The organism is Rhodopirellula europaea 6C (assembly GCF_000338295.1).
GTDB lineage: Bacteria > Planctomycetota > Planctomycetia > Pirellulales > Pirellulaceae > Rhodopirellula > Rhodopirellula europaea.
The window spans coordinates 1-44,675 of sequence record NZ_ANMO01000103.1 but is presented as its reverse complement, the minus strand read 5'-3'; the positions used below and the strand labels follow the sequence as shown (position 1 = coordinate 44,675).

Annotated in this window: 30 protein-coding genes; 22 read left to right on the top strand and 8 right to left on the bottom strand. The window is 57.4% G+C overall.

Annotated features, from left to right (window positions below; all coding sequences use genetic code 11):
* Positions 1–105: 105 nt before the first annotated feature.
* Positions 106–759, bottom strand: coding sequence for a phosphoribosylanthranilate isomerase (locus RE6C_RS10095; protein WP_008656250.1), 654 nt, complete (start codon positions 757–759; stop codon positions 106–108).
* Between the two features lie 135 nt (positions 760–894).
* On the opposite strand from RE6C_RS10095, the gene RE6C_RS10090 reads away from it, so the two are divergent.
* Both RE6C_RS10090 and leuS read left to right on the top strand, forming a co-directional pair.
* Positions 895–1,818, top strand: coding sequence for a hypothetical protein (locus RE6C_RS10090; RefSeq protein ID WP_008656249.1), 924 nt, complete (start codon positions 895–897; stop codon positions 1,816–1,818).
* Between the two features lie 192 nt (positions 1,819–2,010).
* Entirely contained in the window at positions 2,011–4,863 is a 2,853-nt protein-coding gene (leuS, locus tag RE6C_RS10085; protein ID WP_008656248.1) for a leucine--tRNA ligase, read from the top strand.
* Positions 4,864–4,932: 69 nt separating this feature from the next.
* Here leuS and RE6C_RS10080 read toward each other — a convergent pair whose 3' ends face one another.
* Positions 4,933–6,279: an acyltransferase family protein gene (locus tag RE6C_RS10080; protein WP_008656247.1), complete on the bottom strand. Its 1,347-nt coding sequence runs from the start codon at positions 6,277–6,279 to the stop codon at positions 4,933–4,935.
* Between the two features lie 271 nt (positions 6,280–6,550).
* Here RE6C_RS10080 and RE6C_RS10075 point away from each other — a divergent pair, with 271 nt between their 5' ends.
* Together RE6C_RS10075 and RE6C_RS10070 are read left to right on the top strand one after the other, a co-directional pair.
* Positions 6,551–7,792, top strand: a complete 1,242-nt coding sequence (locus tag RE6C_RS10075; protein WP_008656245.1) for a cofactor-independent phosphoglycerate mutase — start codon at positions 6,551–6,553, stop codon at positions 7,790–7,792.
* 77 nt (positions 7,793–7,869) lie between these two features.
* Positions 7,870–9,657: an aspartate kinase gene (locus RE6C_RS10070; protein WP_008656244.1), complete on the top strand. Its 1,788-nt coding sequence runs from the start codon at positions 7,870–7,872 to the stop codon at positions 9,655–9,657.
* A gap of 245 nt (positions 9,658–9,902) precedes the next feature.
* Here the strand turns inward: RE6C_RS10070 and RE6C_RS10060 are convergent, their stop codons facing one another.
* From RE6C_RS10060 to RE6C_RS10050, 3 genes are read right to left on the bottom strand one after another with little or no spacing between them, the layout of a single operon-like run.
* Complete coding sequence (locus RE6C_RS10060) at positions 9,903–11,327, bottom strand: c-type cytochrome (RefSeq protein ID WP_008656243.1); 1,425 nt, start codon at positions 11,325–11,327, stop codon at positions 9,903–9,905.
* A 34-nt stretch (positions 11,328–11,361) separates the two neighbouring features.
* Positions 11,362–12,588 (bottom strand): lysophospholipid acyltransferase family protein, encoded by a 1,227-nt coding sequence (locus tag RE6C_RS10055; RefSeq protein WP_008656241.1) that lies wholly within the window; start codon positions 12,586–12,588, stop codon positions 11,362–11,364.
* Entirely contained in the window at positions 12,585–14,084 is a 1,500-nt protein-coding gene (locus RE6C_RS10050; RefSeq protein ID WP_236618079.1) for a serine/threonine protein kinase, read from the bottom strand. Before RE6C_RS10050 ends, RE6C_RS10055 begins: the two co-directional genes overlap by 4 nt.
* Before the next feature lie 294 nt (positions 14,085–14,378).
* On the opposite strand from RE6C_RS10050, the gene RE6C_RS10045 reads away from it, so the two are divergent.
* Together RE6C_RS10045 and RE6C_RS10040 are read left to right on the top strand one after the other, a co-directional pair.
* A complete protein-coding gene (locus RE6C_RS10045; RefSeq protein ID WP_008656238.1) occupies positions 14,379–15,188 on the top strand; it encodes a TIGR04282 family arsenosugar biosynthesis glycosyltransferase in 810 nt (269 codons plus the stop codon).
* A 1-nt stretch (position 15,189) separates the two neighbouring features.
* Positions 15,190–16,404, top strand: coding sequence for an NAD(P)/FAD-dependent oxidoreductase (locus tag RE6C_RS10040; RefSeq protein WP_008656236.1), 1,215 nt, complete (start codon positions 15,190–15,192; stop codon positions 16,402–16,404).
* 25 nt (positions 16,405–16,429) lie between these two features.
* Here RE6C_RS10040 and RE6C_RS10035 read toward each other — a convergent pair whose 3' ends face one another.
* A complete protein-coding gene (locus tag RE6C_RS10035; protein WP_008656234.1) occupies positions 16,430–18,112 on the bottom strand; it encodes an FAD-dependent oxidoreductase in 1,683 nt (560 codons plus the stop codon).
* 85 nt (positions 18,113–18,197) lie between these two features.
* Between RE6C_RS10035 and RE6C_RS10030 the strand changes: the two genes are divergently transcribed.
* The 6 genes from RE6C_RS10030 (at position 18,198) to RE6C_RS10005 (ending at position 29,252) form a co-directional block, all read left to right on the top strand.
* The gene (locus RE6C_RS10030) at positions 18,198–18,545 is read left to right on the top strand and encodes an ArsR/SmtB family transcription factor (RefSeq protein WP_008656233.1); all 348 of its coding nucleotides are present in this window, start codon (positions 18,198–18,200) and stop codon (positions 18,543–18,545) included.
* Between the two features lie 148 nt (positions 18,546–18,693).
* Positions 18,694–20,289 (top strand): aldehyde dehydrogenase (NADP(+)), encoded by a 1,596-nt coding sequence (locus tag RE6C_RS10025; protein WP_008656231.1) that lies wholly within the window; start codon positions 18,694–18,696, stop codon positions 20,287–20,289.
* Positions 20,290–20,579: 290 nt separating this feature from the next.
* On the top strand, positions 20,580–20,780 hold the full coding sequence (locus RE6C_RS10020) for a hypothetical protein (RefSeq protein WP_039961736.1): 201 nt from the start codon (positions 20,580–20,582) through the stop codon (positions 20,778–20,780).
* Positions 20,777–22,054, top strand: a complete 1,278-nt coding sequence (locus RE6C_RS10015; protein ID WP_008656229.1) for a DUF1559 domain-containing protein — start codon at positions 20,777–20,779, stop codon at positions 22,052–22,054. The genes RE6C_RS10020 and RE6C_RS10015 overlap by 4 nt, the downstream gene beginning before the upstream one ends.
* Positions 22,055–22,238: 184 nt before the next feature.
* Positions 22,239–28,433, top strand: a complete 6,195-nt coding sequence (locus tag RE6C_RS10010; RefSeq protein WP_008656228.1) for a hypothetical protein — start codon at positions 22,239–22,241, stop codon at positions 28,431–28,433.
* Between the two features lie 87 nt (positions 28,434–28,520).
* Entirely contained in the window at positions 28,521–29,252 is a 732-nt protein-coding gene (locus RE6C_RS10005) for a hypothetical protein (RefSeq protein WP_008656227.1), read from the top strand.
* Positions 29,253–29,366: 114 nt separating this feature from the next.
* On the opposite strand, the gene RE6C_RS10000 is transcribed toward RE6C_RS10005, so the two are convergent.
* Positions 29,367–31,358, bottom strand: coding sequence for a hypothetical protein (locus RE6C_RS10000; protein ID WP_039961735.1), 1,992 nt, complete (start codon positions 31,356–31,358; stop codon positions 29,367–29,369).
* A gap of 372 nt (positions 31,359–31,730) precedes the next feature.
* Here RE6C_RS10000 and groL (RE6C_RS09995) point away from each other — a divergent pair, with 372 nt between their 5' ends.
* From groL (RE6C_RS09995) to RE6C_RS09960, 8 genes are all read left to right on the top strand, one after another.
* Positions 31,731–33,713 carry a chaperonin GroEL gene (gene groL / locus RE6C_RS09995; protein ID WP_008656223.1) on the top strand — a complete coding sequence of 661 codons (1,983 nt, stop codon included), beginning with the start codon at positions 31,731–31,733 and terminating at the stop codon, positions 33,711–33,713.
* A gap of 78 nt (positions 33,714–33,791) precedes the next feature.
* Positions 33,792–34,097 carry a co-chaperone GroES gene (gene groES / locus RE6C_RS09990; RefSeq protein ID WP_007330007.1) on the top strand — a complete coding sequence of 102 codons (306 nt, stop codon included), beginning with the start codon at positions 33,792–33,794 and terminating at the stop codon, positions 34,095–34,097.
* Positions 34,098–34,142: 45 nt separating this feature from the next.
* On the top strand, positions 34,143–35,765 hold the full coding sequence (gene groL / locus RE6C_RS09985) for a chaperonin GroEL (protein WP_008656221.1): 1,623 nt from the start codon (positions 34,143–34,145) through the stop codon (positions 35,763–35,765).
* Between the two features lie 169 nt (positions 35,766–35,934).
* Positions 35,935–37,110: a molecular chaperone DnaJ gene (gene dnaJ / locus RE6C_RS09980; protein ID WP_008656219.1), complete on the top strand. Its 1,176-nt coding sequence runs from the start codon at positions 35,935–35,937 to the stop codon at positions 37,108–37,110.
* Positions 37,107–37,709: a nucleotide exchange factor GrpE gene (locus RE6C_RS09975; RefSeq protein ID WP_008656218.1), complete on the top strand. Its 603-nt coding sequence runs from the start codon at positions 37,107–37,109 to the stop codon at positions 37,707–37,709. The genes dnaJ and RE6C_RS09975 overlap by 4 nt, the downstream gene beginning before the upstream one ends.
* A 74-nt stretch (positions 37,710–37,783) precedes the next feature.
* Complete coding sequence (locus RE6C_RS09970) at positions 37,784–38,062, top strand: FmdB family zinc ribbon protein (protein ID WP_008656216.1); 279 nt, start codon at positions 37,784–37,786, stop codon at positions 38,060–38,062.
* Positions 38,063–38,194: 132 nt separating this feature from the next.
* Positions 38,195–39,001, top strand: coding sequence for an MBL fold metallo-hydrolase (locus RE6C_RS09965; RefSeq protein ID WP_008656215.1), 807 nt, complete (start codon positions 38,195–38,197; stop codon positions 38,999–39,001).
* A gap of 237 nt (positions 39,002–39,238) precedes the next feature.
* Positions 39,239–40,876 (top strand): L-serine ammonia-lyase, iron-sulfur-dependent, subunit alpha, encoded by a 1,638-nt coding sequence (locus RE6C_RS09960; RefSeq protein ID WP_039961734.1) that lies wholly within the window; start codon positions 39,239–39,241, stop codon positions 40,874–40,876.
* A gap of 59 nt (positions 40,877–40,935) precedes the next feature.
* Here the strand turns inward: RE6C_RS09960 and RE6C_RS09955 are convergent, their stop codons facing one another.
* Entirely contained in the window at positions 40,936–42,666 is a 1,731-nt protein-coding gene (locus RE6C_RS09955) for a DUF1559 domain-containing protein (protein ID WP_008656213.1), read from the bottom strand.
* 396 nt (positions 42,667–43,062) lie between these two features.
* On the opposite strand from RE6C_RS09955, the gene RE6C_RS09950 reads away from it, so the two are divergent.
* Together RE6C_RS09950 and RE6C_RS09945 are read left to right on the top strand one after the other, a co-directional pair.
* Complete coding sequence (locus RE6C_RS09950; RefSeq protein WP_008656212.1) at positions 43,063–44,100, top strand: AAA family ATPase; 1,038 nt, start codon at positions 43,063–43,065, stop codon at positions 44,098–44,100.
* 192 nt (positions 44,101–44,292) lie between these two features.
* Positions 44,293–44,658, top strand: coding sequence for an endonuclease domain-containing protein (locus tag RE6C_RS09945; RefSeq protein ID WP_008656206.1), 366 nt, complete (start codon positions 44,293–44,295; stop codon positions 44,656–44,658).
* Positions 44,659–44,675 lie beyond the last annotated feature (17 nt).

Genomic DNA, 44,675 nt, shown 5'->3' with positions numbered 1-44,675 from the left:
TAGCGCGTCTGCCAGTTCCGCCACGGCCGCGAGCTGTGTTGGTCTTTGCTGGACGGGAAAGTTTGGCACAAATCTGTCCGGCGTCAACGCCCAGTCACCCTGGATTCATCGAGCCGCTTCGCCGGGCCGGGCGGCTGCGACGAATTGGCGGATTTTCTCGGCGTTTTTGCGACCTTTGGGCTGCTCCACACCACTGGCAACGTCGACGCTGGTCGCCTCGCTGACCTGAATCGCCTCCGCGACGTTCTGAGGATTCAGACCGCCGGCCAACACCCATCCGGCCGCCGACTCACCGCGGCGATCCGCCCACGCTCGTATGCTCGGCCAATCCAACGGCTGGCCGCCTCCTCCGAACGAGGCTCCCGCGTCAGCATCGAGCAGGTACGAAACATCCAGGTCATTCCACTTGCCGATGACATCATCAATCTGCCCCGGCATGAGTTTCCCGCGGGGCAACCGAATGGCTCGCAAGATACGCTGGCCAGTCCGCACCAAATTCTCGGCCAGCGACACAGGTTCATCACCGTGCAGCTGAATCCAATCGAGCTGCAACGTGCTCGCTACCCGTTGGATGAAATCCAAGTCATGGTTGACGAACAATCCGACTCGCGTCAGTCCAGCATCGCGGGCTGCGGCGTTGATCTGAGACGTTTCCTGCGCATCGGGGTTGAGCGACCGGACGCTGGGTTCGTAGAAGTTCAATCCCACCGCGTCCGCTCCGGCCTCGGAAACGGATCGCACATCTTGCACGCTTCGCATGCCGCAAATTTTGATTGCGAACGGAGCCCGAGATGACGGCGTGGTGGGGGGATCGCTGGGACCGACGGGAGGCAAGGTTGTCACAATCGTCTCAAGTTTCCTGGATCACCGAAGTGGAACTGACCGATCAACTTGATGGACGGTCTCGAGATCTTCGGGCACGTTCAAAACGCCGATCCCTCGCATTTTCAGTGGCATCGTTTCGTGTCTGGCAAGTTCGCTGCATTGAGAATCCTAACACGCAACCCGCTCGTCGGCATCGCGGTCACCTCGATCGCCAGTTTCACGTTGGTCATGGCGATGTGGCCACCGCAGCCAACCCAGCATCGGGTTTCTTATCCGCGGGCGCTTCGCAACGAAATGTCTGCGGGCGAACCCAACGCTACCGAATGGTCGCACCGCATCGTTGCAAGCGACAACGTGGACGGATTTCGCAAACGACTATTGGACGCTCAACAACCCAAAGCATCTGCCAATGTGGGATGGGTGCGTTGGCGAAGCGAAGTGGCGGCCTTCTACGCAAAAGCCGAACAGGACCGAGTCGCGTCCAACGAGAATGCCTCGGAGTCACCGCTACGATTGGCTAGCCACACGCCTTCCGATCCGTCCTCCAATGAGTCTGAAAACGCATCCAAGTGGGCCGCGTTCTGGCAGAGCGAAACGGCACGCACCAATGAATGGTTGGCGGGCTATGAGCGAGCGAACGTGGATCGGATCGCGATGTTCGCGAAATCCATCGAGGTGAACACGCTTCCCGTGTCTTGGCCGGCTCGGGCCTGGGCTTGGGCAATCGGCGTGGCTCTGATGGTTGCGATCACAGCCTGGACCTGGCTCGAGGCCTGCCCGGTTCGTCGGTTGGAACTGGCCTCACTCGGCATCGGCGACCAAAGAGCGGAACCCGCCGACGGTTCGAAATCTGACTGGACTGACATGGCGTTTCGAGCCGAGTGGGTCGCGGTGAGTCAGCCCGCCGGAGTTTGGCTGCGGCGAACGACTGCCGTGAGCCTGGTGGTCGCGGCGAGCGTGCTGGTGCTGGTCCGCGCGATCGGCATCGCCTGAAACGCCGAGAACCGGGCAATCCAGCGAACCCCACGTGCGGCGTTCAGCTCTCATCCCTCGCGGCTCGCGCACCAGACCGCTTGCCCGAAAACGCCCTCTGAGGGAACCTGTTTGCAACGCGGAGTGGTCGCATTTTCTTTGCAAGTGCCCTGCCCCGCTCTGCCCTGCCCTTCCCCGCATCGCTAAGACGACATGGTCCGCTACAACCCCAACGAAATCGAACCTCGCTGGCAAGCCTACTGGGACGAACACCACACTTTCGCCACGCCCGAAAAGGTCGGTGAAAAGAAACGTTACGTGCTGGACATGTTCCCCTACCCCAGCGGCGACGGTTTGCACGTCGGGCACCCGGAAGGCTACACGGCAACCGACATCGTTTCGCGATTCGCACGAGCTCGCGGGGAATCGGTCTTGCACCCGATGGGATTCGACGCGTTTGGATTGCCCGCCGAAGAGCATGCGATCAAGACGGGCGAGCACCCTCGCGTTCAAACTCAACGCAACATCGACAACTTCACTCGCCAATTGAAGATGCTCGGTTTCAGCTACGACTGGGACCGAGTCTTGGCAACCACCGACGAAGAGTACTTCCGCTGGACGCAGTGGATTTTCGGCGTGTTGTACGACACCTGGTTCGACCACGACCAACAAAAAGGCCGACCGATCTCGGAGTTGCCGATCCCTGCCGAAGTCGCCGCGGAAGGTGAGTTGGCAATCGAGCAGTACCGCGATTCGAAGCGGTTGGCTTACCTCGATGACGCCTTGGTGAACTGGTGCCCGAAACTCGGCACGGTGTTGGCCAACGAAGAAGTGGTCGATGGCAAAAGTGAAGTGGGCGGGCACCCGGTCAAACGGATTCCACTGCGGCAATGGATGTTGCGGATCACTGATTACGCCGAACGTTTGTTGGAAGGCTTGGACGACCTCGATTGGCCAACCGGCATCAAGAAATTGCAGTCCGATTGGATTGGCCGCAGCACCGGTGGCGAAGTCGACTTCTACTTGCAACGCGGTGCCGCGGGCGACGACACCGGGCCGTTTGTTGCGTTCAAACGAGCTCGCGAAACAGAAGGCTTTCCGACCGATCCCGGCAAGGATTGCTTGCGCGTTTACACGACACGTCCCGACACCTTGTTCGGAGCGACCTACATGGTCGTCGCGCCGGAACACCCATTGATCGACGTGTTGGTCAAACCCGAACAGAAAGACGAAGTCGACGCCTATCGCGAAAAGGCTTCGTTCAAAAGTGACCGCGAACGAACCGATGGCGATCGAGCCAAGACGGGCGTCTTCACGGGCTCGCACGCGATCAACCCTGCCGACGGACGCAGCATCCCGATTTGGGTCGCGGACTATGTGTTGGCAGGATATGGAACGGGCGCGATCATGGCCGTCCCTGCTCACGACGAACGCGATTTTGAATTCGCCGTGGCGTTTGACTTGCCTGTCATCCCGGTCGTCGATCCACCAGCGGATCACAAGCAACGCGTAGAGATCTTGGCTGGCAAAGCCTGCTTCGCCGCGGAAGGCGTTGCGATCAACAGCGGCGAGTACGATGGCAAAACGACCGCGGAAGTCAAAGCCGCTTTGACCGCGGAATTGGCCCGACAAGGCTTGGCCTGCGAAGCCGTCAATTACAAGCTGCGTGATTGGTTGTTCAGCCGTCAACGTTTCTGGGGCGAGCCGTTTCCCGTCTTGCACGAAATTGATTCCGAAGGCAACGCAACCGGCGTGCGTCGCTTGGTTCCCGATGATCAATTGCCCGTGACGTTGCCGGAACTCGCGGACTTCAAACCGCACGGGCGGCCCGAGCCACCGCTCGCGAAAGCCGACGACGATTGGTTGATCGTGGAGCTCGACGGCAAACGCTATCGCCGCGAAACCAACACGATGCCTCAGTGGGCTGGTTCGTGCTGGTACTACTTGCGGTACATCGACCCTAAGAACAGCGATGCATTGATCGATCCGCAAAAGGAAAAGGATTGGATGCCGGTCGACTTGTACGTCGGTGGTGCCGAGCACGCTGTGTTGCACTTGTTGTACTCACGGTTCTGGCACAAAGTCCTGTTTGATCGCGGCCATGTGACTTGCCCGGAACCGTTTGGCAAACTGGTCAACCAAGGCATGATTCTCGGCGAAGTCGAATTCACCAGCTTTGTGGATCCGTCCGGCAAACATGTTTCCACGAAAGACGTCAAGAAAGACTCTGAGGGCAATCGCGTCCACAAAGCCACCGGCGAACCAGTCGAGATTGTTGCGTTGACGGAAGAACAAGTCGTCAAGAAAGGCGAAGGTTTTGTCTTGGCATCCGACGCCTCGATCAAGGTCGTCAGCCGCGCATTCAAGATGAGTAAAAGCCGCGGCAACGTCGTCAACCCAGACTCAGTCGTTCGCGATTATGGCGCAGATTCGCTGCGTTTGTACGAGATGTTCATGGGCCCGTTGGAGGCGACCAAGCCTTGGGCAATGAACGGCGTCGGCGGCGTGCGCAGCTTCCTCGATCGCGTCTGGCGGATGATCATCGATGAGCCCGAAGACGAGCTGAAGCTTTCCGATGCGGTGGTGGACACGGCTTGCGATGAAGAGCAACTTCGCGTGCTGCATCAAACGATTCGCAAGGTGACCGAAGACAACGAAGCGATGAGCTTCAACACCGCGATTGCAAAGATGATGGAATTCACCAATCACTTCACACGCTGCGAAACGCGGCCTCGTGAAGCGATGGAATCGTTCCTGATCTTGCTGGCTCCCTACGCACCTCACATGTGCGAAGAACTGTGGAAGCATCTCGGTCACAATGAATCGATTTCGCTGCAGCCTTGGCCGGAGTGGGACGAAGCCGCTTTGGTTCAGGCCAGCATCGAGATCCCGGTTCAGATCAACGGCAAGGTGAAAGCGAAGATCTCGTTGTCACCTGATGCGAAGCCGAACGAGATGGGCGAAGCAGCACTGGCGGATGCGGCGGTTCAAAACGCGATCGGCGACAAGAAGGTTGTCAAAACGATCGCCGTCCCCGGCCGAATGGTGAACCTGGTCGTCAAGTGATGCCCTGTAGGCCATGTCTCACATGGCGATGGTGAAACGCCGAGATATGGTTGCGAAATGGAACGCAACTCAGCCAGCGACCGCTTCGGCGACCGCTGGGCGGCGGACGCGAGCGGACACGTTGGCGTACAGCCGACGAAGAGCCTTCGTGATGGGTTGCTCGATCCGGTTCGTGATCACCAACGCCAGAGCGAACGAGAACACGATCACGATCGCCAAACAAACCAATGGTGGCAGGCCGGCTTGATCGAATGTGTTCAGCAACACGCAGCCGAGGTTGTTGTGACACAGATACAACGCGTACGAGATCGCACTGATGGTCACGAACGGTTTCAATCGCAGGACAGGAATCTTTCCGTAAGCGGCCATGGTTACCAGACCGATAATCAAGGCCGTCGCGGCAGGGTTGTGCTTGCCGTGATCGATGCTGTGGAAAACGCCCGCGGCGACAACAATGCCCAGCAAGTTCTTCCACTTTGGTCCCACTCCGGTCTTGATCATGTAGAGCAAGAACCCGATCGCGAACAATGGAACGAAGTCGAGCACCAATAAGTGCCTGACCGCGGACAATGCAGCAAACAACGACGTGTGTCCATAGCTGGCTTGGGCAGCATCCAATGCGGGACACAACACCAACGAAGCGGCCAACAACGATCCCCAACCGACGAAGTACCGCTGCAAGTAGCCTTTGCAAAACAGCGTCACCAAGACGAAGTAGAACATCATCTCGACTTGCAAGGTCCACATCACGGGATCAATGCATTCGTAGCCAAAGACACGTGGCATCAAAGTCAGATTGGCCAGGAACTGCTGCGTTGAAACCGGTTGGCCGTTCAACGGAGCAAACGTCACGATCCAAAGGTTCGCGAAGATCACCATCAAGAACAATGGCACGATTCGAATCAATCGAGCAGCCACAAAATCAACTGGCTTGCCACGACGCATCAGCGACATGCTGTTGACAAACCCGCTGAGAATGAAGAACAGCTCGACGCCGTAGGCACCATAGGGCCATTCCCCGCCCAGCGGACTGGAAAAGCCAAACTTGACCGCATACACGTGCGTGAAGTGGAACAACACCAAGTTGATGGCCGCCATCGCACGCAACGCATCCAGTTCTAGAATCCGGCGATGCGGTTTCAGGGTAGACGGCGTTTCGACCGTTTCACCTTCTAGCGTTTCTCGTTCGAAATCTGCTGGCGAGAAACCACCGAAAGACACATCGCGACCTTTGCGAACCGCACGCGCTAGCTGCCGAACCTCCAACGAAGATCGAACGGCGGGCAACGTTGGTAAGGCTGGTTCTTCCCAGTAATCCTGAACGGTCGGATTGTCCCAGGCATGTTCGGGCGGAAAATGACCTGAAAATGGGCCAATCGCCGAGTCGGAATCCGATGGGGATGGGGCAGAATGCATCGTTTGAAATTGGACCGGGAACGAAAAGGATCTCTTTGTCCGCTTAAGGATGGGTCAGCCCCTCCCTCTCAACCACCAATTTTTGTCGGCCCGATCAAAGTCCGCTCTTCTGTATGGCAGTCTGCATCGATCAGTTCAAAGTCAACGATGGTGGCAATCGAATCGATTTTGACGGTTCTTGGGACGCCGGTTTCCGTCGGGCCCTTTCGTTTTTGCGGGCGTTCAACGAAACTGCCGCAATTCTTTCGACCACCCAGGCGGAGCCTTCGCCATGAAATATGTTCTGATCATTCCCGACGGCTGTGCCGACGAACCCCTCGAATCTCTGAACGGACGCACACCGCTGCAAGCCGCGAATTTGCCTGCGATGGACAAAATCGCTTCGCTGGGCCGCGTCGGGGTAACCGACAACACGCCGATCGACTTTCCCGCCGGCAGCGAAATCGCCAACCTGTGCCTGTTGGGATACGATCCGAACATTTGCTTCACTGGCCGAGCTCCTTTGGAAGCCGCTGCCCAAGGCATCGAGCTGGGGCCTCACGATTGCGCCGTAAGATGCAATTTGGTAACGATTCGCGACCAGACGATGATCGACTTCACCGCCGATCACATCAGCACCGAGGAAGCGACGACGTTGCTGGAAGATCTGTCGAAGGAACTGTTCAGCGAAAACGGACCGCTCAGCGACAGCGATTTGGCCGGCCGTTTGGAATTTGTCCCTGGAGTCAGCTATCGCAATTTGATGCTATATCGCGGAGAGGCGGATCATCCATCGCCATTCACCAACGCGACGCGGTCGAGCGCTCCGCACGACTTGACCGACCTGAGTGTGATGGACGATTTCCCGCGTGGTCCCGGCAGCCAGATTTTGGTCGATCTGATGAACGCGTCGGCTGAGATCCTGGCCAAACACCCAATCAACATCGCTCGCAAAGCGGCCGGCAAAGACGTCGCGACTCACGTTTGGCTGTGGAGCTCTGGCGGTGCCCCCAAATTGTCGACGTTTGAAGAACGCTACGGGATTCGCGGCGTGATGATCACGGCAGTCGACCTGCTTCGCGGGATCGGTGCTTTGGCCGGTTGGCCTCGAATCGAAGTCGAAGGAGCCACCGGATACCTTGATACGAATTATGCAGGCAAAGGCGAAGCGGCAATCCAAGCCCTCGCTGACTATGATTTTGTTTGCGTCCACATCGAAGCTCCTGACGAAGCGTCTCACGAAGGCAACGTCGAAGCCAAGATCGAAGCGTTGCAGCAAATCGACCAGCAAATCGTCGCTCCGCTCTGGGAAGCCCTCTCCAAGCACGACGAACACCGCATGTTGATCTTGCCTGATCACCCGACGTTCTGCCGAACCAAGAAACACACACACGGCCCGGTGCCACTGACCATGGCCGGCACCGGCATCGAATCTGATTCGGCGACAACCTTTGACGAGATCTCCGCCAACGCATCGGGATGGGTGTTCGATCCCGGTTGGACCATGATGGACGCCTACATTCAAAAAGGCTGATCCATCAGATTCAAGGGCACATTGATTGCCTATCCACTTCCCCACTCCGCTTCCTTCCGTTTCGCTTCGACATTTCCATGTCCCTGATCGTTCAAAAATTTGGCGGCACGTCCGTCGCCGACACCGAAAAGATTCGTGCCGCGGCTCGGAAGGCAATTCGTGCTCAAAAAGCCGGCCATCGAGTCGTGATGGTCGTCAGCGCGATGGGCAAGAACACTGACACGTTGTTGGATCTGGCATCGCAAATCAGTGATGAACCACCGGCGCGCGAAATGGATATGTTGCTCAGCACGGGCGAACAAGTCAGCGTGGCGTTGGTCGCGATGGCGATCCACAGCATGGGTTCCCAAGCGGTCAGTCTGACCGGCGGCCAAATCGGACTGAAGACCGATAACAGCTTCAGCAAAGCTCGCATTCAATCGATTGACACCGGTCGCATCGAGCGTTTACTCGACGCCGGCAATATCGTCGTTGCGGCGGGTTTCCAAGGCATCGACGATGATTTGAACATCACGACGCTCGGACGAGGCGGAAGCGACACCACGGCGGTGGCCCTTGCCGCGGTTCTGGGTGCGGACGCTTGTGAAATCAACACCGACGTCGACGGGGTCTACACAACGGACCCGCGACTATTGGCCGAGGCACGTCGGGTCGACGTGATCAGCTACGACGAGATGCTGGAACTGGCTTCTCTGGGCGCCGGAGTGATGCACTCCCGCTCAATCGAATTTGCCAAGAAGTTCGAAGTGCCAATTCATGTCCGCAGCAGTTTTTCGGACCAAGACGGCACGATGATCGTTGCCCAACCCGAATCGGAAACGGCTCCGGTGTCGGGCGCAGCGCTCACCCGCGACGAAGCTCGCGTGACCGTGCTGGGTGTCCCGGATGTTCCCGGCATGAGCCAGAAAATCTTCTCGGCGATCGCTGCTCAGAAAGTCGCCGTGGACATGGTCGTCCAAAACGTTGGCACATCGGGCAAAGCCGATGTCTCGTTCACCGTCGCCGGTGGCGAACTGAAAAAGACGCTCACTGCACTCGAGGGCATCCTGGATTCACTCGGTGCCGATGGAGTCACTCACGACGATCAAGTTTCGAAGGTCAGCGTCGTTGGTTTGGGCATGGCTCATCAAAAGGCAGTCGCCGCCAGCATGTTCCGTGCTTTGGCCGAAGCCGACGTGAACATTCACATGATCACGACCAGCGAGATCAAAATCTCGTGCTTGGTCCCTCGCGACCAAGCAAACCAAGCCTTGCGGGCAGTTCACGAAGCGTTCTCGTTGGACCAACGTCCAAGTGACGCGAAAACGTGGAACGAAATCAAGGCAAGCAACGCGAAAGAAGCCGATGTGGCCGATGTTGTCGCACGTCTGCAAAACGATGCATTGGAAGCTCTGACACTCACCGACATATCGATCGTTCCTGCTCAAGCCCGAGTGACTCTGGATGGTGTGCCCGACCAAGTCGGCGTGGCAGCGGACATGTTCGAACAGATCGGCGAAGCCGGAATCTTCGTCGACATGATCGTGCAAGGCTACGACGGTGAAGACGGAAGCACGAGCGTCAGCTTCACGGTCGAACAAGCCGACTTGGATTCCGCAGAAAAGGTTGCTCGCGAGATTTGCGGCAAGCACTCGATGCGAGATGTCCGCGGTGCATCCGGAATCACCAAACTCAGCGTCAGTGGAATCGGATTGCGAAGCCACACGCAAGTCGGCACTGTGCTGTTTGAACAATTGGCAAACGCCGGGATCAACGTTGAAATGATCGCGACGAGCGAACTTCAAGTGAACGTGGTCATCCAAAGTGATCAAGCTGGCGACGCCGCGGCAAGGCTCAAACAAGCCTTCTCAGAAGCCTTGAATTAGACGTCGGTCCGGTTCCAATCGGACGTTCGCGTCCCAAATGGTTCGCCTCGCTTTGTTCCAAAGCATCGGCTGAAATGCCAGGTGATGACCTGGCCTACGCGTGGAGACCTACGCGTGGAGAGTTGTCCGGTGGGAACCGGACCTTCGATTGCCGTAGCCGAATTCGCCAAGAATTCGGACGGACGCGACATGAGAACCGAATTCTTGGCGAATCCGGCTACGTGAGTTGACGCTCGCCTCGAAGCTTACCGAGCGGCGACTTCGGTTGGCTTGGGTTCTTCGGCGGATTCTTCTTCGGGATCCGGAGGCGTCTGCAACGAACGCAAGTAATTGATCAGGTGCCACACGTCGTCTTCTTCAAACTCGCCCTCAACGAACGTGGCTGCTGGCATCGGTGAACCTTCAATGCCTTGCGTGATTCGGATGTACAAATCGTTGGCCGTTCCACCACCGTGGAACAATCCCGTGGCGAAGTTTCGTGGTTTGGCATTGATGGGCGGCAACGCTCCTCGAGCCAACAATGGAATCAGTGCGTCGCGGTTCTCAGGTTTGATGCCAATTCCGAGCGTCCATTCCTTTGTCCAATCGTCGAAATCGGTCGTCTGGCCATCGCCCAATCCATTGACGCCGTGGCACTTGCTGCACAACGCGATCTTGCCAACAAACAGCTCTTTCCCTCGCTTGACCGAATCAGCCAATGCCTCGGCTTGCTCCCCGTCTTGGAAAGCGACGAATTGCTCGTAATTATCCGCAACCGGTAGATCATTCGGCGGCTCCGGAACTTCCACGACCATATCGGGGGCGGCCAACCAAGCGTCCGCAATCTCCAGGGCGTAGTCTTCGGCAATTTCCCAACCTTCTTCGAACAGTTCTTTTTCTTCTTCGTCAGTGGAGTTCCTGTGAGCAGGGTTGATGATTCGATCACCGCCCTCCAGATCCAACTCGAAGATCGCGTCATCGATCAGAGTTCGCTCCAACTCACCTCGCCAAGAAAGATAAATCACATAATCAGTCAAGGCTTCGGTTTGTTGATTGATCACTTCTTCGTTGACAGCTTCGATTTCGTCGTCGCTGAGCGTCTCGATCGCTTTGCCGATGTGAGCTTCGACCTGTTCATCGGTCAGCTTTGGTAGAGCAACCATCGCGGAGCCTTGGATGCCATTTTTAATCAGCTTGGCCAAGTCTTCTCGCGTGGGTTTCTCACCTCGTTCGGTCGATTTGAACTTAAAAACACCCTTCCGGTAATCGCGAGGATACGGGTTCAAAATTGCAGAAGACGAACCGCGTCCATCACCACTGATACCGTGACAAATGGCACAGTGTCTTTGATAAAGCCCGCGGCCTTCTGCGTCAGCAGGCCCGGATGCCATCATCAGGTTGTCCAGCGACACAAGTGATGCGAAGTCTTCGTCTTCCATCGCGACCTCAGGCAACTTGGGTTGTTCCGGGGTCCCAAACATTTCGGTCACGATCCAAAAAGCATCTTTGGAAGCCTGTTCCATTTCGATGCCTTCCTTCAATTCGTACTTCATAGCATGCACGAGATTGGGCTCGAACGTCATCGGTTTCGGTTCGCTACAACCGCTGATGAACACCGAACCTGCCGCAATCGTGAAGGCCCCGGCCAAAGATGAAAAGGATTTTAGGCTACGAAGATAGTTGGACGGCATGATCGTTTTGGCGTGAGATGAGTTGAAGTGCGACTCAGGCCAATAATTTGGCCTCTTGGGACAACGATGTCACCATTGTATGCAGTTGTTCCCGCAATTGGCAAAGCACCGGATCCGCTTCACCGCGTGGTGGACGACCGACCGGAACTGGAATGGCTTCTCCGACATCGATGACAACCTTCATCGGAAGAGACTCCTTCGCCTTGCCAAAAATCGCTTCTTGGATGCGTTGAATCGTTTCCACAATGCGAGTGTCAGTGATTTGCCCCGGTGACAAGTATTCATCGGGAAACGAAAGGAGAAACTGTGCCAGGTCCGCGCGTTCCGCGTCGCGACGAAAAGTCGCAGGGTCACGATCCGCATCATCGGTCGCAAAGTAAGTGGCGGACACCGCGGAGCGAATCTTACGCACCCGTTCCCGCACATCCTCGGTGGGCTTCGCCTCCAAGCTATACCGTTCTTCCGCCTGCACAAGCAACTGCTCAATCAGCCGATCTCGTCGAGGACTGAGTTCGCCCGAAGACGCGTGCCCGGTGAATTCGATCTCCTTGAGTGCCAAATAGGCCTGCGAAACTCGCAGCAATCGCTCGATCAGTTTCTCGATCGATCCCGCTTCTGAGGCCGGTTGCCAACTCAGAGTTCGCTCGAGTTCGGCCAGTTGCACGTGAGCCCACTCGTGAGCGTCTTCCAGACACAGGTACTTCAATCCAACCGGATGAATGACAACCTGCCCCTTCTCTTGCTTGGCTCGTTTCTTCGCAGCGGATCGAGCGATGAACGAAACGCCGTCGAGCAACGGTTTCAGAATGTCGTTGGTTCGATTGGTCGTACCTTCGGGGAACAACACCAAAGGTCGTTCACCACTGACCAAGATATCGATCGCTGTTTCCAATGCCTTGCGATCGTTGCCTTCGCGAAAGACGCTGAAGGCACCCATCCGACGAAGTGCAAACTGCTCAAACTTGTTCGTGTTGAACAAATGCCAAGACGCCATCGCGTACAGATGCGTGCGAACCTGACGAGCCAACCACCCCAGCACGATTGGATCAGCGTAGCGGCAGTGGTTGGGCGCGAGAATGATCCCGTGACCGGCATTCAACGATTCAGCGAACCGTTCAGCATTGCGACACTCGCCACCAAGAACAGCCTCCTTCGTCCGAAGGTGCCAATCGATCAAGCGAAAGCTTTGAATCGCGGTGGGCCAAAGATTTCCGCGATAGGGCGGGACAAATTCGTAGGGCCGATCAAGAACTACAGTCAAGACGTCACTTTCGCGAGAAAATATCCCAGTGCCAATGCGGCGACGAAAAGCGAAGTCACCACGGTGCCCAACAAGACCGGATCGATGCCCTTGCTCCGGTTATCAGCGATTTGCGTGCGATTATCTGAAGGCTTGCCGCGATCGATTCCCGAGCCAACCCCACGCCGACTTCCTGAACTGGGAGCCCGCGCCGTCGGTCCCTTGTACCCTGACTCGACTTCCAAATCGAGGAAACTTCCCTCCAACATGTCGGCGGGTGTTCCCATCGAACCGACCTTCACCAACCGACCGCTCTCGCTGGCCGCTTGGTTCTGCTCTCGGATGAGCTTCGAACGACTGCTCGCCAGCGTGTCGTCGTTTTTGTTCGTCAGAGTGTCTTGATTGGACTGCGTGACCATCGATCCCGAGCTGCTGTCGAAATCCATTGAAGACAAACTGCTGTCTTCGTCCGGGCCTTCGCCCAGTCCGACTCGAACCGCTTCGCCCTTGGGTACCGCGGCAGCGAATTTTTCCAGAACCTCGGCCACGTCGGTGGCGTTTTGATAGCGATACCGAGGATCCTTTTGGATCATCTTCACCACGATGCCTTCGAGTTCGCCGGGGCATTCCGGTCGCAGTTCCCGGATCGCCTTCGGCATTTCGTTTTGATGCTTCGCGATCCGCTGGGCGAGCGTGCCTTCTGCAAACGGAGGACGACCGGTCAACAAGAAATACAACGTGCACCCAAGACCGTATATGTCGACTCGGTGGTCGACCGTGTGACTGTTCAGGGCTTGCTCGGGCGCCAAGTAGTCGGCCGTGCCGAGAACGTTTTCGTTGTTGGCGACGGTCAATGATTCGTCGTCGCCCGTTTTCGAAACCAACGCCAATCCCATGTCCAGCAACCGCACCCGGCCATCGCTATCAATCAACAAATTGGCTGGTTTCACATCTCGATGCACCACGCCGCGATTGTGAGCGTGAGCCAATCCGCGAGCGGCTTGAGAGATGAGTTCGGCGGCGGTTGAAAAATCCAGCGGTCCGTCTCGCCGGACCAACACCTGCAAATCCACCCCGTCGACGTACTCCATCACGATGTAGTGAACGTCGCCGTCATTGTCGATGTCGTGCGCCAACACAATGTTCGGGTGGTTCAGCGATGCGATCGCTTTCGCTTCCAGTTTGAAGCGGGCCAGATAGGAGGCATCGTTGACGCGTTTCTTCGGCAACACCTTGATCGCGCGTTTGTCGCCCAATCCGATGTGCTCGGCCAGATAGACGCTGCTCATCCCGCCCGAACCGATGTGACCGAGCAGTTTGTATTTGCCCAGGAAGAAACCCTTGTACTTCCCGGTGAACAACTTGTCGATGTGCCAATCCGTCAGCAGGCCGGCTTTCTTGTAGGCCAACGCAAGCTTCTTCGAACTGGCCGGCAAATTCCCTTCACACTTCTCTCGGACCTTTTTCAGGAACCGTTCCTGCGTGGCTTCGTCGACCAAGTTGCTACGTGCAACCATCTCGACAAATCGTTCCGATGTGATCGAAGCCATGGCGTGTGGAAAGAAATCCCGCTAGAAGACAAGTCCGTTGCTGAACATCTCGGTGGAAGAGACGCCTTTCAAAGGAAGTGAGCGAAGTGGCGAAGGTATCCCCCGCTCGATCGCTCGCTCAATTAAGTTTAACCAAAACTTCGCGTTCGACAGAACGAAAATGCTGGATTGCCGAACGCCAAGGGCGGAATTGTAAACGAATCCGACATCGCTGAGTGGTCGCACCCGTGGCCGTTTCCTGACTCCGTCGAATCATTTTTCATGCCCAACTCGTCGAAGACTCCGCTTCGCCCACTCACAACTTCCGACTCGTCGATCCGCAAGCTCGGCGTGATGGCCAAAGTCGCGATCGAAGGCAGGGTCAAAACACGCCTCGGCAACACCATTGGTTTCGACAAATCAGCCCAAATTCACCAGCGATTCCTCGATCATCTGTTCAAGGTGTTCCAAGATTGGGGCGATGAGCGGCACTGGGTCGTCTCCCCCATCGAATCCATTTCGCCGACCACACCCAAACCAACCTCCGATTGGCAAATCATTGACCAAGGTGGAGGAAATTTGGGCGATCGCATGCGGCGATGGTTCGCCCACCACGCTTGCAGCCGCCCTGCCCTGCCCCGCAGCCATGCGATTCTGATCGGCGCTGATTGCCCTCTGCTGAGCCCCGCAGAAATGGATCACGCCGATCGACTCTTTCGCGATTGCGACCTGGTACTGGGGCCCGCGTCGGATGGTGGCTACTACCTGATCGGACTATCTGTGTCCAACAATTTGCCGAACGAAAACAATCCCCCGGACCGGGCAGCACCCCCGTCCCGCACGATTTTGGACGCCCTGTGGAACGACATCCCCTGGAGCACGGACGAAGTTTTCGAACGTACGGTGGCCGCGGCGGAATCGATTGGTCTGCGGATCGGCAGGCTTCCGATGCGTTCGGATGTCGACACGGAAGAGGATCTGACTGCCCTCCTTCATCAAATCGAACATCCAGCCGACAATACGGAGGTGTCCTCCGATCACATTGAACTCGCTCGAGACATTCGCCGCATCCTATCTCAACCAATGATCTGAATTGTCCGCCCCTGCATCTTCCACCAGCGACCGCGTCAGCCAGCCTCACCAAGAGTCCACCGGCACGCTGGTTGTGGGCGGGGGAGCAATCGGACTTTCCATCGCTTGGGAATTGGTTCGCCGAGGCGAAAAGGTAACGGTGATAGACCGCGGCCCAATCGCCCACGGAACGTCTTGGGCGGCGGCCGGGATCCTACCGCCCGCCAACTTTGATCGAGCGACCGACCCGATCGATCGCCTTCGCGGATTCAGTCACACGCTGTGGCCTTTGTGGTGCAAACAGCTTTTGGATCAAACCGGCATCGACCCCGGACTGATTCGATGCGGCGGCTATTACTTGGCCGAAACGGCTGGAGAAGCGTCCGCCCTGACCGGCATGATGTCGTACTGGGACGACCTCGCCGTGGAATGCCAACGCATCGAATTGACGGAGTTGCTTCGTCGGCAACCTCGACTGACAGAATGGTCGCAAACCAATCCTTGGATTCAGTCGCATCCAGACAGCGCCGCTTGGTGGACCCCCGATGAATATCAAATCCGCCCGTCTCGATTGCTGACGGCTCTAGCCACAGCGTGTCAAAGCCAAGGCGTGCAGCTCCTGCCGCATACGACGATCCTCGAACTTTCATCCGACAACTCCGGTTGCACCGCGAGGACTTTGACTCGGGATGCGGTTGAGCACTCCTTGCGCAGCGAGCGGACGATCCTTTGCGGGGGCGCGGCAATCGGCGGCATTTGCCCCGAGGTCCGACTGGAATCTTCCGTCATTCCAATTCGCGGGCAGATTCTGTTGCTGCACAGCGACACGTTCACCGACCCAATCGTTCTCAACGTTGGCAACCGTTACTTGGTTGCTCGCGGCGATGGAAACGTCTTGGTCGGATCTTGCGAAGAAGAAGTCGGCTTCGAACAAGGCACCACCGACGATGTCATTCAAGGCCTCCGAAGCTTTGCAAATCGTGTTTGCCCAGAACTGAAATCGGCAACAGTCGCGTCGCAGTGGTCAGGCCACCGCCCAATGACATTCGATGGGTTCCCGATGATCGGACGAGTGCCCGATCAAAGAAACCTGTTCGTCGCCGGTGGTCACTACCGCAGCGGAATCCATTTGGCTTCCGGAACCGCTGTTGCGATGGCCGATGTCATCGAAGGAAAACAATCGTTCATGGAAATGTCTGACTTCTCGGTCGGCAAACAGCAAACCGCTTTACGCTGATCTGTTTCGCACTGAGTCGGTCGGCTCACTCAAAACAACGATTGCGAACCGTTGCACCGCCGGAAAGGTTTTGAACTTCAAATCCGTTCTGACGCAAAATCCGAGCGGCGATGTGCCCGCGAACACCAACGGCACAACTGACAACAGTGGGCTTCGCACGATCCAGTTCACCTAGTCGCTCTCGTAGCTCATCGACCGGAATGTGAATCGCCCCCGATGATTCGCGAAGGGGAGCCTTCTCAATCTCGCCCGCCCCGCGAACGTCGACGATCTGAACGTCGTCCAACGAATCTTCCGAATCGCGAAACGACTCGACTTCGTCCAGTGCATTGCACGCGGCAAACGCGGCCATGTGAACCGGATCCTTGGCCGAACCAAATGGCGGTGCGTAGGCCAGATCCAATCCAGCCAGATCGCGAACTGTGCCACCAAAGTGCATTGCGGTAGCGATCACATCGATGCGTTTGTCGATGCCTTCGCCGCCAACGCACTGAGCTCCTAAAACCTTGCCGGTGCCAGGTTCGAAGGTCAGCTTCAGCGTCATCACCTCCGCACCGGGGAAGTACCCCGCGTGATGCTTCGCGACGATTGTCACGCTGGTAGCATCCTTTCCAAACCGCTTCGCGGAGGCTCTCGTCAAACCAGTCATGCCAACCGAAACGTCGAACACTCGTACGACACTGGTTCCCCAAACTGGCGTCGCAGCAGCCGAATGCCCTGTCACAGCATGCTCACCCGCCAGACGGCCTGATCGGTTGGCCGGGCCAGCCAACGGAACTCGCATAGGCGTTCCCGTCGGACCGTACACGGGCTCGGATGCATCGCCGACCGCGTAGATATTGGAATCGCTGGTGCGAGAAAACTCGTCGATGGAGATTCCGCCCGTGTTTCCGATCTCCAAACCAGCTTCCGTTGCCAACCCCGAATTGGGCCGAACACCGATCCCCAAAATCACCAAGTCAGTCGACAATTCTGTACCGTCACTCAATCGAACCGATGTCGCCAAATCACCATCCAGCTGGATGGATTCCAACCCGACACCTAAGTAAACACCAACATTGTTTCGGCGCAGTGAATCATCGATCGGGCGAGCCATTTCGTGATCGAGCAATGGCAGGACTTGGTCACGCAGTTCAACCAGATCGACCGCCACGCCGCGACGGCGCAATTGCTCGACCATTTCCAATCCGATGTAACCGGCACCGACCACCACCGCTCGGCGAACCAATCCGGAGTCCACGCGGGCCTTGATCCGGTCCATGTCGACCAAGTTGCGCAAGGTCAGCACATTACTGGCATCGACGCCCGGCAGATCGGGAACAATTGGTGAAGCTCCCGGTGCCAAGATCAGCTTGTCGTATGACTGCTCATACGTTTTGTCTTGTTCCGAGGTCGCACCTTGCCGAACGACGGTCACACATCGCTTGTCACGATCGATTGAAACGACCTCCTCCCGAGTTCTCACATCCAACCGAAACCGTCGCCGAAGAAAATCAGCCGAAGCCACCACCAAGGCGTCACGATTTTCGATTTCTTCCCCGATGTGGTAGGGCAGACCACAATTGGCAAAGGAAACATCCTCGTCCTTTTCGAACAGAATAATCTCGGCTTGTTCGTTCATACGCCGGGCACGAGTGGCCGCCGAAGCACCTCCCGCAACACCGCCGACGATGACCAAGCGAAAGGGTGCATTGTGTTCCACCGACATTTGACTTTCCTTTTCAGTCGTTACCTCGTAACATCACGACACATAAATATCGATTCCCCCTCTTCAGTGCAACTGCTCCTTCGCAATGGCCTCTTCAAAACCTCGCACCAGCAAACGCGCTCCGGAAGAACCCACCAAACCGACCGGCGACGTGCAATCGTTCTCCGAGGCTGCGGAGTGCCTGAAAACGCTGGCCCACCCGGTTCGGCTACGGATTGTGCAATTGCTTTTGCACAGTCGGTACACGGTCGGAGAAATCGCCGTGGATTGCGAAATCGCGGATAACCTGGCTTCCGAGCACCTTCGTTTGTTGCAGCGGTGCGGTTTTCTGGACAGCGAACGAGAAGGACGCCGGGTTTACTACCAGGTGGTCGAGCCGCACCTGACCCAATTGATGGCGTGCATCGAATCGAGATTTTTGCCGGGCGAATGACTCCGGACGAATAACCTTGCCGAGGAATCCCGCGCAACAACTGGGGCGTGACCGCTTGAGGCATCTGGGAGAATGATTGACGATACAGGTCGAACTCAATGGAGTTCCTTCGCGTCCGTCACACCTCGTCGCAGAAAGATTGCCTGCTATGTCCATCGCTTCTCCCGCCACGCACCCTGTCTTGATCGCTGGAACTTGGCGTGAAGCCAACGCCGAGTCCACCTTCCAAGCCACGGATCCCAATCGCAACGAAAAACTCGACGCCGCGTTTCCTGTGAGCAGCTGGAAAGATTGCGACGAAGCACTCGACGCTGCCGTGGAAGCCGCCACTGAACTTCGCAAGCTCGGCCCGGCCAAAATCGCCGACTTCATGGAAGCGTACGCGGACAAGATCGATGCCGCGAAAGATCAATTGGTCGAAACCGCCTTTGCAGAAACCGGATTGGCTCGTTCACCACGTTTGGCCGATGTCGAGTTGCCTCGAACCAGCAATCAATTGCGTGCGGCTGCCAAAGCATGCCGGACCGGCAACTGGGCCATGCCAACCATCGACACTCAAACGGGCATCCGTTCTTGCCTGGGACCACTGGGACCTGTGTGCGTGTTCGGCCCCAACAACTTCCCGTTCGCATTCGGCAGCGTTTCCGGTGGCGACTTCGCCGCGGCCATCGCAGCCGGCAACCCGGTGATCGGCAAAGCCAACAGCTCACACCCTGACACCACACGTCTGTTTGCAGAATTGGCTCTCGAAGCCCTCACCGAGACCGGCCTGCCCACCGCAACCGTGCAGTTGATTTACCGAACCAGCCACGCGGATGGCGAGAAACTGGTTTCCGATCCGCGCGTGGGAGCAACCGGCTACACAGGCAGTCGCGGCGCCGGACTGACGCTGAAAGCCGCCGCAGACAAAGCTGGCAAGCCAATCTACTTGGAACTGTCCAGCGTCAATCCCGTGGTCATCACTCCCGCCGCACTGGAAGAACGCGGCGATGCGATCGTTGATGAATTCATCACCAGTGTCCTGATGGGAACCGGACAATTCTGCACGAATCCCGGCATGGTGATGCTCGTCAAAGGCGAAGCAACCGACAAGTTCATCGCCGCGGTGAAGGAACGCTTCACGGCCGCACCGGCCGGAACATTGTTGTCTCCCGCCGTAGCGTCTTCGCTCGGCAAAAGCATCGAACAATTGGTCGGATTTGGTGCCGAACTGCTCGCCGGCGGTGGCGAAGCGGAGTCAGACCGATGTGCGATGGCCAACACATTGCTCAAAACCAGTGGCACTGACTTCCTCAGCAATCCAGAAGGTTTCCAAACCGAAGCCTTCGGAAACGCATCCTTGATCGTGGTGGCCGACAATCTGGATCAGCTCTGTAAATCCATCCGTCATTTGGAAGGCAACCTGACCGGCTGCGTCTACACTCCGACCAATGGCGACGACGAAGACGCGTACTCACAAATTGCGTTTGAGTTGGAACCCAAAGTGGGTCGAATGCTGAACGACAAAATGCCAACCGGAGTCGCCGTGAGTGCCGCGATGAACCACGGTGGTCCTTATCCCGCGACCGGCCACCCCGGCTTCACCGCAGTGGGAGTACCCGGATCGTTAATCCGATTTGGCAAGCTGACCAGTTTCGACAACGTCCGAGAATCTCGCCTTCCCGCTTTACTGCAATCGACTCCACCAACCACTGACACATGGCGTCTGGTGGACGGAGAATGGACAAAAGACGCGATTTCTTAACAAAGAGAGCGAATTCTCTGGGCTGATTCTCGAGATTTCTCAAAAAAAACCTCAAAAGAGTCAGTGCTTAAGAACCCGCCCTTCGATCTCGTTTCCGGAAACATGCTGACAGTTGAGATTGCCAGCATCGATCGGTTCCATCGATTTTAGCGATGGGGGCCTCAACCCCATCGCATTTGATATTTGGCGCCCTGAAAAAAGTGCCTATGGTCATTGCAGTGGCTGAGTAAGAGAACGGCGGAGCATTCAAACTCTTGCCGGCCATTTGGTTTATCACCTTATAGGACCAAATGATGACTGCACGACTTGGCCTCGTGGGCAAATGGATGACCGCCGGCCTGCTTCTATCGGCACTGACCGGATGCGGCGCTCCTCAACCAAAGATCCTTCCACTTGCATCCACGGATGAGGAGCAAGCGTCCATCGAAGCAACCATGGGACGAGCCAACACAGCGGTGACTCAGTTGCCAGGTGAATGTGACTTCAAATGAACACAACATCACCTCAAAGCTTTTTATTGCCCGTTGGCCAAACCTCTCAAGGTGTCATCATGTTCGCTTCCGCTCCAGTGACTGAGCACGCGCATTCGCGACGCTCCTCAAAACGCGTCAACCGACACGCATTCTCGTTGGTCGAACTGGTGGTCGTGATGGCAATCCTCGCCGCCTTGGCCGGATTGCTGCTGCCGGCCGTCCAGGCTGCTCGTGAAGCAACCCGGCGGATGAACTGCAATAACAACTTCAAAATGCTGGGGTTGGCACTTCACAACTACCACGCCGCCTACAACAACTTTCCTTATAGCCGGATCGTCAACGACACGAATTGGCGTGGCTATGGTCCGGTCGTCGGCTTACTTCCGTTCATGGAACAACAAGCCGCTTGGGAGATGATCTCTCATCCTCATACCAGCGAAAGCGGCAACCAATATGTCGCATTCGGTGGTTTCCCGTGGACGGCAGACTACACGCCCAACCGCATTCAAATCCCCACACTTCGTTGCCCTTCCGATCCAGCAGAAAACAAAACGATCGGTCGTTTGAACTATGGATTCTGCTACGGCGACGCGGCTCGCTACATTTCCTTCTATTGGTTTCATCCCGACCAAAATCGTTCCGACCCCGCCTACAACTGGCTGGGTGATGAGGCCGTCGATCGTGGCATGTTCACTTGGAATAAAAGAAAGAGATTCCGTGACTGCAAGGACGGGACCAGCCAAACGATGCTGATGGGCGAGATGGCAACCTTCCTGGACGACCGCTCGATCATTGGCACCGCCGCGGTGTTCGACGACCGACAATTTCAAACCGACCTTCAACAGTGTGCGAGCACTTATGATCCTGAACGTCCTCAGTTCTATAAGCCTGAACTAGAACTGATCGGCTTTGGCAGCTTTGCCGGTCAATCCAACAGAGGACGTTGGTGGACGGATCCAATCGCGTGTAACACCGCGGTCAACACGATCTTTGCCCCCAATAGTGTCAGTTGCACCTATAGCACCGGTCCAGGCTCGGATTGGTACGGTGGCATCTACAGTGTCACCAGCCGCCACCCGGGCGGAGCTCACATCCTGATGACCGATGGTTCGATCAAATTTGTGACCGACTCGATCGATGCGGCAACCAAAGGTGTGGACTCCAACACAACGGTCACCCGCTATGCCCCGGGCCCGGTTCACCCAGCCGGCTCAGAAAGCCCCTTCGGTATCTGGGGAGCCTTGGGCACGTCCAACTCTCAAGAAACGAGAGCAAACGAAGTCGAACTCTGAACGACGGAGCGGCCGATCCGGCGGTCGCCCAGCAATTCTTTCAGGAAATCTCTCAGCATAAAAATCAAGCGAACCCGAAGCATTTCCCCTCTCGCGGTCTCTAGTGGGGAATCCTTTGGCCTAGATTGGTCGGTCCCGACCATGGCCAATTTGGTCCTTCGCTTGTTTTTTCCCCGCGGTTTCCATGATGGAAGTGCTGTTTTTCATTGCGATCGGGTGGCTGATCATCACCATGGTCGGGCATCTGACCTGGGTCGTGGCCGCGACGATTTTTCGGCTGTTCTTCAATCCTAAAACGCTCTACCCGCCGGCCCCTCCACCTCAGACCAAGCCGGACAACTGGTCGAGATCAACGTCCCAGCGTCCTGAGGGATCTCAAACTCACGGAAGCTCGAACAGCACCGACGAGCCACCCTCCGCAGCAAACGACCTGGCCGCATTTTCGCGAATGCTGGATGCGCTGACCGCCACCGACCAAGTCGATCCCCAGACCGCCGACCGATTGAAAGCGTCCGCCCAGAATTTGGCAATGAAGCCGGAAACGCCAGCACCCGAGCCAATTGCCGAACCGACGCTACCCGCCGCGGATACACCTCAAACCGCAATCGCGCCCGCCGCTCTCGCCGAAGCACAGCCAACCGAAGTTGCCCCGCCCATTGCGGAGCCAGTCTTTGCGGAACCCGTCGTCGCAGAAGCGGTCACCGCCGAAGTCGTCTACGATCCTCCGGTCCCAAGCACGCCCAAGCGAGCGCTGTCGGAAGTCATCACTTCGTTCCTGGCACGCAACAACATTCGCTGGGGCGAACTGGTCGCTGGATTGCTGGTCGTGGTCTGCTCGATCGGCTTGGTCGTCAGTCTTTGGAACACGTTGACGTCGGCCCACCGTGTCGTGCCGTCGCTGATTTTCATGTCGGCCGACGCGGCAATTTTCGCGGCAGGCCTGTACACAGTTCGGCGATGGAAACTGCGACACACCAGCCGCGCGGTTTTGATCATTGCGACGCTGCTCGTTCCCTTGTGCGTGCTAGCGGGAATGGCCGCGGCAGGCGCGGGACTGGATTCAGTCACGCTCTCCGATCCCGCGACGCTGGGCACGATCGTGGCTGGATTGGCCGGTTGCGGCTGGCTGCTGCTTCAATCCTCTCGCAGCTTGGTGGGTCGCGCCGATGCGTTGCCGATGACGGCCAGCGTCATTGCACCGACGCTGGCATTGCCGTTGCTTCCCACCGCCGCACGCCTGCTTGGTTCCAACGCTGGGTTTGCGGTTTTGGTTCCCGCGATCTGTGTCGCCGCAGCGATTCTTTGGCCGCAACGTCAACGGCGCACACGCCTGAATTCACGTGAACAGACTGGTTCAATTGGCGGTCGAAGGCATTGGAAGAACCGCTGGCTGTCGCTCGGCATCGCCGCCTCGTCGATGGCCAGCGTCCTTGTCTACGCCGCGTTTTTGTTCAGCAACTTCGAGAACCAATTCGCAGTGCAGACGGCTTGGATACAAATCGCGATTGCATCAATTCCGTTTTGGATCGCGATTGCTTCGAGTTGCCACAACGACTCGATGAAGCTTCGCCGCCCAGCCGATTCTTCGTCGGGCAAACGTGGTTGGATGGCGAATTCGAATTTGATCGCGACCGTCCTGACGCTGCTTTCGATGGGTGCCGTCTTGGCGATCCTGCCCGCGTCGCTTCGCAGGTTGGATTGGATGTGGATGCATGCGATCGTGGCCGCGGCATCATGGCTCGCGGCCAGCATCGCACTGCGGCAACCTTCTCGCGTGGTCGGTGCGACCTTGCCGCTGGGGATCGCCACGATGCTGTCGTCTCCCGTTTGGATGGGCGACATTACCTGGGGCGACCTGCCGCTGTGGCGATTGATCTTGGGTGGCGAACCGATGGTCACGTCGCTTGGCATTGCCGCGTTGCTCGGTGGAGTCGGCTTCGCCCTGAGCCAAATCGCGAAAGACAAATCTTGGGCTCGCGAATTGGTCGCGTCGAGCTGGTCCGCCGCCTGTTTGTGGGGCGGACTCGCATTCGTCCAAGCACTGGTGCTCAGCTTTGCCCCGGCAACTTGGATGGGCCAAGTTCCGCCGATGCTGGTCGATGTGGTGCTCGGTGTTTCGGCACTCGGATGCATCCTCGGATCCTTCAAAGATTCGCGAGCCTCGCTGGCAACACCGGTGATCTTGGTTGCGTTCTGGACTTCCGTGCTGGGACTGCTGACCTGGACGGACGGTCAGCCTCACGCCGATTTCACGCTGACGCCTTGGATTGGACTGGCGGTCACGGTGTCGCTGATGGTTGCCGCCGCTCTTGCGAAAGTCTTGCTTCACCGTCAATCAAACTCCGGCGAAAAAGTCAGCCTCCTCCTGCGGTTCAACTTGCTCTCGCGAAACGCGGAACAGTCAATGCGACGTCACGCTTCATCGGCGGGAGTGATGGCTTGCTTGTCAGCCGCGGCCTTGGGTGGGGTCGCTTTGTTTTCGCTCTCACCCAGTGGTCTCGAAGCGCCCGGTTGGTGGTCCGCCAGCGGTCAACTTTGGCTGCTTGTCGCGTCGCTATTCGGTGTCGCGATTTTGTTGCGAGCACGCGGTTGGCTGCAAACTTCGATGGGCCTGTCAGCGATCACGGTCGCGACCACGCTCACCGCCTGCTTGGGCGTGACGGTTTGGCATTCGGAATCTTGGCTGGGCGGAATTGCGACTTGGTGGGTCGCGGCAATTTTCGCGTCGACTTCGACGTTGTGGATGCTCGTCCGAACCACCATGCCACTGCGAACATGGTTCCCGAGCAACAAACTTCAAACCGCTCATCTGAACTGGGCCCAAATGCCAGACGGCCTGTTCGCGATGTTGGCAACGGGCACCATCGTCTTCACCGTCGCTCGCCAGTACGCCGCAATCGTGGCGGGGCCATTGGAAGCGATCGCCCAGTGGTCCACCAATGACTGGATCGCTGCCGCCGACTTCGCTTGGTTCGAATCAGCCGCGTGCTTGGGATTGGTCGCCGGCACGTCGGCGTTGTTCGTTCTTTCGCGAAGCCACACTGAAGACTCGCACTGGTCAAAAGACGGCTGGCAAGATTGGTTCTTGGGCTTGCTCGGTGCGGCCAGTTTGTATCTGGCGAGCCAGCTTGGATTGGCATGGACCGGCACCGCTGCATCGTGCTTGGTCGTCACAACAACGCTTGCCTGTGCGTTCTTGTTTGCGTGGAAGTTCCGTTCCCAAATCGCGACTCAGCCATGGCTCGCCTTCCTGTCACCGAGCCCATCGGAACGACTTGCCATCCACTCGATGATCGCAGGTTTGGTGGCCGCGGGGTCATTGATTTTGCTCGGGACGGACTGGCTGGCACCGCTGTCGAACAACCAATCCCCGGATCGGTTCAGCACCCTCGCGGTGACGGCATGGTGGATCATCGCTTCGGTCGGATTGCTGTGGTCCAAAGCGGACTCTGCTCGTGAAGCAAAATCCAACGCACTGCTTTCCAGCGTTTTGCTTCCTGCGGCAGTTGGCATTGCCACCCCGGCGATCGCGACGCGAGTTCCTTTCGTGAACCAGCCCTTGGTATGGGTCCAGATGTCGGTGTTTGGGTCGCTCGCCTGGTGGCTGCTCCAGCAGTTGATCAGCAAGACATCGGGCTCACCTGACAACACCTCGTTACGCTTCACGGCAGGAGCCCACCTTTCGCGGGCTTGGATCCTGGTCGTTGGCTTGGTGTGCAGCGTTGTCGCTGGCTCCATCGCTTATTCGTCGACGGGAACGATGCTGCAGTCTCCGTTTTCATTGTGGACGTTGCCCATCGGCGGGTTGGTGTCGCTGATCGCCGTCGCGGTGGCGATGCGAAGCTATGTCACTCCGGCTCGCGATGCATGGCCTTTCGCGATCAGCCTGCTGTCCGGACACGCGACGGTTCTGGTTGTTTGGATGCAGTGGATTCATCCCGATTCGGCCCTGACCATGCTGGGCAGCATCTGGCTCGCCGCATCGATCGGCTCGGCAGTGGTGCACTGGATACGAAACATCCCGCTGCACGCGTGGCACATGACACTGCTGACATTCGCATTGGCTTGGGTCGGCTTGTTCGACAACGACACCGCACCTTGGGCACTGTCATCGCTCGCCGTCGCCGGCCTTTCGGTCGCGGGGATTTCATGCACTCGGTTCGGGCGAACGATCTCAAGCAGCGACCTCCCCGAAACCAGTGACGAACCGGAAACCGACACCACCCACCCACGACGTTCCACTTGGCAAACGATCGGTTCGGTCAATTCTCTGGCCGGATGGAACTGGCGATTTGTTCTGCCACGATTGCTGGGATGGACAACCGTTGGAGTCGGCGGGTTCTTGCTTTGGAACACCGCTTTGGATCCGATCGTTGCGGTGTCCAAGTTTGACCCGACCTCGATTTGGCTGGCTTGGATGGCCCTGTGGGTGATCGTTTGGCGAAGCGTGAGAAGCGATCGCTCGGCTCCACTGGCCGACATCGAAACCGCTTGTGCGATGATTCCCATCGCCGCGCTGGGTTGGATGGAGTCACATTTCGCGCTGCCCAACTCCGCCTTTGCCGGTTCCGGTTGGATTGGCGTGACCAGCGGCACGTTGACATTGGCTTCGCTTGGATTGGTCACCGCGTCGGCTTGGCTGCGTCCGAGTGGGCGAACGGTTTGGTTTGTCAGCCTCGTGCTTTCGTGCATCGGGGCCAGCGAAGTCGCTTTGTGGATCGGATCGCAGGCCGGACTGACAACCAACCAAGGTTTCGCGGTGACTCACTTGGTCGTGTCGGCCGTCTTGGTGGCCTGGACGTTTGGTTCATCGCTGCTTGGACAAGCTCGCCTGCAATTGGCGGGCTCGCTCGAACAAGTGACGCTGATTTGGGTTGGCCTCAGTTCATTGCTGGCATGCTGGTTGGTCGTGGATCACATCGACGAACCGTGGCCGCGTGTTTGCATCCTTGCCACCGGTGCGCTCGCGTGGGTGTTCTTCGAATTGTCGGAACGAAACCTCGCCAACAATCCCACCACCACTGCCAGACGCCGCCACATCACCGTCGGCATCGTGCTTTGGTCGGTCGCGTTGATGGCGGTGCTGACCGGATTGCCACTGAAGCACCCTGCCCTGATCGCGGTGATGCGATTGTTGGTGGCAAACGTTTTGATGGTCGCGGTGCTGCTGCTGGCGATTCCCAAACTACTCAAGGGTCCGTTCCTGGATCGTTGGAAGGAAGCGCTGACGCGTGGCGGGCTGATTTCGGGCGTCGCCGCCATTGGTTCACTGGTCGTGATGTTGGCGTTGGAAACTGCGGTTCGCAAACCGGTGATCGGCATTCCCGGCATCAGCATGCCTGTCGTGATCGCAGTCGCAATCACGCTGGGCGGACTGGCCGCGATGGCAGGTGTCTTGGCGGTTTTGACTGGCCCCAATTCGCGACTGCCAAACGCGATCCGAAACGTGCAGCTCACCGACTCGCAGCGGAAATGGTTGCTGTACATCGCTCAAGGAGTTGCCGCGACGACTTGGTTGCACTTATTCCTCTGCCGAACTGGAATCGCGTTTTTGGGACTGCGACAAGTTTGGCCGTACGTTGTGATGGTGATCGCGTTCGCCAGCGTTGGCTTGACTCAGTGGGCGATACGCCGGGGCGATAAAGTGCTGGCCGATGTGATGCGTCGCACGTCCATGTTCTTGCCGATGATTCCCGTCGTCGGTTTCTGGCTGAGCGGTTCGTACGCGGTGGTGACACAATCGGAAGCTTGGTCGTGGACGTTTTTCCGAGGCACGACTTCCTACCAAGGTTTGCTGCTGGTCGGTGCGATCTACTACGGGATGATGTCGCTGTTATGGAAGAACGGTCTGCCACGAATTGCGACGGTGGTGCTGGCCAATGCCGCGTTGTGGGTGACGCTGACTCAGGTTCCCGGTTGGGACTTCATCACGCACCCGCAAGCCTGGCTGATTCCGCCGGCGGTTTGTGTGTTGTTGATCGCTCACTTGCAACGCGATCGCTTGGACCCGGCCATGGGATCGGCGATTCGTTACGCATGCACCTTGATGATCTACCTCAGCAGCACGGCTGACATGCTGCTGTCAGAAATCGGCCGCTCGCTGTGGGGACCAGTGATTCTGGTGCTGCTTGCGTTGGCGGGGATGGCACTCGGCGTCGTTCTGCGAGTCAAACCGTTCCTCTACCTGGGCACCATCTTTGTGTTCCTCGGTGTGACCAGCATGGTCTGGCATTCGACTCAAGCGATCGATGCCGTTTGGCCGTGGTGGGCGTTTGGAATCACGACCGGGCTGCTTCTGCTGACCGGGCTGGCGATGATCGAGAAGCACCGCCCGCGGCTGAACCAATGGGCGAACCAACTGGCGAGCTGGGAAAGTTAGTCCAATCAGGCAAAACAGGTCTCTCGTCGCGGGAGCCAAGTTCGCTAGACTGAGCGGCGAACTTGGCTCAAACACGGAGGATCACCCATGGCAAAATCGGAACAACAGAAGCAAAAGAAGCTGGCCAAACTGAAGGCCAAAGAGCAACGCAAGAAGAAACAACTGGCTCGCCAGCAGCAAATGATGACGTCGATGGCAGGCAAAATGCGAGCCGCCGCCACCGGGACGATCAAGGACTGCATGCTCAGCCCCGAACTGCTGATTCCCAACCCAACCCGCCCCGCGATCGGGCACGTGATGCTTTCGCGAACAGCCCCCGGAGGCCAAATCGCCGCGGCGTTCTTCCTGGTGGACCTGGGCTGCATGGGCGTGAAAGACGTGGCTGGGAACTACCGCACGCAGACCGAATACAGCGACGTGATCACGGACATGCAGTCGCGTCAGATGCTGCAACCTTGCGAGCCCGAGTTCGCTCGCGGGGTGGTGGAAGCTGCGATCGCCTATGCCGAGTCATGCGGCCTGCAACCGCACCCCGATTACAGCAAGTACGCGCCGTTGTGGCACCACATCGAACCCGCCTCGGTGGGAGACACAATCTCCTTTGGCATGAACGGGAAACCCACCTACATCGCGGGCCCATACGATGACATGGGCCGACAAACGCAAATCTACAACCGCATGTGCGAGACCCTCGGCGAAGGCAACTTCGAATTCGCGATGGCCACGGCGGGCGCCCAGAACTTCGATGACTTCGAACTGGATGAAGAGATCGAACTCGATGAAGAAAGCTCGATCGTGCGGCTCGATTCGGCAGAGTGAGTCTCTGATCTCGTCGACGTAATCAAACCGAGCCTGGCATCCGCTGCTTGATCGATTCGCAAGCGATTCACCTGGTTTGCATCATCATGCAAACCAGTCGATCGCATCGAACCATCAGCGATTCAACACGTGCCAACCCGACTCTTGATGCTGGGTCGTCTTTGGTTTGACGGGCTGAGGAGCTCGAGGTGCCGCATGGACCGGAGCCGTGGCAGGTCGACGAGTTTCAACGCGTGATGGACGCTGTTGAGTCGGTTGGCGGACGGGCTGACGAACAGGTTGATAGTCGCCAACAGGTTCTGACAACGCAGCCGTTTCAGGCATCGAAGGCCGACGCTCGGTCAACGAAGCTTCGCGAACTTTGTACCCCCACTGAACCGGGCCTTCGTCTTCCAACGAAGAATCCATTCGCGATTGAGCTTGCTCGTAGGCTCCACCACCAGTGCGTGGCGGCGGTGGCAAAGCGGGCAACAAATCAGGTGCTCGCAATTGCCCCGTTTCCGAAGTCGACGGTGGCGACAACGATGGGATGGAACGAACCGGCGCGGTACTCGGACGAGCAACTGGAGCGGCGGGTTGCATCCCTCGGTCATCGAATGCGTGACGGTAACCTTCCGGTGCCGGGATCGGACGCACGCGAGGTGCGGCGGATGGATCTGCGGGAGCGTTTCCGGACGTCAATCGACGCAGATCTTCGCGATCTCGAAGAACCTCTTGTCGGCTTCGACTGAGGTAGTCATCCAGAGAATTCTGCTCGCTCTTTTCGGTCTCGTCCTGCACTTCTGGCTCAGGCTGATAACGATAACTTTCGTAGGCATCGTTGGGATAGTTGTCTTCGGTCTGGCTTGGTTCTTCCGCCTGACGGTTGTTCTGAGCGGGTGGCTCAATGCTGTAACGATACTGCGTCGCCGGAGGTTGATCCGATGGCGAAGGTTGTGACTCCGATGGGGCCTCGCTGGCATAAGGCGAACCCGTTAGCGGAGAAAGCGTTTGTTGCTGGGCATCGAATGGTTGCAAGTTCGATGGAGTCGAAGCTGGCGGTGCCATCGGTTGCAGGTCGCTCGTTTGTGCGACTCCGCCGTAACCGCCTGGATCGATTGAGCTGGGGATCGAAGAAGCGGAGGGATTGCCGCTCCAGCTTGGTTGTGCCGCATACGAATCGATCGGTGCCGATTGCGTGTATGGCGAAGCAGCATATGGCGACGCACCATAGGGACTGGTGACTGGAGCGACCGATGTTGCAACTCCGCACGAGTCGACCGTATTCATACACGGATCAATCGTCGTGGATGGCACCATCGCGGGCTGCGATGCCAAACCTTGAAAGGTTGTGTAAGGCGTTCGCTGCAATTGCTGAACGGTCGACTCACAAGCACGTTGGACGGTGACGGTCGTTCCGGTGACTGGGTCCAGTGTCGTGGCGGGCCGGTAATAAGTGATCGGCGCGGTGTAATACGAACTGCGGTAACCGGTGCCGAGCAACGAATTGAAGAACCGAGACAAACCGCTTCGAATCGGAGTCCGGTAACCGGTTGTCGGTGGATAGCCGGTTGCTGGTCGGTAGGCCGTGACGGGTTGGACACCTGCGACATTCGTCGTGTAGCTGCTGTTTGGATAAACGTTGCCCGTTCCGAAGTATGGACTTCCGGTCGAAACGGCACCGCGATAACCGGCGACAACTGGCGAGCTCGTGGTCGGCATCCCCGTGTACACCGAAGGGTTGTCCAGCGGAACGGCTCCGTAGGCAGGTCGCTGCAAGGAGTAAGGCTGAGACGGCGCGTAAATGCTGGAAGGATTCAGCGGCAACACCGACGAGTTCGGTGCGGCGGTCATCAAGGGTGTGTAACCCGCGGTGTAGCCCGGATAGTTGGCGGCGTACCCAGGAGGCGGCGCAACCGCGGGAGCCCCCGTGGTGATTCCGGGCGTGGTCGTGATCGTTGTGACAGGCGCACCCACGACCGGCGTGTATCCGGCGACGTAAGCGGGTTGCTTGCCGTACAGCCAATCCGTCAAACAACACGCGTTGACAGAGGGCGCGGCAAACGAGCCCACGACCTGGCTCAGGACGACAAACGGGAGGACATATCGGCGATGACACCAACGCATCGGCACAACCAATCAGGTTTGAATCATTTTGGGCGGGACGGACTGAAGCCACCGCAGATTGCGGACCGGAAACAGCCACGAACACAACTCTTCGAACACCACGCAACGACGCGCAGTTGCCACAAGTGAAGGTTTTGAAAGCCAAAAGGTCAATGATTCTTGAGGGGCAGTTATTCGCTTGGTAAGCATTTCGGGCCGTCAGCTGCCGGTCGAAACGATTGCAACGATTGGAAAAGATCCTGACCGGACACGTGGAGATTTCGCGCCCTCAGAAAGCCCCCTGCCACGTTGGCAACCAAGGCTGGTCGATCGAGCCAAACGGCGATCGGCCGGCAAACGCACAAATCGCGTAACTCTTTTCGCAATTGTCACTTGCAACAAAAAACAAGCTCGCGGTACGGCGATTGCTACCTGCGAGCCCCAACGAACGCGTTCATGCCCGAATGGCCGAACTGGATCCATCGACTCAGTTCCTCATCGTGCGGCACACGTGCCGAACACGTTCGCTCGACCCGAACACATTCCCCCGTCTCTTTCCCTCTTGGCATCGAATCCGTGGCCGCCCAGGGCTCGCACCTTTGCGAACCGCCCATCCACTGCGAGCCTCTCGGATCCAAACCACCTCAGGAGAACTACATCGTGGCAAAGCAGATCGTTTTCGACGATGACGCACGCGGCCCATTGCTTGCCGGAGTCAGCAAGCTGGCCCGTGCCGTCCGCAGCACACTTGGCCCTCGCGGCCGCAACGCCGTTCTGGACAAAGGATGGGGTTCGCCCAAAGTCACTAAAGACGGCGTGACCGTCGCCGAAGACATCGAACTGGACGATCCATTCGAAAACCTCGGCGCTCAATTGGTCAAAGAAGCCGCCAGCAAGACCAATGACGTCGCCGGCGACGGAACAACCACCGCCACCGTGCTCAGCGAAGCCATCTTCCGCGAAGGCCTGAAAATGGTCGCGACCGGAGCCGACCCAATGGCATTGTCGCGTGGCATTCAAAAAGCCGTCGACACCGCGACCGCTCAAATCGCCAAAATGGCGACCCCGATCAACGAGAAGAGCAAGAGCGACATCAAGCAAGTTGCCACGATCGCTGGCAACAACGACCCACAAATCGGTGACGTCCTCGCAGACGCCTTCACCAAGGTCGGCAAGAACGGCGTGATCACCGTTGAAGAAGGCCGCAGCAACGAGACTTACGTCGACGTTGTCGAAGGCATGCAATTCGATCGCGGATTCCTGTCGCCTCACTTCGTCACCAACCAAGACGAAGTCACTGTCGAACTGGATGACTGTTACATCCTGTTGTTCGAAGAAAAGATCAGCAACAACAAGAAGATGATTCCGTTGCTGGAAGCCATCAGCAAAGCCAAGAAGCCATTGCTGATCATCGCCGAAGACACCGAAGGCGAAGCTCTCGCCACTTTGGTCGTCAACAAGATGCGTGGCATCCTGTCGGCGTGTGCCGTCAAAGCTCCCGGCTACGGCGATCGCCGCAAAGCCATCTTGGGCGACATCGCTGCCCTGACCGGCGGCAAGGCGATCTTCAAAGATCTCGGCATCGACCTGGAAAGCGTCAAGGTTTCCGACCTCGGCCGTGCAAAACAAATTCGCATCACCAGCGAAACGACCACCATCGTCGGTGGTGCTGGCAAGAAAGCTGACATCGAAGGCCGTGTCGCTCAAATCCGTCGCGAAATCGAAGCGACCGACAGCGACTACGACCGCGAAAAGCTGCAAGAGCGTTTGGCCAAACTGGCCGGCGGTGTGGCTCAAATCAACGTCGGTGCTGCAACCGAAACCGAGATGAAGGAACGCAAAGCCCTCATCGACGACGCTCGTGCCGCGACCCAAGCTGCACTCGAAGAAGGCATCGTCCCCGGTGGCGGAACCGCACTGCTTCGCTGCCGTGCTGCTGTTGAAAAATTGGAGAAAGCAACCGAAGGCGATCAAAAGCTCGGCGTGCGAATCATCCGCAACGTCCTGGACCAGCCAATGCGTGCGATCGCCAACAACGCTGGCCTGGACGGAGCTGTGGTTGTCAACCGCGTGCTTCAAATGAAGGGCAAAACCGAAGGTTACGACGCCAACGCTGACAAGTACTGCGACCTCGTCGCAGCCGGCATCGTCGACCCTGCCAAAGTGGTTCGCACCTCGCTGACCAACGCAGCTTCGGTCGCCGCTTTGTTGTTGACCACCGAATCTTTGGTCACCGAAATCCCCGTCGAAGAAGAACCAGCCGGTGGCGATCATCACGATCACGGCATGGGTGGCGGAATGCCAGACATGGGCGGCATGGGAATGGGTGGCATGGGCGGAATGGGAGGCATGGGTGGCATGGGCGGCATGATGTAAGCCGCTGCCCGCGACCCTCTTTCAATCCATTTCCCACACCCAATTTCAAATCAACTTTCAACTCACAGGAATCAACTCATGGCCACTGCTAAAAAAATCAACCTGCGTCCTCTCGATGACCGCGTCGTGGTTCAACCCAGCGAAGCCGAAGAAACCACCGCTGGCGGCATCGTGCTCCCCGACTCGGCAAAAGAAAAGCCACAACGCGGCACCGTCGTCGCTGTTGGACCTGGCAAGTTGCTCGATAGCGGCAACCGCGGTGAACTCAGCGTTTCGGTCGGCGACGTCGTGATCTACGGCAAGTACGGCGGAAGCGAAATCGAAGTCGACGGACACGAAATGAAGATCCTTCGCGAAAGCGACATTTTGGCCAAGATCGGCTGATCCGGTTCGTTCTTTCACCCCAAAACATCTACGAGGAATTCAGTCGTGGCAAAACAATTGCTTTTTGACGATCACGCTCGGGCCCGCATGTTGGCCGGCGTGGAAAAACTGGCCAAGGCCGTCGCAACGACGATGGGTCCTACAGGCCGGAATGTGATCATCGATAAATCCTTCGGTGGTCCAACCGTGACCAAAGACGGTGTGACCGTCGCCAAGGAAATCGAACTCGAAGACCGCTTCGAGAACATGGGTGCCAAACTGGTCATCGAAGTCGCTCAAAAGACCAGCGACTTGGCCGGCGACGGAACCACCACCGCAACCGTGCTCGCTCGTGCGATCTTCAAAGAAGGTCTGCGAAACATCGTTGCCGGTAGCAACCCAACCGCGATTCGTCGCGGGATCGAAAAGGCTGTCGAAGCCGCTTGCGATCAACTGGTTGAAATGGGACGCCCCGTCAGCGGCAAACAAGAAGTCGCTCACGTCGGTGCGATCTCGGCCAACAACGACAACGTGATCGGCGAATTGCTCGCTGACGCATTGGAACGAGTCGGCAAAGACGGCGTCATCACCGTCGAAGAAGGCAAGAGCCGAACCACCGAAGTCGAATACGTCGACGGGATGCAGTTCGACAAGGGCTACGTTTCGCCTTACTTCATCACCGATTCCGGATCGATGGAAGCGAGCCTCGAAGACGCACTCGTGTTGCTGTACGAAAAGAAGGTCAGCAACATTCGCGACCTCGTGCCATTGCTTGAGAAGACCGCTCAAACCGGTCAACCATTGCTGATCATCGCCGAAGACGTCGACGCGGAAGCATTGACGTTGTTGGTGGTCAACAAGTTGCGTGGCACGCTCAACGTGTGTGCCGTCAAGGCTCCTGGCTTCGGCGATCGCCGCAAAGCCATGTTGGGCGACATCGCAACGTTGACCGGCGGAACGCTGATCAGCGAAGACCTCGGCATGCAGCTCGAGAACGTCACCTTGGAACACCTCGGTCGCGCGAAGAAAGTCACCGTCGACAAGTCGAACACGACCATCGTCGAAGGTGCCGGCAAACGCGAAGACATCGACAAGCGTGTCGCTCAAATCCGCGCTCAAATCGAGCAAACGGACAGCGATTACGACAAGGAAAAGTTCCAAGAGCGTTTGGCCAAACTGGCCGGCGGTGTGGCTGTCATCAGCGTCGGTGCCGAAACCGAAGCTGAAATGAAGCAAACCAAGGCTCGCTTGGAAGACGCTTTGCATGCAACTCGCGCTGCAGTCGAAGAAGGCATTCTGCCCGGTGGTGGCGTGGCTTTGGTTCACTGCCGCGAAGCGGTTGAAGCAGCCAAGAAGAAGGCCAAGGGCGACGAGAAAATCGGCGTCGACATTGTCTTGGGTGCCTTGGACGCTCCCATGCGTCAAATCGCCGACAACGGCGGCATCGACGGCAGTGTTGTGGTCGACGAAGTCCTGCAAAAGAACGACCCCAAAATCGGTTTCAACGCTCACACGGGCGAATACACCGACATGGTCAAAGCTGGCGTCATCGATCCCGTCAAAGTGGTTCGCACCGCATTGACCAATGCTGCCAGCATCGCAGGCTTGTTGCTCACGACCGAAGCCTTGGTCACGAACTTCGAGCAAGAAGACAAAGACAAACGTCCGGTCGAAGGCATGGTCAGCTAATCGCTGAACCAAACTTCGCACGACATATTTTTAATGGGCCGTTCGCCTTCGGTGAGCGGCCCGTTTTCATGACCCTCCAAGCGTCCGTCCGCCATGTCCCAATCGGACCGGTGAAACAAACGACGCCGAGGCGATCACTGACCACGAACACTTTTCTGTTTGATTTCTCATGGCCACCAAAACCTGCTACTACGAAGTGCTGAAGGTCGAACGAACGGCCACGAAGCAGCAGGTCGATCGCGCGTATCGCAAGCTTGCTATCAAGTACCATCCCGATAGCAATCGCGACGACGAATCCGCGACGGCGAAATTCAAAGAAGCAACCGAAGCCTACGAAGTCCTCAGCGATGCAAACAAACGAGCTCGCTATGACCAATACGGTCATGCCGGGGTCGAAGGCGCGACACAACAATACGGCGACGTCGAAGACATCTTCGAAGCATTCGGCGATTTGTTCGGCGGCGGCTTTGGTGACTTCTTTGGCGGAGGCTCCCGTCGTGGCGGCGGACGACGTCGCGTTCGACGCGGTGCCGATGTTCGCTGCGATGTCACGCTCACACTCGAAGAAGCCGCTCGCGGATGCCACAAGGACATCGTGTTCCGTCGCCGCGTTTCCTGCGACACCTGTGACGGCAGCGGTGCCGCCGCGGGCAGCGAACCGGTCACCTGCACCATGTGCGGCGGGCAAGGACAAGTCATCCAGTCAGCGGGCATCCTGCGCGTCCAAACGACTTGCCCGACCTGCAAAGGTGCTGGCAAACAAATCGGCGAACCATGCGGCAAATGCCGCGGCACTGGAACGCAAAACGAAAAAGCCGAGATGAACGTCGAGATCCCCGCCGGGGTCGACGACGGCATGCGAGTCCGTTTGCAGGGCGAAGGTGAACCCAGCCCCGACGGTGGACCAAACGGCGACTGCTACTGCTTCATCTCCGTCAAAGAACACAACCTGTTCAAACGTGAAGGCCAGCATCTGATTTTGCAGATGCCAATTTCGTATGCCCAAGCCGCACTCGGCGCAACGATCAATGTGCCGACTCTCGATGGACCACACGAACTGACCGTTCCTGCCGGCACCCAAACCGGACACGTCTTCACCGTTCGCGGGCAAGGCATCGTTGATCCTCGCAGCGGACGCACCGGCGATCTGCTGGTTCAGATTTTCATCGAAGTCCCCAAAAAGCTCAGCGACAAACAACAAAAACTGCTTCGCGAACTCGCCGAACTCGATCACGATTCGGTGCTTCCTGAACGCACCTCGTTTCTCGACAAACTTCGTCACTTTTTTGACCCCGAACCGGAAGAAGCCAGCACCGGCTCGACCGACACGGAGAAAGACTCATGAACGAACAACCCAACGAAGAACTTCAATCCGAAGACGAACAACTCGACCCGCAGGAAACGGTTTCCTTTAAAGGCGAAGCCGCAGCCAACGACGAAGCGTTCGCGGAAGCCGGCGAAGAAACTCGCGACGAAGAGATGACGCGTCTGCGTGGTGAAGTCGAAGAGGCGAGCAAACGCGTTTTGCAAGCACAAGCCGAAGCGGAGAACTTTCGCAAACGACTGCGCCGCGACACCGAAGCGCAATTGAAATTTGCTGGCATGCCGCTGGTCACCGACATCCTGCAAGTCCGTGACAACTTGCTGCGTGCAATCGATGCCGCAACCACCGCCGGTGAAGGCGAATCGACGGCCGGATTGGTCGAAGGTGTGTCGATGGTTCGCAAACAACTCGACGACGTGCTGGCCAAACACGCGATCAAAGAGATTCCCGCCGAAGGCGAACTGTTCGACCCGAACTTCCACGAAGCCATCTCGCAGATGCCTCATCCCGAGATCGCATCGGGCATGGTCGCTCATGTCGCAACACCCGGATTCCAAATGCACGACCGCGTTGTGCGTCCCGCTCAAGTCGTCGTCAGCACCGGCGATGGTTCGGAGTGATCGTCGGTTGCCTGAACCGATCCTGACACCGCCTTTGTTTTTCACCTTCTCCCTTTTTCTTTCAATCCTTTCCTATGCCGACTTACGATTATTTGTGTGAAGCTTGTGGTCACGAGTTGGAAGTGTTCCAAGGCATCAACGACGAAGTGCTGAAGAAGTGCCCGGAATGCAAAAAGAACAAACTGCAACGTCAGTTTGGAACCGGCGCTGCGATCGTCTTCAAAGGCAGCGGCTTCTACCAAACCGACTACCGCAGCGAGAGCTACAAAAAAGGGCAAAGCGCCGACAAACCCAAGTCGGAACCCAAGAGCGACAGCAAAGCCAAGAAGTCCACGCCAAAGTCCAAGGACTGAGCCGCTCTTTCCGACATCCAAGGCCGTGCATCAACCGACCACGATTGGTTGGGAACACGGCCGGTTGAATTTGGCCGCCGTGCCATCAAACAGCGCTCCTACGTCGCTTGAGAACCTGCTACGATTGCCGGCATGGATGTTCTGTGTTTGCAATCAGGAAGCAGCGGTAACTGTGTCTTCGTTGACACGGGCTCGGAGTGCGTGCTCTTTGATGCGGGGATCAGTTTCCGCAAAGTGCAAACTCGACTGAACGAAGCCGGGCGTGATGCATCGGAAATCGACGCCATCGTGATCTCGCACGATCACCGCGACCACATCGGATGCTTGGGCGTCCTGAATCGCAAACTCAATGTGCCGATTCACATCAGCCGCCGAACCCTTCAGTCGACCGAGCGTCGTATCCCACTCGGTCCTGTGCATGACATCCAGCATTTCGTCCCGGGCGAAACGTTCACGATCGGCGAAACCGCGATTGAGACGATGCCGACGCCACACGATGGTGTCGATGGAGCCGCCTTCACGCTGGACAACGGCTGCTCTCGATTTGGATTGTGGACGGATCTGGGATGCGTCTTCGATGACATGCTCGCCAGCGTCAACACGCTCGATGCCTTGTTCATCGAAAGCAACTACGACGAAAACATGTTGGCCCATTCGGGCTACCCCGAATTTCTTCGCGACCGAATTTCCGGCCCCCGCGGGCACATCTCCAATCGCGAAGCCGCCGAAGTGATCTCCCTCGCCAGCGACCATTTGCAGTGGGCCTGCTTGGCCCACCTGTCCGATGAGAACAACTGCCCCGACGTCGCCCTGCGAACCCACCGCGAATGCCTGGGCGATCGGCTGCAGCTGATCTGTGCCGACCGCCATCTCGCGACACAACCACTTCGGGTCTCTCCAGCGAAGAACCGAAAACTCACACAGCAAATGTTCTTCTGAAGCGGTGTGTGCATCCGCCGCTCAAATACTCGGGTGGGACGACGGCACGATGAACCTGCAAGCCAGCCCAAAGTCGATGCCTGCCCGCCGACCAGCGTGACTCCCCCGAATCGATGCATTAGGGCGAACAAGCTTCCATCCGCCTCCGTCGTTCCGCCGTTAATTTGACGCAGCAAGTCAATTGAGTCAGAGTCATCGCTTCTTCATTTTCACTTCTTGCTGCATTTGAGCGATCCCATGACCGTCAGCATCTTCAATGACGTCATCGGCCCAGTGATGCGTGGCCCCAGCAGTTCGCACTGTGCCGCGGCTCTGCGAATTGGACGCCTGGCCCGCGATCTGGTGGGCGGCGACCTGCAACATGTGCTGATTCAGTTCGACGAATCGGGATCCCTTCCCGCGACCCACACCAGTCAAGGTTCCGACATGGGCTTGTTCGGCGGGTTGCTCGGCTGGGAAGCCCACGACGAACGCTTGCCAAACTCGCGCCAGCATCTGATCGACAATGGCATCGCATTCGAATTTGAATACGGCAACTATGGCGACGCTCACCCGAACACCTATCGCCTGACCGTTTGCGGCGAACAAGAATCCCACACGCTGATTGCGATCTCCACCGGCGGCGGCATGATCGAAGTCACCTCGATCGACGACTTTGATGTCTCCATGGATGGTGGCTTTGACGAGACCCTTGTTCGCCTAGCAGACCCCGCCTCGAACGAATCCATCCAAACCCTGGATTGCGAATTGCTCGCGAAAGAACTGCTGGCAGATCATGTCCATGTCCGGACATCCGATCAAAACGTGATGCTACAGATTCAATCCAGCCAACGCCTTGAATTCGCGACGCTGCAACGATCGCTTCCTTGGGAAAGTCCTGAGCCGATTGTTCGCCTGGCACCCGTGCTGCCGATACGCTCGCGTCCCAACGCTGAGATTCCCTTCCAAGATTGCAACACACTGACATCGCAAGCCAACGTCGACTCCAAACCACTTTGGAAGTGGGCGGTTGAATATGAGATGCAGCGAGGCGGACTGACCGAGCGAGAAGTTTTGGACCGCATGATAGAGATCGTCCAGATCGCTCGCACCAGCATTGAGTCCGGTTTGAACGGAACCGAGTATGCCGACCGAGTGCTCGGGTACCAGTCCGGCGGCTTCCGTGACAAGCTGCAGTCGGGGCAATTGCTCGATGCAGGTGCCCTGAACCAAATCGTGCTCTACACCACCGCGATGATGGAAGTGAAAAGCTCGATGGGCGTGATCATCGCCGCCCCCACCGCGGGAGCCTGCGCGGCACTGCCTGCGACTTGTTTGGCGATGGGTGAATCGCTGTCGCTGTCCGACGAAGAAATCGCCAAAGCGTTTTTAGCTGCTGGCTTGATCGGCGTGTTCATCGCTACCGCTTGGAGCTTTGCTGCCGAAGTCGGCGGATGTCAGGCCGAAGGTGGATCGGCCGCGGCTATGTCCGCAGCAGCCTTGGTCACGATGGCGGGCGGAACGACCACGCAAGCGACCGGCGCCGCATCGATGGCCCTGCAAAACATGCTGGGCTTAATTTGCGACCCCGTTGCCAACCGTGTTGAAGTCCCTTGCTTGGGCAAAAACGTGATCGCGGCCAGCAACGCGATCTCATGTGCCAACATGTGCTTGGCTGGATTTGATCCCGTCATTCCGCTGGACGAAACCATCGACGCGGCACGTCGAGTTTCCGAACGGATGCCACGAGAACATCGCTGCACGGCGCTCGGCGGTTTGGCGACCACGCCGACATCGTTGCAAATCGAAAAACGATTGCAACAATGCGGCAGCGGGTGTGGATGCAGTGCGCCTCAGCCGGTGGCACTGAACACCAAGGCCACCGTCTCGACTTGAGCGGCGCGAACGGCCAACCCAAAGCGGCGCCGTTCAGACAAGCAAGCGAAGACAATTCGCTACGGGACGTCCACCGGTTCATTGCCGGCTCGCGTCAGCAACTTTCTGAAAAGCTGGGCGTCGATGTTCTCGGAGATGAACTTCACCGCGCCGTCTGCCATTCCGACATGGAACCCGCCCATCCGAGCATGCCCCAATCCGTTCAACGGGTCGTTCAGGTCGATGGCTAGGTCTTTTGGTTGAGTCCAAAAGACCGCTTCGTCTGCGTCTGCTTCCAACACAAGGACCGAATTGGAAAGGCCGTCCAAGAAGTCGCGAAACTTTGTCGTCTGCATTGGCCTGATGCCAATCTCTTCTCCAACCACGGCCTGATAAATCGTATGGCCAGGCTCCACGTTCAGCCCGATTGATTCGTAAACCTCGGGAACTTGCTGGGCGACTTGCAGATTGTGTTCGCTGTCCCATGGCTCATCCAAACGAAACTGTTCATAGAGCTCCATCTCGTCGAGAAATGGAAGCAACTTCACTCGCCAGCTCAACAAAGGGTTGCCCTCATCGTCAGCGATCGCTGAAAGCGGCAGTTGCTGGTATGCGGCATGGTGGTTGTGAATCCCCAGCATGATTTGCTTGATGTTGTTGGATGACTGCACCCGGCGAGCGGCTTGGCGGCCCGCTTGAACAGCCGGCAACAAAAGCCCCACCAAAACTCCGGTCGACGCGATACTCAATTCCGATTCCGCTTGAATGGTGACGTCGCGCTCAACCCTCAAAGTCTGAAAGGACTCCATCACCATGGCGGAAATCCGAGCCGCATAAGACTGCACCGCATCCCGCATCGCGGGCGACACACCCGATTGTTCGAGGTTTTGTTGGATCGAAGCCATTGCCAGAGTTTGAGCTTCGATCAACGAATCCTGCAGAATTCCTTCGATCTGTTCAGCGGCGGACTCATCGATGCCGACCAGAGTCAAATCCAACGCAATCGCATCTCCTTTCAGATCCAAATGCAAAAGGATCGCGTCGGTCAGGCCGGGAAGCTGCCCAAGAGGTTGAAGCTGGTGAGGCAATTGCGCCGCGGCATTCATTGCAAAGCCACTGACGATTGGGCGGATCGTTTTCATTTCCACCACCGCCGAGATCCCGTCGCGTTTCGGCAGAGACGCCAAACGAATTGGCAAAGGACCACGCTCTGACTCGTCAACCTTGGCTTGAGCGGCGGCAGTTTCGATCAACCAATCCGGCGACCCGACATACCAAATTTCGCCTTCCTCACCGTCGCCAAATTTAGCCGCCGATTCCAATCGACTGAGCACCATTGGAACGGGCCCATTCACTCGTACAGCCGTGTGATCGCCGATCTTGATCGGGCGTGGATCCAGGTCCAATGCTTCTTTCAAGACTTTCCCGTCGACCTTTCCAGTGAGTTGGACCACGGCAGCGAACAATGGCTGACCGGTTTCGAACGACAATCCAAACGTTGCTTGAATTTCTCGGATGTCGTTCGGATCGATCCCAATGGTTTCCTTTGCCTGCACACGGAGAATTTCCGTGGGATACAACCGAAACATATCATTGTCCCACCAATGCGATGGTGACAAAGCCAAGAAGCCAATCGAGTCATCATGGACGTAGCGACCGCCAATGACGTTTGGCGGTTCCGACGGCGTCAGCAAATCCTTTGCCCCGCCTAGCGGAATCAGCTGATCCTGTGCAAGGACGCTATGTCCGCCGCTCAGCGTCAGCCCCCCAACCAATGCGAAAGCGATAACGACAGAGTGATAACCGCCCAAACCAAACAGCCAAAGCGTTCTGTTACAGCCTGTCCAGTTTGATGAACAAGGCCTTTGAGTTTTGAACGAACGATGGGCGGATTGAGGAGTGTCCCACATCACAGCGAATCTCCGGGTGAAAATCATAGCGGTTCCGACAGCAGTTTCATAAAGGTTTCATTGGCTAGCCTATCGAATTGCGGCGTCCGCTGTGTGGCTCGGAACAGCCTAAAAGCTCAGTGTTTTTGGAGTTTCATCGGATTCTCATCTTTGGACGGCGTCGTGGATGAGTTGATTCGCGAGACATCGATTACTGACGCTGGACCTATAAAAGTCGGCCTCGATCTTTGCGGCGGCACCGCTTGGGCGGTTATAGTATCCCGCTGGCTTGTACAAAGTTCACGACAGGAAATTCAGATGTCGCAATCGGTGGTGTCCAACAACTCATCCGCTTCCTCGGTGACCGAACCATCGCTGAGCGATGACGACGTCCAAGCAGTCGACCGACTCGGACGATTGACGCAGCAACTCCGAGACGAGCTGGCTCGCGTCATCGTCGGCCAACGTGAAACCATCGATCTGTTATTGGTGTGCTTGTTTGCACGACGACACGCTTTGTTGATGGGAGTTCCAGGATTGGCAAAGACTCTGCTGGTCAGCAAGCTCGCCGAAACGATGTCGCTCAAGTTCAATCGCATCCAGTTCACACCGGACTTGATGCCCATGGACATCACCGGCACCGACATCCTGCAAGACAACGGCGACGGTCGTCGTGAGTTCCAGTTCGCTCATGGACCAGTGTTCGCAAACATCGTGTTGGCCGACGAAATCAACCGAGCCCCACCCAAGACGCAGGCCGCGATGCTGGAAGCGATGCAGGAACAACGCATCACCGTTGTCGGCAAAGGCTTTGACCTGCCACCACCGTTCATGGTGCTCGCAACGCAAAACCCAGTTGAACAAGAAGGCACGTACCCGTTGCCGGAAGCTCAACTGGATCGCTTCATGGCGTTGATCGAACTGGATTACCCGTCCGAAGAAGAAGAGATCGCGATCGCTCGCACAACGACGGGCGGAAAGTTGCCTGAACTTCAACACTTGATGACGGCAGAGAACATCATCGCCAATCAAGACCTCGTGCGCCGCATCCCGGTGCCAGATCACATCTACACCGAAGCCGCCCAATTGGTCCGCAAGACTCGACCGGCCGGCGGAACCGCTCCGTCATGGTTGCTGCCGTTGGTGTCCTGGGGTGCTGGCCCGCGAGCGGTTCAAGATTTGATCTTGGGTGCCAAGTCACGAGCCGCACTGGAAGGTTCCTACATGGTTCGCACCGAAGACATTCGATCCGTGGCACTGCCCGTGCTGACACACCGACTGATCACCACCTTCGCCGCCCAAGCCGAAGGCATGACCGCCCGAGACATCGTCGCAAGGTTGTTGGAAGAGGAGTGAGAGTCACTAGCTACTAGCTGTTAGCTGTTAGCTGTTAGCTGTTAGCTGTTAGCTGTTAGCTGTTAGCTGTTAGCTGTTAGCTGTTAGCTGTTAGCTGTTAGCAAAGGAGCGTCAGCGACGCGCCGTCCCCTCTCCCCCGGCTTCCGGGGGAGAGGGCAAGGGTGAGGGGGAATCCACCAAACAGAGCCAACCATGCCAATCCGCCAACCACCTCAACTAACACAAAACGCTCGCGAGCTCCGCACCAACCAAACCAAAGCCGAATCACTCGTCTGGACACTCCTCCGCAACCGTCGACTCAACGGACACAAATTTCGACGCCAGTTCCCCATCCCACCTTTCATCGCCGACTTTGCCTGTGTCGAGAAACGATTGATCGTTGAACTCGATGGCGACTACCACGAACATCAAGAGCAACAAGACATGAGCCGAACAGCTCAATTGAATCGCGAAGGATGGACCGTTTTGCGGTTTTGCAACGCGGATGTTTTGGAGAACACCGAGGCGGTTGGTGTGGCGATATTGCGGGCTATGGGAGAGGAATGGCGAGGTCACTAGTGATTGTGTTTTGAGAT

What these genes read in the sequence shown, in the direction of transcription:
- groES (WP_007330007.1), top strand. Translation starts at nt 33,792, where the DNA reads ATGGCCACTGCTAAAAAAATCAACCTGCGTCCTCTCGATGACCGCGTC.
- RE6C_RS09965 (WP_008656215.1), top strand. Translation starts at nt 38,195, where the DNA reads ATGGATGTTCTGTGTTTGCAATCAGGAAGCAGCGGTAACTGTGTCTTC.
- RE6C_RS09975 (WP_008656218.1), top strand. Translation starts at nt 37,107, where the DNA reads ATGAACGAACAACCCAACGAAGAACTTCAATCCGAAGACGAACAACTC.
- dnaJ (WP_008656219.1), top strand. Translation starts at nt 35,935, where the DNA reads ATGGCCACCAAAACCTGCTACTACGAAGTGCTGAAGGTCGAACGAACG.
- RE6C_RS10045 (WP_008656238.1), top strand. Translation starts at nt 14,379, where the DNA reads ATGCCCAACTCGTCGAAGACTCCGCTTCGCCCACTCACAACTTCCGAC.
- RE6C_RS09970 (WP_008656216.1), top strand. Translation starts at nt 37,784, where the DNA reads ATGCCGACTTACGATTATTTGTGTGAAGCTTGTGGTCACGAGTTGGAA.
- RE6C_RS09950 (WP_008656212.1), top strand. Translation starts at nt 43,063, where the DNA reads ATGTCGCAATCGGTGGTGTCCAACAACTCATCCGCTTCCTCGGTGACC.
- RE6C_RS10080 (WP_008656247.1), bottom strand. Translation starts at nt 6,279, where the DNA reads ATGCATTCTGCCCCATCCCCATCGGATTCCGACTCGGCGATTGGCCCA.
- RE6C_RS10030 (WP_008656233.1), top strand. Translation starts at nt 18,198, where the DNA reads ATGGCCTCTTCAAAACCTCGCACCAGCAAACGCGCTCCGGAAGAACCC.
- RE6C_RS10000 (WP_039961735.1), bottom strand. Translation starts at nt 31,358, where the DNA reads ATGCGTTGGTGTCATCGCCGATATGTCCTCCCGTTTGTCGTCCTGAGC.
- RE6C_RS10025 (WP_008656231.1), top strand. Translation starts at nt 18,694, where the DNA reads ATGTCCATCGCTTCTCCCGCCACGCACCCTGTCTTGATCGCTGGAACT.
- RE6C_RS10035 (WP_008656234.1), bottom strand. Translation starts at nt 18,112, where the DNA reads ATGTCGGTGGAACACAATGCACCCTTTCGCTTGGTCATCGTCGGCGGT.
- RE6C_RS09960 (WP_039961734.1), top strand. Translation starts at nt 39,239, where the DNA reads ATGACCGTCAGCATCTTCAATGACGTCATCGGCCCAGTGATGCGTGGC.
- RE6C_RS09945 (WP_008656206.1), top strand. Translation starts at nt 44,293, where the DNA reads ATGCCAATCCGCCAACCACCTCAACTAACACAAAACGCTCGCGAGCTC.
- RE6C_RS10005 (WP_008656227.1), top strand. Translation starts at nt 28,521, where the DNA reads ATGGCAAAATCGGAACAACAGAAGCAAAAGAAGCTGGCCAAACTGAAG.
- RE6C_RS10020 (WP_039961736.1), top strand. Translation starts at nt 20,580, where the DNA reads ATGATGACTGCACGACTTGGCCTCGTGGGCAAATGGATGACCGCCGGC.
- RE6C_RS10060 (WP_008656243.1), bottom strand. Translation starts at nt 11,327, where the DNA reads ATGCCGTCCAACTATCTTCGTAGCCTAAAATCCTTTTCATCTTTGGCC.
- RE6C_RS10050 (WP_236618079.1), bottom strand. Translation starts at nt 14,084, where the DNA reads ATGGTTGCACGTAGCAACTTGGTCGACGAAGCCACGCAGGAACGGTTC.
- RE6C_RS10095 (WP_008656250.1), bottom strand. Translation starts at nt 759, where the DNA reads ATGCGAAGCGTGCAAGATGTGCGATCCGTTTCCGAGGCCGGAGCGGAC.
- RE6C_RS10015 (WP_008656229.1), top strand. Translation starts at nt 20,777, where the DNA reads ATGAACACAACATCACCTCAAAGCTTTTTATTGCCCGTTGGCCAAACC.
- RE6C_RS10075 (WP_008656245.1), top strand. Translation starts at nt 6,551, where the DNA reads ATGAAATATGTTCTGATCATTCCCGACGGCTGTGCCGACGAACCCCTC.
- RE6C_RS10090 (WP_008656249.1), top strand. Translation starts at nt 895, where the DNA reads ATGGACGGTCTCGAGATCTTCGGGCACGTTCAAAACGCCGATCCCTCG.
- RE6C_RS10070 (WP_008656244.1), top strand. Translation starts at nt 7,870, where the DNA reads ATGTCCCTGATCGTTCAAAAATTTGGCGGCACGTCCGTCGCCGACACC.
- RE6C_RS10010 (WP_008656228.1), top strand. Translation starts at nt 22,239, where the DNA reads ATGATGGAAGTGCTGTTTTTCATTGCGATCGGGTGGCTGATCATCACC.
- leuS (WP_008656248.1), top strand. Translation starts at nt 2,011, where the DNA reads ATGGTCCGCTACAACCCCAACGAAATCGAACCTCGCTGGCAAGCCTAC.